Annotated in this window: 38 protein-coding genes; 22 read left to right on the top strand and 16 right to left on the bottom strand. The window is 42.7% G+C overall.

What is annotated here, in order from left to right:
- On the top strand, nucleotides 1-838 hold an 838-nt coding region (pyrF, locus tag AC1DV1_RS26450), incomplete at its 5' end, for an orotidine-5'-phosphate decarboxylase (RefSeq protein WP_477366032.1).
- A 48-nt stretch (nucleotides 839-886) separates the two neighbouring features.
- Here pyrF and AC1DV1_RS26445 read toward each other — a convergent pair.
- A complete protein-coding gene (locus AC1DV1_RS26445; protein ID WP_477366029.1) occupies nucleotides 887-2,302 on the bottom strand; it encodes a B12-binding domain-containing radical SAM protein in 1,416 nt (471 codons plus the stop codon).
- A gap of 198 nt (nucleotides 2,303-2,500) precedes the next feature.
- Here AC1DV1_RS26445 and AC1DV1_RS26440 point away from each other — a divergent pair, with 198 nt between their 5' ends.
- Together AC1DV1_RS26440 and AC1DV1_RS26435 are read left to right on the top strand one after the other, a co-directional pair.
- On the top strand, nucleotides 2,501-4,468 hold the full coding sequence (locus tag AC1DV1_RS26440) for a prolyl oligopeptidase family serine peptidase (RefSeq protein WP_477366026.1): 1,968 nt from the start codon (nucleotides 2,501-2,503) through the stop codon (nucleotides 4,466-4,468).
- Between the two features lie 40 nt (nucleotides 4,469-4,508).
- Entirely contained in the window at nucleotides 4,509-4,922 is a 414-nt protein-coding gene (locus AC1DV1_RS26435; protein WP_477366023.1) for an energy transducer TonB, read from the top strand.
- A 24-nt stretch (nucleotides 4,923-4,946) separates the two neighbouring features.
- Here the strand turns inward: AC1DV1_RS26435 and AC1DV1_RS26430 are convergent, their stop codons facing one another.
- Complete coding sequence (locus AC1DV1_RS26430) at nucleotides 4,947-5,297, bottom strand: hypothetical protein (protein WP_477366020.1); 351 nt, start codon at nucleotides 5,295-5,297, stop codon at nucleotides 4,947-4,949.
- A 187-nt stretch (nucleotides 5,298-5,484) separates the two neighbouring features.
- Between AC1DV1_RS26430 and AC1DV1_RS26425 the strand changes: the two genes are divergently transcribed.
- The 5 genes from AC1DV1_RS26425 to AC1DV1_RS26405 all read left to right on the top strand — a co-directional run bounded on the left by AC1DV1_RS26425 (nucleotide 5,485) and on the right by AC1DV1_RS26405 (nucleotide 13,946).
- Complete coding sequence (locus AC1DV1_RS26425; protein ID WP_477366017.1) at nucleotides 5,485-7,476, top strand: prolyl oligopeptidase family serine peptidase; 1,992 nt, start codon at nucleotides 5,485-5,487, stop codon at nucleotides 7,474-7,476.
- A gap of 166 nt (nucleotides 7,477-7,642) precedes the next feature.
- Complete coding sequence (locus tag AC1DV1_RS26420; RefSeq protein WP_477366014.1) at nucleotides 7,643-8,038, top strand: hypothetical protein; 396 nt, start codon at nucleotides 7,643-7,645, stop codon at nucleotides 8,036-8,038.
- 96 nt (nucleotides 8,039-8,134) lie between these two features.
- A complete protein-coding gene (locus tag AC1DV1_RS26415) occupies nucleotides 8,135-9,592 on the top strand; it encodes a TolC family protein (protein WP_477366011.1) in 1,458 nt (485 codons plus the stop codon).
- Between the two features lie 12 nt (nucleotides 9,593-9,604).
- Nucleotides 9,605-12,859 (top strand): efflux RND transporter permease subunit, encoded by a 3,255-nt coding sequence (locus tag AC1DV1_RS26410; RefSeq protein WP_477366008.1) that lies wholly within the window; start codon nucleotides 9,605-9,607, stop codon nucleotides 12,857-12,859.
- Nucleotides 12,860-12,863: 4 nt separating this feature from the next.
- Nucleotides 12,864-13,946, top strand: a complete 1,083-nt coding sequence (locus AC1DV1_RS26405) for an efflux RND transporter periplasmic adaptor subunit (protein ID WP_477366005.1) — start codon at nucleotides 12,864-12,866, stop codon at nucleotides 13,944-13,946.
- A 118-nt stretch (nucleotides 13,947-14,064) separates the two neighbouring features.
- Here AC1DV1_RS26405 and AC1DV1_RS26400 read toward each other — a convergent pair whose 3' ends face one another.
- From AC1DV1_RS26400 to AC1DV1_RS26375, 6 genes are all read right to left on the bottom strand, one after another.
- Complete coding sequence (locus AC1DV1_RS26400; protein ID WP_477366002.1) at nucleotides 14,065-14,601, bottom strand: pyridoxamine 5'-phosphate oxidase family protein; 537 nt, start codon at nucleotides 14,599-14,601, stop codon at nucleotides 14,065-14,067.
- A gap of 180 nt (nucleotides 14,602-14,781) precedes the next feature.
- Complete coding sequence (locus AC1DV1_RS26395) at nucleotides 14,782-16,146, bottom strand: exonuclease domain-containing protein (RefSeq protein ID WP_477365999.1); 1,365 nt, start codon at nucleotides 16,144-16,146, stop codon at nucleotides 14,782-14,784.
- Nucleotides 16,147-16,511: 365 nt separating this feature from the next.
- Nucleotides 16,512-17,270, bottom strand: a complete 759-nt coding sequence (locus tag AC1DV1_RS26390) for an ABC transporter ATP-binding protein (protein ID WP_477365996.1) — start codon at nucleotides 17,268-17,270, stop codon at nucleotides 16,512-16,514.
- Between the two features lie 137 nt (nucleotides 17,271-17,407).
- The gene (gene gatC / locus AC1DV1_RS26385) at nucleotides 17,408-17,698 is read right to left on the bottom strand and encodes an Asp-tRNA(Asn)/Glu-tRNA(Gln) amidotransferase subunit GatC (RefSeq protein ID WP_477365993.1); all 291 of its coding nucleotides are present in this window, start codon (nucleotides 17,696-17,698) and stop codon (nucleotides 17,408-17,410) included.
- Nucleotides 17,695-18,426 (bottom strand): lysophospholipid acyltransferase family protein, encoded by a 732-nt coding sequence (locus AC1DV1_RS26380; RefSeq protein ID WP_477365990.1) that lies wholly within the window; start codon nucleotides 18,424-18,426, stop codon nucleotides 17,695-17,697. The genes gatC and AC1DV1_RS26380 overlap by 4 nt, the downstream gene beginning before the upstream one ends.
- A 108-nt stretch (nucleotides 18,427-18,534) precedes the next feature.
- Nucleotides 18,535-19,281 (bottom strand): lysophospholipid acyltransferase family protein, encoded by a 747-nt coding sequence (locus AC1DV1_RS26375; RefSeq protein ID WP_477365987.1) that lies wholly within the window; start codon nucleotides 19,279-19,281, stop codon nucleotides 18,535-18,537.
- Nucleotides 19,282-19,326: 45 nt separating this feature from the next.
- Between AC1DV1_RS26375 and trpS the strand changes: the two genes are divergently transcribed.
- The 3 genes from trpS to kdsB all read left to right on the top strand — a co-directional run bounded on the left by trpS (nucleotide 19,327) and on the right by kdsB (nucleotide 21,946).
- Complete coding sequence (gene trpS / locus AC1DV1_RS26370; RefSeq protein ID WP_274212672.1) at nucleotides 19,327-20,322, top strand: tryptophan--tRNA ligase; 996 nt, start codon at nucleotides 19,327-19,329, stop codon at nucleotides 20,320-20,322.
- A 176-nt stretch (nucleotides 20,323-20,498) separates the two neighbouring features.
- Nucleotides 20,499-21,113 carry a deoxynucleoside kinase gene (locus AC1DV1_RS26365; RefSeq protein ID WP_090652037.1) on the top strand — a complete coding sequence of 205 codons (615 nt, stop codon included), beginning with the start codon at nucleotides 20,499-20,501 and terminating at the stop codon, nucleotides 21,111-21,113.
- A gap of 98 nt (nucleotides 21,114-21,211) precedes the next feature.
- Nucleotides 21,212-21,946, top strand: a complete 735-nt coding sequence (gene kdsB, locus AC1DV1_RS26360; protein WP_477365984.1) for a 3-deoxy-manno-octulosonate cytidylyltransferase — start codon at nucleotides 21,212-21,214, stop codon at nucleotides 21,944-21,946.
- Between the two features lie 121 nt (nucleotides 21,947-22,067).
- Here the strand turns inward: kdsB and AC1DV1_RS26355 are convergent, their stop codons facing one another.
- Nucleotides 22,068-25,097 (bottom strand): glycosyltransferase family 117 protein, encoded by a 3,030-nt coding sequence (locus AC1DV1_RS26355; RefSeq protein ID WP_477365981.1) that lies wholly within the window; start codon nucleotides 25,095-25,097, stop codon nucleotides 22,068-22,070.
- 413 nt (nucleotides 25,098-25,510) lie between these two features.
- On the opposite strand from AC1DV1_RS26355, the gene AC1DV1_RS26350 reads away from it, so the two are divergent.
- The 5 genes from AC1DV1_RS26350 to AC1DV1_RS26330 all read left to right on the top strand — a co-directional run bounded on the left by AC1DV1_RS26350 (nucleotide 25,511) and on the right by AC1DV1_RS26330 (nucleotide 33,241).
- Nucleotides 25,511-26,647 (top strand): FIST signal transduction protein, encoded by a 1,137-nt coding sequence (locus tag AC1DV1_RS26350; protein ID WP_477365978.1) that lies wholly within the window; start codon nucleotides 25,511-25,513, stop codon nucleotides 26,645-26,647.
- A gap of 3 nt (nucleotides 26,648-26,650) precedes the next feature.
- Nucleotides 26,651-28,183 (top strand): ATP-binding protein, encoded by a 1,533-nt coding sequence (locus AC1DV1_RS26345; protein ID WP_477365975.1) that lies wholly within the window; start codon nucleotides 26,651-26,653, stop codon nucleotides 28,181-28,183.
- A gap of 200 nt (nucleotides 28,184-28,383) precedes the next feature.
- Complete coding sequence (locus AC1DV1_RS26340; protein WP_477365972.1) at nucleotides 28,384-29,994, top strand: CTP synthase; 1,611 nt, start codon at nucleotides 28,384-28,386, stop codon at nucleotides 29,992-29,994.
- 21 nt (nucleotides 29,995-30,015) lie between these two features.
- Nucleotides 30,016-31,836, top strand: a complete 1,821-nt coding sequence (yidC, locus tag AC1DV1_RS26335; protein ID WP_477365969.1) for a membrane protein insertase YidC — start codon at nucleotides 30,016-30,018, stop codon at nucleotides 31,834-31,836.
- Between the two features lie 202 nt (nucleotides 31,837-32,038).
- Nucleotides 32,039-33,241, top strand: a complete 1,203-nt coding sequence (locus AC1DV1_RS26330; RefSeq protein ID WP_477365965.1) for a sensor histidine kinase — start codon at nucleotides 32,039-32,041, stop codon at nucleotides 33,239-33,241.
- A 78-nt stretch (nucleotides 33,242-33,319) separates the two neighbouring features.
- Here the strand turns inward: AC1DV1_RS26330 and AC1DV1_RS26325 are convergent, their stop codons facing one another.
- Entirely contained in the window at nucleotides 33,320-34,336 is a 1,017-nt protein-coding gene (locus AC1DV1_RS26325; protein ID WP_477365962.1) for a chitinase, read from the bottom strand.
- A 182-nt stretch (nucleotides 34,337-34,518) separates the two neighbouring features.
- Here AC1DV1_RS26325 and AC1DV1_RS26320 point away from each other — a divergent pair, with 182 nt between their 5' ends.
- The 3 genes from AC1DV1_RS26320 (at nucleotide 34,519) to AC1DV1_RS26310 (ending at nucleotide 35,636) form a co-directional block, all read left to right on the top strand.
- Entirely contained in the window at nucleotides 34,519-35,067 is a 549-nt protein-coding gene (locus AC1DV1_RS26320; protein WP_477365959.1) for a cob(I)yrinic acid a,c-diamide adenosyltransferase, read from the top strand.
- Nucleotides 35,068-35,159: 92 nt separating this feature from the next.
- Nucleotides 35,160-35,381, top strand: a complete 222-nt coding sequence (locus tag AC1DV1_RS26315; RefSeq protein WP_002996718.1) for a DUF2795 domain-containing protein — start codon at nucleotides 35,160-35,162, stop codon at nucleotides 35,379-35,381.
- A 105-nt stretch (nucleotides 35,382-35,486) separates the two neighbouring features.
- Nucleotides 35,487-35,636: a lmo0937 family membrane protein gene (locus AC1DV1_RS26310; RefSeq protein ID WP_110585189.1), complete on the top strand. Its 150-nt coding sequence runs from the start codon at nucleotides 35,487-35,489 to the stop codon at nucleotides 35,634-35,636.
- A 37-nt stretch (nucleotides 35,637-35,673) separates the two neighbouring features.
- Here the strand turns inward: AC1DV1_RS26310 and AC1DV1_RS26305 are convergent, their stop codons facing one another.
- On the bottom strand, nucleotides 35,674-36,393 hold the full coding sequence (locus tag AC1DV1_RS26305; RefSeq protein ID WP_477365956.1) for a 2-C-methyl-D-erythritol 4-phosphate cytidylyltransferase: 720 nt from the start codon (nucleotides 36,391-36,393) through the stop codon (nucleotides 35,674-35,676).
- 314 nt (nucleotides 36,394-36,707) lie between these two features.
- The gene (queA, locus tag AC1DV1_RS26300; protein ID WP_090652026.1) at nucleotides 36,708-37,757 is read right to left on the bottom strand and encodes a tRNA preQ1(34) S-adenosylmethionine ribosyltransferase-isomerase QueA; all 1,050 of its coding nucleotides are present in this window, start codon (nucleotides 37,755-37,757) and stop codon (nucleotides 36,708-36,710) included.
- Between the two features lie 238 nt (nucleotides 37,758-37,995).
- Here queA and AC1DV1_RS26295 point away from each other — a divergent pair, with 238 nt between their 5' ends.
- Both AC1DV1_RS26295 and AC1DV1_RS26290 read left to right on the top strand, forming a co-directional pair.
- Entirely contained in the window at nucleotides 37,996-39,243 is a 1,248-nt protein-coding gene (locus AC1DV1_RS26295; RefSeq protein WP_477365953.1) for an ABC transporter permease, read from the top strand.
- 8 nt (nucleotides 39,244-39,251) lie between these two features.
- Nucleotides 39,252-39,779 (top strand): DUF3347 domain-containing protein, encoded by a 528-nt coding sequence (locus AC1DV1_RS26290; RefSeq protein ID WP_477365950.1) that lies wholly within the window; start codon nucleotides 39,252-39,254, stop codon nucleotides 39,777-39,779.
- Between the two features lie 9 nt (nucleotides 39,780-39,788).
- On the opposite strand, the gene AC1DV1_RS26285 is transcribed toward AC1DV1_RS26290, so the two are convergent.
- Nucleotides 39,789-43,016, bottom strand: a complete 3,228-nt coding sequence (locus AC1DV1_RS26285; RefSeq protein ID WP_477365947.1) for a PAS domain-containing hybrid sensor histidine kinase/response regulator — start codon at nucleotides 43,014-43,016, stop codon at nucleotides 39,789-39,791.
- A gap of 153 nt (nucleotides 43,017-43,169) precedes the next feature.
- Between AC1DV1_RS26285 and AC1DV1_RS26280 the strand changes: the two genes are divergently transcribed.
- The gene (locus AC1DV1_RS26280; protein ID WP_477365944.1) at nucleotides 43,170-44,456 is read left to right on the top strand and encodes a citrate synthase; all 1,287 of its coding nucleotides are present in this window, start codon (nucleotides 43,170-43,172) and stop codon (nucleotides 44,454-44,456) included.
- 229 nt (nucleotides 44,457-44,685) lie between these two features.
- On the opposite strand, the gene AC1DV1_RS26275 is transcribed toward AC1DV1_RS26280, so the two are convergent.
- The 3 genes from AC1DV1_RS26275 to AC1DV1_RS26265 all read right to left on the bottom strand — a co-directional run bounded on the left by AC1DV1_RS26275 (nucleotide 44,686) and on the right by AC1DV1_RS26265 (nucleotide 50,317).
- A complete protein-coding gene (locus tag AC1DV1_RS26275; protein ID WP_477365941.1) occupies nucleotides 44,686-45,711 on the bottom strand; it encodes a SusE domain-containing protein in 1,026 nt (341 codons plus the stop codon).
- Between the two features lie 78 nt (nucleotides 45,712-45,789).
- The gene (locus AC1DV1_RS26270; RefSeq protein ID WP_477365938.1) at nucleotides 45,790-47,385 is read right to left on the bottom strand and encodes a RagB/SusD family nutrient uptake outer membrane protein; all 1,596 of its coding nucleotides are present in this window, start codon (nucleotides 47,383-47,385) and stop codon (nucleotides 45,790-45,792) included.
- 19 nt (nucleotides 47,386-47,404) lie between these two features.
- A complete protein-coding gene (locus AC1DV1_RS26265) occupies nucleotides 47,405-50,317 on the bottom strand; it encodes a SusC/RagA family TonB-linked outer membrane protein (RefSeq protein ID WP_477365935.1) in 2,913 nt (970 codons plus the stop codon).
- Nucleotides 50,318-50,693: the final 376 nt, after the last annotated feature.

Genomic DNA, 50,693 nt, shown 5'->3' with positions numbered 1-50,693 from the left:
CCCTATGATATCGCGCAGGCAGCTAATAGATCAGATCAAGCAAAAAAAATCATTTTTATGTGTAGGCCTTGATACTGATATTGATAAGATACCGGAATTTTTAAAGGAATATCCCGATCCTATCCTTGAATTTAACAAACGCATTATTGATGCCACCAAAGATCTTTGCGTATCCTACAAACCCAATGCCGCTTTTTACGAAGCTCGCGGCATAAAAGGCCTGCAAAGCCTGATAGATACCTGGAAATACCTACCCAAGGATACTTTAAATATAATAGATGCAAAAAGAGGCGATATCGGCAATACATCCGATAAATATGCCACGGCTTTTTTTAATGAGGAAGCATCGGGCATGAGCTTCGATGCTATCACCATAACCCCTTATATGGGTAATGACAGCGTTACGCCATACCTTAAATATGATGGCAAATGGATCATAATTTTGGCACTCACGTCATCGGTAGGCAGTAAGGATTTTCAATACCTGGAAACCGGCGACGGCTATTTGTACGAAACCGTAATCCAAAAAGCCAATACCTGGGCAGGGGCCGATAGAATTATGTATGTGGTAGGTGCCACTAAAAGTACCGAGTTTACCAACATTCGCAAATACGCGCCGGATAATTTCCTGCTGGTACCCGGGGTTGGCGCGCAGGGGGGCAGCCTGGAAGAAGTGTGTAAATACGGGATTACCAAAGATTGCGGCCTGATAGTAAATGCATCCCGCTCCATCATCTACGCCGGCAACGATGAAAACTTTGCCGAAGCAGCCCGCGCCGAAGCATTACGTATGCAGCAGCAAATGGAAGTGGAATTGGAAAAGGCGGGAGTTATTTAGTATCAAGTATTTAGTATCAAGTATCAAGATTTTGAGTAGTTGATTAGGTTAAGCTTCTGGTAAATAAGAGGATATTGGTTCGGTTGAATTTTGATTTTTATTGCCGAAGTTTATCTTTGATAGTACGGTTTCGAGAGCTGGGAGCGTATTGTTTAGGTTTTTTGTTTTGATGAGGAAATTCCAAACCGGTTCAAATTTTTTCCAGCCGCCGGCATAAAAAAAGTGTTTGAGTTTGTGCATATGCGATTGGTGCTGAATGCTGGCTTTGAAGATGTTGTTCCATTTATAAAATTCCTTATAGGCCCACCAGTAGCCATCTTCCAGTTCCTGTGCGCTTAACCCAACGGTTTGATAAACCACTTTGCGGGTATCATACAAATCCCAGTTTTTGGTAACTATCCTTCCTTGCCTTTCCATGGTTTTAAATAATTCGGTACCGGGATAGGGAGTTAACACGTGATAGGTTGATGTTGTAATTGAATGTTTTACACCCCAATCAACTGTCCGCTTAAAAACATCTTTGTCATCATCATCCAACCCAAAAACAAAGCTGCCGTTTATCATGATGCCAAGGCTGTGGAGCCTGTTTACGGCTTTTACATAATCTTTTTCGAGGTTTTGCTTTTTATTACTTTGTTTAAGGTTTTGCGGCGAAGATGTTTCAAAACCCACAAATAAACTCCTTAAGCCAGCTTCTGCGGCTTTTTCAATAAGGTTTCCCCTTAATATCGAATCTACAGTGGCTGCTCCCTGGAAAACACGGTTCATACCCTTCATGCTGTCAAATAGCGCGGTCGAGAATTTGGTGTTGCCTAACAGGTGATCATCTAAAAAATATAAATGCCTGCCGGGCAGCCGGTCAATTTCGGCAAGGGCGTCATCAACCTCCTGGGTGTAAAAAGTGCGGCCACCTTCAAAAAAAGCATCCTTATAACAAAAGCTGCAATGATGTGGGCAGCCCCTGGTAACCACAATAGAGTTGGGAACAAGGTACAAGTGTCTTTTGATCAGGTCCCGGCGGATGGGCGGAACTTTTTCTAAAGTGCGGATGGTTGAATTGTATATTTTTTGAGGGCAGCGATTTTTAAAATCCAGCAAAAACTTAGGGAACGTATCCTCTCCCGGGCCTGTAAAAATACTATCGGCATGCGGTGCGGCCTCCAAAGGCAGCGAGGTAACATGCAGGCCGCCAAGAATAACGTAAGCTCCCTTTGCCCGGTAATGGTCGGCAATTTTGTAGGCACGGTAAGCATTGGTGATGTACACCTGGATAACCACCAGGTCGGGACTGTCATCCAGGTTAAGTTTCTCTACATGTTGATCTTGCAGGTCAATCTCATCGTCGGGCGATAAATAAGCAGCCAGAGTTGCCAGGCCAAGGGGCGGGAACAGGGAATATTTTATCGGCCTCCAAAACGGACTTTCGGCTTCGGTTAAGGCGGGGAGGATCATTTTAACTTTCATAGTCTGTAAATAAAAGTACTTTGTAAAACAAAGTAAATAATTTAATTTTTAATAAGCAATAGCCTGCGCCGATATTTTGAGTAGGAGGGGGATTAAATAAGCTGCCAATAATGACAGCATCTATCTATTGTAAAAATCCGTTTTTAAACATCCCCTTATGCCGAAAATTTCTAACTTACATTCTCGTAAGTTGACGCTATGAAAAAAACACTACTCTCGCTTTTTGCGCTATCCTATGCTTTGTATGCTACTGCTCAGATAAAACCATTTAAACCAGCCGATTTTGATAAAATACCTACGGTAAGCGACCCGCAGCTTTCGCCTGATGGCAAATGGGTGGCCTACAGCGTATCTGAAGTTGATACGGCAAAGGATAAACGGGTATCGCACCTGTGGATGCAAAGCTGGGATGGTAAGGAGTCATTGGCGTTAACGCATGGCGATGAAGCAGCTTCGGCGCCGCGATGGTCGCCGGATGGTAAGTATTTATCGTTTGTTTCGTCCCGCGATTCGAAAAAGGGCGGCCAGATTTGGCTGATGGACAGGCGCGGAGGCGAGGGCGTGAAACTGACAGACATTAAAGGCGACTTGGGCGAATATGCATGGTCGCCGGATGGCAAAAAACTGGTGATTGTTATTGGCGACCCTGAAAATAAAGGTAAAGAGGAGCCCAAAACGCCTAAACCCATTGTTATTGATCGTTATCATTTTAAACAGGATATAGAAGGCTACCTGCAGCACCTGCACAAGCATTTGTACCTGTTTGATGTTGCAGCAAAAAAGCTTGATACCTTAACCAAGGGAGATAAGGATGAAAGCTCACCAGTATGGTCGCCGGATGGTAAAACGATAGCTTTTGTGAGCAACCGCAGTGCCGACCCCGATAAAAACGAGAACACAGATATTTTTACCATTGATGCCCGGCCGAATGCCAGTATGCTCCAGGTTACTTCATGGAAAGGCCCCGATACAAACCCACAGTGGAGCCCGGATGGCAAACTGATCGCTTTTTTGCGCTCTACCAGTGATGCCGATTATATGATGTACGATCAAAATATGTTGTGCACCATGGATGTGGTTGGCTCCAATAAAAAGATACTAACGCAGCAGCTTGACCGCCCGGTTACCGACCTGGCCTGGGGAAAAGATAATAAAAGCATTACATTTTTGGTTGTTGACGACCGTGAACGCTATGTGGCCAGCGTGAACATAAACAATGGTAAAATAAGTACGGTTAATAAGGGCACGTACAGCATTACCGATATCAACACCAACTTAAGCGGCAACTGGGTTGTTCAAAAAACAGATCCATATACCCCTGCCGAGTTATTCGCGTTGGAAGGCGGCAAGCTTCGCCGCTTAACGTTCCATCAGCAGGCATGGTTATCCAATGTTAAACTGGCCCATGTAGAAGGTTTTGAATCTACCAGTGCAGATGGTACCCAGGTTAACGGTATTGTTTTAACGCCCGATAGTAATGCCAAAAAGTTACCTTTTATTTTATTTATACACGGCGGCCCCGTTGGGCAGGATGAATATGCCTTTGATGCCGTACGGCAGGTTTTGGCCAGCGCGGGTTATGCAGTTGCCGGTGTAAATTATAGGGGTAGCAATGGCCGTGGCCTTGATTATTGTAAAGCGATATATGCCGACTGGGGTAACAAAGAAGTAAAAGATCTGCTGGGCGCGGTTGACAAACTGGAAAAATTAGGCATTGCCGATCCCGACCATTTAGGAATAGGCGGATGGAGCTATGGCGGCATCCTTACTGATTACACTATCGCATCTGATACCCGTTTTAAAGCCGCAGCCAGCGGTGCCGGCAGTGCCTTGCAATTAGCAGTTTATGGCAGCGATCAGTATGTTTTACAATATGAAAACGAAATTGGTGTGCCCTGGAAAAATGCCGATAAGTGGATTGCCTTATCGTACCCATTTTTTCATGCTGATAAAATCAAAACACCGGTGTTATTTATGTCGGGCTTAAAAGATTTTAATGTCCCGACCATCGGCAGCGAACAAATGTACCAGGCTTTGCGGTCGCAGGGGATACCTACGGAGTTAATACTTTACCCAAACTCGTTCCATGGCATCACCAAGCCAAGCTACCAGGTTGACAGGCTGCAGCGGTATGTGGAATGGTATGATAAGTATTTGAAAAAGTAGGCCGGCAACTTTAGTACAAACTTTTATTGACGTTTTTTAAATGAAATTCTTCCTGTTCATTATGCTAATTTTAGGTACTGCAGCTGTTAAAGCGCAAAACATCAGCACAACAATGGCAACTGATACCACTGTTTACAGCGATAGCGTATTAAATGTTAAACCGGAATTTCCTGGTGGTACAAAAATGCTATTAAGATTTCTTGTGAAAACGATCAGGTATCCCGCCAAAGCCCACGAGCGTAATATTCAGGGAAAAGTGATAGGGACGTTCATAGTAGAGAAAGATGGTACACTTACCAACCTGGAGATTAAAAAAAGTGTTGCACCAAGTCTCGACGATGAAACTTTAAGGATCATGAAACTTTTGCCAAAATTTACGCCGGGCATGCTAAATGATCAGCCGGTCCGAACGCGGGTAAATAGCTTTCCGTTAAGTTTTACTTTGGCTAATTAAGCAGTCATTATCAACTAACCGTTACTACACATTAATTTTTACTATCCTCAGGATAAAATCCCTTACATTCTCGCTAAGGGGTTCCAATTCAGCTTCGTCAATTAGTTTATCATAAACCTGGCCTGCCAATACCAATAAAAATTTTGATCCGGTCATTCCATCGTATCTACGGGCTATCTGTTTGTCAAAATCACGTACCGCGTTAAATATTTTGTAATAGTTATCCTGATGGTTGTCGCCGTCGTTTCGCCATGCCTCTAAAACGGTATCAAATTGTACCATCCCCCATTTAAATTCAGCAGCCTTGCCTTTATCTAATAAGGCGCGCACTATCTTTTTATCTGTTTTACTTAATTCACTATATACTAAATACATGATGATACCTATTTAGCAGGTAAAATTACAAACCTACATTGATAATGAATTGTTCTTAATCTGATGCCCTAAAAATCATAGGACTTGAAATGGTATTGTTGCCATATAAAAGTAATTCATTTGCCGCTGTATTACAGTATAGCCGATAATTGCTAAATTACATGCGCTTATAGCTGCTTCTGAACACATGAATAAAAACTTGCTACTCGTTATAGCTGCATTTGCTTTCACCGGTGCTTTTGCCCAAACGATTAAAAGACCGCTTAAACCAAGTGACGTAAATAATATTCCCACTCTTGCCGATCCGCAATTATCGCCCGATGGTAAGTGGCTGGCTTATAGCGTTTCGGATGTGGATACGGCAAAGGATAACCGGGTGTCGCATTTGTGGATGCAAAGCGTTGATGGCAAGCAGTCTATCCAGCTCACTTACGGCTCCGAACCGGCTTCTTCGCCAAGGTGGACACCGGATGGCAAATTTTTGTCATTCGTATCAGAGCGCTACTCAAAAAACGGCGGCCAGGTTTGGCTGATGGACCGCAGGGGAGGCGAGGGACATAAATTGACAGATTTAAAAAAGGGCGAGCTGGAAGATTATGCATGGTCGCCTGATAATAAAAAATTGGTACTGGTAATTAAAGATCCTGAATATAATGGTAAGGAACCAAAAACTATACCACCAATAAAAATAGACCGCTACCATTTTAAGCAGGACATTGACGGGTACCTGCAGCACCGGCACACCCATTTGTACCTGTATGATATGGAGAGCAAAAAGGTAGATACATTGACGACCGGCGACAGGGACGATCAATCGCCGGTGTGGAGCCCCGATGGCAAATACATAGCTTTTGTAAGCAATCATACCAATGATCCGGATAGGAACGAAAATTTGGATATTTTTACGGTTGAGGCCAAAGACGATGGCGAGATTAAGCAGCTGACTACTTTTACCGGTCACGATATTCAGCCGCTTTGGAGCCCCGATGGTAAGCATATTGCCTACCTGAGATCGACAAGTGATGCCGATTATTATATTTACCAGCACGATTTGTTGTGTATGATGGATGCCGACGGAAAAAATAACCGTGTACTTACCGAAGCACTGGATAGGCCCGTAAGCAATGTGGCCTGGAGCCGCGATAGCAAAAATATTGGCTACCTGGTTAGCAACGACCGTACCAGGTATGTGGCTCAATACAACTTGTTGCTCCGCAAGTCAACCACCGTATATAGAGGTGCCGAGTGCAGTTTTGAAAACGTTATTGGTGCAATGCCCGGCGTGTGGATTGCTAAAATGACCACGCCCTATATGCCTCATGAACTTGTTGCTATCGAAAATGGGAAGATTAGAAGACTCACCTTTCATCAGGATAAGTGGCTAAGCAGTGTAAAATTGGCTTATGTAAAAGGTTTTCAATCTTTTAGTGCCGATGGCACGCTGGTGTCGGGAATTTTATATACCCCCGATAGTGTAGTAAATAAAAAACTACCATTCATCCTGTATATCCACGGCGGCCCAACTGACCAGGACGAGTTTGAGTTTGATATGATCCGCCAAACTTTAGCTTCGGCAGGATATGCAGTCGCCGCAGTTAATTACCGGGGCAGCACAGGCCGTGGGCTGGAATATACCAAAGCTATTTATGCTGATTGGGGTAATAAAGAAGTTCAGGATTTATTAGGGGCTGTAGACGAACTGGTGAAATTTGGCATAGCCGACCGTGACCGGTTAGGTATAGGCGGCTGGAGCTACGGTGGCATTTTGACCGATTACACAATAGCAACCGATCCGCGCTTTAAAGCAGCATCCAGCGGGGCGGGCAGCGCTATGCAACTGGGCATTTACGGCAGCGACCAATGGGTGGTGCAATATGATAACGAACTGGGTGCTCCCTGGAAAAATCCCGAAAAATATATCAAGTTATCGTATCCGTTTTTCCATGCAGATAAAATCAAAACACCAACGCAGTTTATGTCGGGCCTGAAGGATTTTAATGTACCAACCAGCGGCGGTGAGCAGATGTACCAGGCCCTTAAATCGCAGGGTGTGCCTACCCAAATGGTACTTTACCCCGGTCAGTTTCATGGTATTACCGTGCCAAGCTACCAGGTGGATAGGCTACAGCGCTATATTGATTGGTATGATAAATATTTAAAAGGCCCCCCAACCCCCTGAAGGGGGAGTTTTTTATTGAGAGCATTGGTAAATATTTATGAATTTTGTTTAGTTCGGTTTATGTAGAATTCATGAAGATTGCTCTCGCCGGCTCAATTGCAACAATACTTTTGCAGAAAAACATATTTTTTATTTTGATGTTTGCATCCAAAAGAATACCGTTACGATGTTGCCTGAAAAAAATGGTGTAGTTAAAGATTTAAAGGTGCTGCTTGTGGCGGCCTGGTATATCTTTATAGCTGTTTCACATATTTTTTTGCTTCCCAAACTCACTGAACAAGGCAACCAGCCAGCTTCTGGGCACAATTCTATTTTTAAAAGAAACTCCGGTAATTTAACGCTAAATGCGGTGCATTGGAATTTTATTCAGCGTACAGATAAGGTAGTGATAAGTGATAAAAAATCGGTAATCGACCTCCTGAAAGCGGTTGTCGCCAGCTTTATCGTGCTTTTCTTTGCCTTACAGATCTGGAGAATACGACCCCATTGGCAACTGCTTTTCCGTGTTCTGTTTAGTGATTACCGGTATTCATACCTTTCTTTTTGTTCCTTCCGTATTTGATGTGATGGCCTGTTACGGGCATCTGCCTAAGCTATCCTGCTTAAGGCATTCATTTAAATTTAGTTAAATCAATTACCGGTATTAGCCAGGTTTGCTATGTTGTGTTTACATAGTTTTCTGCCCGGCGTGTTGTACCGGTACATCAAATTCCAGGAAACTTATATGCAAATCATAACAAGAAGTGTATTCATACTGATGGCACTACTCATCAGCCTGAATACTTTTGCACAACAAAATATAAAACCTATCGGCCTTAAAGCCCTGCTGAGCCAGGTAAACGCCAACGCGCCGGCGCTGATAACAGATTCGGCTGCAATAGGCATCCGCCAGGCGCAGGCAGCCGAAACGCGCAGCAATTGGCTGCCCAATTTAAAGCTTAATTACCAGGCCGATATTGGCACAAATAATAACGTAGCCGGGCCCTATTTTGGTTTTGGGATCATACCGTCCGATTCGCGGGGAGTGCGTACGCAAAGTAACACCACCGCGGTATCTGCCAATGTAGGTGTAGCCGCCCTGGATTGGGAAGTATATAATTTTGGCGCTTATGATGCCCAAAATAAAGTGGCTAATTCCGATATCCGGGTGCAACAAAGCCAGTTTGCCAACTCAAAATATCAATTACAGGCTTACGCCATCGGCAATTATTTACTGCTGATGAGGCTGCAAAACTTTTTGGATATCCAGTCAAGAAACATCCAGCGTAATGTCGAGATCCGGCGGTCTGTACAATCATTGGCCAAAAGCGGTGTAAGGGCAGGGGTAGATACCAGTATAGCCGAAGCCGAACTATCCAAAGCCAGGTTAAACTACATCGAACTGGCCAACCAGGTAAAACAGGTGCAATTACAGCTTTCGGCAGTAAGTGGCTTGCCATATCAATCTATCGTGCCCGATACCGCTGCCGAAACCGCATTGATAGATCAGCCTGCCGCATTGCAGCCAATTGAGCAGGATACCGTTAACCACCCGATTATCAATTATTACCGGTCGGTATATCAAAATAGTCTGCAGCGGGAAAATTTGGTTAAAAAAAGCTATAATCCTAAAATTATGTTAGAGGGTGCCGTGTGGGGCAGGGGATCAAGCGTTGATGCCAATGACCACTTTAATAGCCTATCCACGGGTTGGGGTTTCGACCGGAACAATTACCTGGTAGGCGTTGGTATCAGCTATAATTTGTTCGACTTGCGCCGCAAGCAATTAAAACTCCGCACCCAAAAGGCCGAAACCAGCTATAACGCTCGCAAGCTACAGGAGCAAAAGCAAATGCTTGCAGTTAACGCCAACCAGGCCGATGTGGAGCTGGAAACCGCCCGCCAGCGCTTACAGGAAATTCCGCACCAGTTGAGGGCTGCTAATGACGGATACCGGCAAAAATTGTCGCTTTATAAAAACGGCCTTACAGATATCATCGAATTAAACGCGGCGCTCAATATCCTTTACCGCGCCGAAACCGATTTTGCACAGGCAAAATACAGCTATTCAAGCGCGTTGTTCCAAAAAGCGGTTACCGATAACCAGGTAAACGCAGTTTTAAACCTTTTAAAATAAGTTAATATGTCAATGGTCACATCCGCACTAAAAAGGCCTATTACCACGGTGGTTATCACTATGAGCCTTTTGCTTTTTGCAGTGCTTAGTGCAATAAAAATACCTATCGATATTTTTCCGCAGTTAAACCTGCCTACTATATATGTAATTGAATCGTACGGCGGCATGTCGCCACAGCAAATGGAGGGGTTTTTCTCCACCCGCTTGCAAGATCAGTTTCTGTATGTAAACGGGATAAAAAGCATCACGAGTAAAAATATACAAGGTTTAACCCTCATCAAACTCTCGTTTTATGAAACTACCAACATGGCCGAAGCATCAGCCCAGGTGGCTTTGCAGGTAAACAGGGCAACCGCTTTTTTTCCGCCGGGGGCATTGCCGCCGCAGGTAATCCGGTTTGATGCGTCCTCATTACCGGTTGGTCAGCTGGTTTTTTCCAGTCCTACGCGTAGCTTAAAAGATATTTATGACCTGGCTGCTACCAAAATCCGGCCCATGTTTGCAACTATACCGGGGCTTTCGGCACCGCCGCCGTTTGGGGCAAACGCGCGGTCGATAACTGTGAGTGTTGATCCCGATAAGTTGCGCAGTTATAATTTAACACCCGATGAGGTGGTTGAAGCATTATCTAAATTTAATGTTATGTCGCCCTCGGGTAACCTCCGGTTAGATAACACGATGTTTTTAACCACCATGAACTCGCTGATTAAAAGCCCGGATAATTTTGGCGATATACCCGTAAAAACGCAAAACGGTGTACCCATATTTATAAAGGATGTGGCCCGTGTTGCTGATGCAGCAGACGTTACGGTTGATTATGCCTTAATTAACGGCAAGCGTTCGGTTTATATCCCGGTGGTAAAAACAGCCGATGCTTCTACCTGGACGGTAGTACAGACCCTTAAAAGTAAACTGCCCGAAATGCAAAGCCTGCTGCCCGATGATGTAAAGGTGAGCTACGCCTTTGATCAATCGGTATTTGTGGTTAACGCGGTTAAAAGTTTAATGACCGAGGGCGGGCTGGGAGCCCTGCTTACCGGCTTAATGGTACTGCTGTTTTTGCGCGATTGGCGAAGCAGCCTTATTGTAGTAATAACCATCCCGGTCTCTATCCTGATAGGGGTGTTGTTATTGAGCCTGTTTGGGCAAACCATCAACATTATGACGCTGAGCGGGCTGGCCCTGGCGATCGGCATCCTGGTAGACCAGGCCACGGTAACCATCGAAAATATCCATCAGCACCTGGAAATGGGTAAATCAAAAAAACAGGCAATTTATGATGCATGCGAAGAGATCTCGTTCCCGCTGCTGCTGATATTGTTGTGTATCCTGGCGGTATTCGCGCCATCATTCATGATGTCGGGCGTACCTAAGGCTATGTTTTTACCACTTTCTTTGTCAATAGGTTTAACCATGATCGTATCGTACATCCTCGCCCAAACAGGTGTGCCGATATTGAGTAACTGGCTCATCAAAGCCGAACGCTATCAACACTATCACCACGGCAAAGTACACGCCCATGCGGGTGAATCGTTGGATGACAAGGAACAAAAACAGGTTGAAAAACACCTGGAACACGAGCAGGAGCACCCCGAAAACAACGACCTGTTTGAAAGAGTAAAACTCTGGCTCATTAATGCCCTCAATAATTCTATGCCCCGAAAGCGACTTATCGTATCTGTTTATTTAGGCGTGGTTATCATTTTAGCGGGATTATGCTTTGTTTTTATTGGTAAGGACATGATGCCCAAAATTAATAACGGGCAGTTCCAGATCAGGCTGAAAGAGCCGGACGGTACCCGGTTGGAGCGTACCGAGGATGCTTTTAAACAGGTATTGCAGGTTATCAATCAAACGGTAAATAACCATGTAGAAATTACATCAGGATACGTGGGGCTAATACCAAGCAGCTACGGTACCAGTAACCTTTATATTTTTAATACGGGTACCCAGGAAGCCGTATTGCAGGTAAATCTTGATGAAAAGTACAAGGTAAATATGGATGAACTAAAAGATGCGCTGCGCAAAAACATCCATTATAAACTTCCCGAACTGCAAATAACCTTTGAGCCGATAGATATGACCGAAAAGATCATGAGCCAGGGTGCCTCGTCGCCTATTGAAGTACAGGTGGCCGGCAAGGATATGCAGCAGATTGAAGGTTACGCCAATAAGGTAGTAACCAAGCTGAAGAATATCAGTTATTTACGCGATGTACAGATAGAGCAGCCTTTAAAGTTCCCGGTAATAAAAATTGCTTTGGATAGGTTAAAAGCTGCGCAGTTAGGGCTGAATATTAAAGATATTGCCCGCTCGGTTACAGCAAGTACATCATCCAGCCGCTTTACTGATAAAAACTTGTGGCTTGATGAAAAAGGTGCCTATACATACCAGGTACAGGTACAAATTCCCGAGTATGTAATGAACACCCTGGATCAGCTGAAAGAGGTGCCGCTGGTAAGAGGGCAAAGCAGCCCGGTTTTAAGCGATATAGCAACATTTACCACAACCTATGTTCCCGGCGAGTACGACAGGGCCGGGCCAAGGCGGTTTTTGACTATCAGCGCTAATATTTATAAAACCGATTTGGGTACTGCCACTACAGATGTGCAAAAAGCGCTGAACTCGGTAGGCGCGCCGCCAAAAGGATTGATTGCCACCATGGGAGGAATGTCGACCCTGTTAACAGATACATTGGGCAGTTTACAAAACGGGCTAATGCTTGCCATTGTAGTTATCTTTTTATTGTTGGCTGCCAACTATCAGTCTTTTAAAGTATCGCTTGCTGTACTATCAACAGTGCCGGCGGTTATTTTAGGATCGCTGCTGATGTTGCTGCTTACCGGGTCAACCTTAAACCTCCAATCGTATATGGGGATGATCATGTCCACGGGGGTATCCGTGGCCAATGCCATTTTGATTGTAACCAATGCCGAAAAATTGCGGATTGATTATAAAGATGCCACAAAAGCGGCTATAACCAGCGCATCCATCCGGTTACGTCCCATCCTGATGACCAGCCTGGCTATGATTGCCGGTATGATCCCCATGGCTTCGGGCATGGGCGAGGCAGGCGAGCAGTCGGCACCTTTAGGGCGTGCGGTTATTGGTGGTTTGTTTGCATCAACACTTGCGGCCCTATTCATTTTACCACAGGTATTTGCGTGGGTACAGCAAAAAACAGATTTTTTATCGCCTTCGCTGATGCCTGGTGAAACCGACGAACAATCAGCTAAAATAACAGAACCAAAAACCTCCATAGTTTAAAATCATGAAATTTCAATCAATTATATTAATAGCAGTCGTAAGCCTATTTGCCGCATGCGGTGGCAATCAAAAGCCTGTAGATATTTCGGCCCCGGCTGCAAAAAGTAAAGCGGGCATCGAAACAGGTATTGTGACAGAGAAAGCCTTGTCAAGTAACGCCCGCCTGCCCGGCCAGCTTAAGCCTTACAACGAAGTAAATATTTTCCCGAAGGTAAATGGCTTCGTGAAAAGTATGTACGTAGATAGGGGTACCATTGTAAAAAAGGGACAATTACTGGTCAGCCTTGAAGCGCCCGAAATGGAATCGCAATTGCAGGCAGCCAATTCAAGGTATCTGCAAGCGCAGGAAAATGCCGTTGCCAGTAAAGAAAAATACCAGCGGTTAAAAGAGGCCGCTAAAGAACCCGGCTCGGTATCGCCGCTCGACCTGGATAACGCGTCGGCTAAAATGAGGGCCGATGAAGCCATGGCAAGATCAGAACAATCCAACGTGGTATCGGTACGTACTATGCAGGATTATTTGAATATCCGCGCACCGTTTGACGGAATGATTGTTCAGCGTAATGTGTCGCCGGGTGCGCTGGTTTCGCCGGGTAAAGGAACAGACCAGCCAATGTTAATCCTGCAGGATATCAGTAAATTGCGTTTAGAGGTTTTTATCCCTGAGGATTATGTAGACAAGGTAGATTTGACCAGGCAGGTAAATTTTACCTACAATTCTATGCCCGGTACACAGCAAACAGCCAGGATCAGCCGGTCGGCAAATGCGTTGGGCAGTATGCGGTCTGAAGCCATTGAGATTGATATTGAGAACAAAAACGGCAACTTAAAACCAGGCATGTATGCCGAGGTACATATCCCGATGCTATCGGGCGCCAAATCATTACTGGTGCCTAACCAGGCCATTGTCCGGTCGACAGAACACGAATATGTGATTGTGGTAAAAGGAGGCAAGGCCCAATTACAGGATGTTAAAGAAGGGCTTTCCCGGAACGACTCGACCGAAGTATTCGGTAATTTAAAGGCCGGCGATACAATTGTAAAACATGCCAGCGACGAGATGCGACAAGGAGATGCGATAAATTGATAGTTGCTCATGAAACCTTACCCGGTTTCTGAAACTTCGTAATGTTTAAAAAAGCCATGCAGAACTTTATCTGCATGGCTTTTGTCCATTAAGGACATCTCTCTCTACTTAAAAGTAGTTATACGTTTATTTTGCCCTCAATCGAATCATCGAAGGTTTTGCCTATAGCCGCGCCGGCCAGCATTTTTACAAAAGCGATGGCGTTGCCATGCTTGTTGTCCCAGTAGTAGCTTTCGGTAGGCTCAACCTTTATTACCGAAATGCGCGGATCGTCAATGCCATCGGTGAACCAAACTTTTAGTATTGGTTCCCAAAGCTCTTTAATTTTTTCCTTGTCTTCACTCACGGTGGCTATACCATAAACATTCAGGAAGTCGGAATGTGCAGATCCCTGGAATAAAAGATGGACCATAGGGTCTTTCGACAGATCTTCATTCTTGTGGCTGTCATTGGCACTCAGAAACCAGAGGTTGCCCTCGTCATCCACTTGTTGAACAGACATCGGGCGAACATTTGCCGGGATGCCGGTTTTAATATTGGTTAAAAAGAAGCAGCTTTTAGCGCTGTCAACCATGGCTTTTAATTTGGCTATGGCCTCTGGTCCGCCAAGATCCTGATAATTATCTTCTGGTTGTTGTTGATTAATGCTATCCATTATTTAAAGTTTTTGTTGGTAAATGTTATAGAATAACCAATCAACATCTTTATTGTGTTAATAAAATTAACTTTTAGGATAAAAACAGTAGTAAGTAGTTAGTATCAAGTAGTAAGACTAAATAGTAAACTCGAAGTTTTTGAAACTTCGCAAGTTTCTGCGCCAGGCAGATTTGTAATCTTATGCAAACACCACCATCCTATCAGGATACCGTGTGGCATAGCTGGATACGATGTTTTTGATATAGTCATTGCCCGGGTAGGGGGTCAGGTAGTTTTTGAGCTGTTGCACGTTATTTGCATCAAAATAGTGCGAGATGTAGCCCATTCCGTAAAACTGGCCTTTCTCCACCAAAATACAGCTATGTTCATCGCCGGTACGGCCTTCATCGCGGATGGCGTAGGTAGGCAGGGCAAGTTTCAGCTGGTTAATAGCGTTATTAACCTTTTGGTTGTAGTCCTCTACAGATTCAACACCTTCGCAGGCGCACTGGCTGCCGGCGGCGCCGGTACATGCGGCCGTGTTGGTTTGTATAAAGCAAAGTTTGGGGCATAGTCCAAAAGCTTCTATCAGTTTATTAAGCAGATTATAGCCATCCAGCAATGAGTTGCAGGTATAAATAACATCACTGAATTTGCGGCGTTTATCAACCGCCAGCCTGGTATAGCCGCGCTGATCCTCAAAGGCATACAGGCAATAGGCGTTTTCAAAGCGTTTTAACGACCGGTTGTATTTTGGCCACAAGCGTTTAATTTCGATGGCTTCCAGTACAAAGGCAATCAGCTCGGTGCCGCAAACCTGGTAGCTTACCTGGTGAATATTGCGTAAAAATTCCTGCCGTTGCAAACCCGGGTTATTGCCGGTAAAATGGCTGCTTACCCGTTTCTTGATGTTTTTGGCTTTGCCAACATAAATCACTTTCCCTTTTTGATCATGAAAATAATATACGCCCGGCGAGTATGGCAATTGCTCCACATCCTTTTTAGGTAAGTTGGCGGGCAATACCTGTTCTTTTGAATTTTGCTTAAGTGCCTGTTTAATATGTCCTTCGGTATCGCTGCTTATTAACAGCGTAAATAATTCGGCCGTGGCTTCGGCATCGCCGGCGGCACGGTGGCGGGCTTCGTTACCGATGCCTAAATGGCGGCAAAGGCGGCCAAGGCTGTATGACGGCAGACCGGGCAATATCTTGCGGCCCAGGCGTACGGTACAAAGTTTGTTCAACTGTAAATCGTATCCGGCGGCGGCAAGGTGGTAGCGTACAAATGAATAATCGAAGTTTACGTTATGCGCTACAAATATTTTGCCGTGTATCAAATGATAAATATCAGCCGCTACATCCTCAAAGGGAGGGGCGCTTTGCACCATCTCGTTGGTAATACCTGTTAAGGCGCTGATATATATGGGTATTTCGCGTTGCGGGTTAACCAGGGTTTGAAAGCGTTTTACAACTTTTTTACCATCATGTATGCATATGGCAATTTCTGTAATGCCATTGGCGCTGGCATGCCCCCCGGTAGTCTCGATATCAACAATTGCATACATATTTCAAATGTAATACAAGTTTGCTAATTATTTTAGTGTTATTTTTATTTTTCTTAGTCCGAAAGTCAGTAAGACGAAAAGTTAAGAAGATCGAAAGTTTTGAAAATCAAAATAGCTAATGGAATGAGCGATTTAAGCATCAAGCTACACCTTGTTTTTATTGGCTGATCCTGGCTAAATGATCCTGCTACCGAAAGGGTGAATATTGGCCAGCAACAGGCACAAGTATTTGGATGCGCCTAAATTGAGCTCATTTTAGTGTTAACCATGATTAAATATAAAACATTGATTATAAGTTATTTGTAAACATTTAACTCGAAATGTGTTAAGTTATGTTAACCCAGTTAGATGCATTTGCCCCGGTATTAGTGCGCATCCATTTCCGAGTTTTCCACAGCAAGTCTTCTGTCAACTTTTTGGATATGTTCGTTTTGGTAATCTTTTTCAATCAGGCCGTCGCGCATACGTACTATACGGTGTGCATGCATGGCAATATCTTCTTCGTGGGTTACCAGTATAATGGTATTGCCTTTGGCGTGAATGTCTTCCAACAGTCCCATAATTTCTATGGATGTTTTGGTATCAAGGTTACCGGTAGGCTCATCGGCCAATATGATAGAGGGATTGTTAATAAGCGCCCGGGCCACGGCCACACGCTGGCGCTGCCCACCCGAAAGCTCGTTGGGTTTATGATCAACCCTATTCTCCAAACCAACATTTTTAAGAGCGGCATTGGCGCGCTCGGTACGTTTTTCTTTGCTGATGCCTGCATAAATCAAAGGCAGGGCAACGTTATCAAGGGCGGTGTTACGGGGCAATAAGTTAAAAGTTTGAAAAACGAAACCGATTTCGGAGTTACGCACTTCTGCCAGCTCGTTATCACTCATATGACTTACGTTTATTCCGTTCAGGATGTACACACCCTTGGTTGGTGTATCCAGGCAACCCAAAATATTCATCAGCGTTGATTTACCCGAGCCCGAAGGGCCCATTAAAGCCACAAATTCGCCTTTATTAATAGTTAACGATACCGATTTAAGCGCGTGTATAACTTCGCTACCTATCACGTACTTACGTCCAATCTCGTTTATGGTAATTAAAGGCTTGTCTTTTAATGGCTCCATGAATGTTTTTTTATTTGGACTGCTGATAGGTACGGAATGTTACAATAGAAATTCAAAATTCAAAATTAAAAAGTCAAAAGCCTGAATGTTATCAAAACAAGCCATCAAACAAGCACTTTTGAATTTTTACTTTTGACTTACTTCTCAATCACCTTAGCCACCAAAAAGAAATCCTCATCGTGCTTAGGGGCGTTTTCAAGTGCTTCTTCGTGGGTCACCTGTTGTTTTACCACGTCGTTGCGCAGTACGTTGGCGCCGTCGGTCATGTAAACCAGGGGTTCAACGCCGGTAGTATCCAGTTCGTTTAGTTTGGCCATAAAATCAAGAATCTTACTCATATCCTGTATCATGTCCTGCTTTTCGGTCTCGCTTAGTTCTAAACGGGCCAGGTGGGCAACTTTTTCAACTGTTTCTTTATCTATGGTCATGCAGTTTGCAGTTTTTTATTAATCATATCAAATACTTGGTCACGCAATGCATCGGCATCATCCAGTGTTAAATGGGCCGTTTCAATGGGTTTATGTACAAATATATTACAAATTCCGGGTCTGCTGCCATATTCTTTGCCGGTATCCCAAAGCACTTTCCAGGTATCAAGGGATGATATAGGTAAAATGGGCACTTTCATTTCAATAGCCAGCCTGAATGGGCCATTCTTAAAACTATGCAATTCGGGTGGATAATCTTTCGGGATAGTGGCTTCGGGGAAAATTACTACGCTCACCCCGTTCTTAATTCGTTCGGCCGCAGTTTTAAAAGCACGGAATGATGACATTTTACTTTCCCTGTTAACCGTAACGTCAATAGTCTTAAAAAAATAGCCAAGTACATAATTGTTCAGCAATTCTTCTTTCCCCATAAAACAAATATTGTTTTTGAGTATGGTATTTATGGCCGATACATCAAGGTTTGATGTGTGGTTACCGCATATTACGTAAGTTTTTTTCCAATCCAGCGGCTCTTCAAAAGTGGCGCTGTAAAAAATTCCCGAAATGCTTGAGCTTAAAAAAATAATAAGTCGCCGCATTTGGTTAATGTACCGGTACCGGCTGGTTTTTTGCCTGAGTATATATAAAACCGGGTAACAAAGGGTGAAAAAGACGGCTATGCTATACCTGTAAAAATTGGTATGGATCCTTTTCAGTGTTAATTTCATGTTCCCCAAATGTAAAAAAAATACTGGTTTCAGAAAGCTTGAAGCTTCATGTGAAAAGCCTAAAGCTAAAATTTTCACGTTAACTTCATTTGCAGGGCTCAATAAATTTTATGCAATTGTGCTTAGTTTTTCGGATGCGGCCAGCTTTTGTTGGATGATGGTGTAAACGTCATCGCGCAGGGCATCTGCATCTGCAATAGTTAGGTTACTGGTATCTATGGGTTTATGTACGTAAAAATGGCAAATGCCCGGCCTGCTGCCATATTTGGTGCCGGTATCCCAAAGTATTTGCCAGGTGTTTACAGATGTTACCGGGATGATGGGTATTTTATGTTCAATAGCCAGGCGGAACGGCCCGCTTTTAAATTCACATAATTTAGGCGGATAATGATCTGAGATCATCCCTTCGGGAAAAATAACCAGCGAAACGCCTTCCTTCAACTTTTCGGAGGCTTTTTTAAAAGCCCGGAAAGACGACATTTTACTTTCGCGGTTAACAGCGATATCAACCGAGCGGAAGAAGATGCCGGTTACCAGGCCGTCCTCCAGTTCCTGCTTGCCCATAAAGCTGCAATTGCTGTTTACAAGAATGCACATGGCCGAAATATCGAGGTTAGAGGTATGGTTTGGGCATATGATATACGGTTTGCTCCAATCAACAGGCTCCTCATACTCAAAATTATACAATATACCCACCAGCGCCGAACTGATGAACCCCCAGGCCCGGCGCAGTTTGTTCATGCTATGGTACCGGGAGGGTTTTTTAGAAAAATATTTAAAAAAAGGCCATAATAAAAAGTAGGATAGCGCTACACTCAATACATATAAATAGATGTGCACTTTTTTCAATATCATTTCCATCGCCATCAAAAATAGAAAAATTCCTTACTTTCGCCACCTATGGAAACTGTTGTTAGTGGCATCCGTTCGACCGGAAATTTGCACTTAGGAAACTATTACGGGGCTTTGCAGAACTTTATAAAAATGCAGAATGAATATAACTGCTTTTTTTTTATTGCCGATCTGCATTCGTTAACCACGCATCCAACACCTGCCGATTTACATAGTAATGTAAAACAGGTTTTGGTGGAGTACCTTGCCGCGGGTATCGACCCTGAAAAGGCTACTATCTACGTACAGTCAGATGTGCCCGAGATTAGCGAGCTATATTTATATTTAAACATGAACGCCTACCTGGGCGAACTGGAACGCGCTACATCATTTAAAGACAAAGTGCGCGCCAACCCCGATAATGTGAACGCGGGCCTGCTTACCTACCCGGTATTAATGGCGGCGGATATCATTATCCATAAAGCCACCAAAGTGCCTGTTGGTAAGGATCAGGAACAACACCTGGAAATGGCCCGTACCTTTGGCAACCGCTTTAACCGGCTGTACAACCACGATTATTTTCCCGAGCCTTACGCCTTTAATTACAGCAGCAACCTGGTGAAAATTCCGGGGCTTGATGGTAAAGGTAAAATGGGCAAGTCAGAAGGGGAGGGCAATGCCATTTTCCTTTGTGATACCCCGGAAGCCATCAAAAAGAAGGTAATGCGTGCCGTTACCGATGGCGGGCCAACAACCGAAAACCAAACCAAACCCCAGGAAATTCAAAACCTGTTTGATTTGATGAAGGTAGTATCATCTGCGGATACCGTTGCCCATTTTGACGATTTGTATAATAAAATGGCTATCCGTTACGGTGATCTTAAAAAACAGCTTACCGAGGATATGATCATTGCTACAGCGCCCATCCGCGAGCGGATAAACGCTATTGCGGGCGATGCCGATTATTTAAGAAAAGTGGCCGCCATGGGCGAAGAAAAAGCCCGCGCAAGCGCCTCAAAAACCATCAGGGAAGTACGGGAAATTATAGGATTTAAGAAATTTTAAAAATCATCTGAACCGGAATTAAACGAATTAAGGAATTTCCGGAATTTATAACAGAAGCCCCTTGAGGGCTTTTTTGCCATTTAAAAGTTGAAATAATAAAGTATTGAGCCTTTTAAAATTCAAGTAATTCTGTAAATTCGACAAATTACGGTTCAGACAAAACTCATTGACATCGCATGCACATAGCTATTGTAGGAAATATTGGCGCCGGTAAAACCACGCTGACTGAAATGCTGGCCCATAACTACGGCTGGGAACCACTTTTTGAAGCCGTAGACAATAATCCTTACCTGGAAGATTTTTACAGCGACATGAAACGCTGGAGCTTTAACCTGCAAATTTATTTCCTGAACAGCCGTTACCGCCAGATCATCGATATTCAGAAAACCGGCCGCAATATTTTACAGGATCGTACTATTTACGAGGACGCATACATATTTGCCGAAAACCTGCACGATATGGGCCTGATGACCACCCGCGACTATCAAAACTACGAATCGATATTTGAGAATATTACCGAGTTTATAAAGCCGCCCGATTTGCTGGTTTACCTTAAAGCATCAGTGCCCACGCTGGTAAGCAACATACAGCGCCGCGGCCGCGAGTATGAAATAGGCATCCGCCTGGATTACCTTTCAAAACTGAACGAGAAGTACGATAAATGGATCAAAAACTATAAACTGGGCAAATTGCTGATCCTCGATAAAGACAACCTCGATTTCGCCAATAATACCGAAGATATGGCTACCATAGTTCAGTTGATTGAGCGGGAAATTAATGGATTGTTTTAGCGGTTAGTTAGGTTTTACGTTGGACGTTTTAAGTTTTACGTATACCAAATGGAAAAAAATCAAAAACGTATAACGTAATACGTAAAACGTACAACTGAATGAACATTTTAGGTATAATCCCCGCCCGTTACGCGTCATCCCGTTTTCCAGGTAAGCCTTTGGTTGATATTGCCGGCAAAAGCATGATTCAAAGGGTGTATGAGCAGGCTAAGAAATGCGTTGATGTTGCCGAGGTAATAGTGGCTACCGACGATAGCCGCATATTTGACCATGTACAAGCCTTTGGAGGAGTTGCGGTTATGACAGCCGACTACCATCAAAGCGGTACCGATCGCTGTGCCGAAGTTGCCTCCTTACATCCTGAATATGATGTGATCATCAATATCCAGGGCGATGAACCGTATATCGACCCGGAGCAGATAACCAAGCTGGCCGCCTGCTTTAACGATGCCGGTACTCAAATAGCTACGCTGGTAAAAAAGATTCTAACCAGAGAAGAGTTGTTTAACTACAATTCGCCTAAGGTGGTTATCAATAAATTATCAGAAGCCATATATTTTTCAAGAGCTACGTTGCCGCATATTCGCGCACAGGAGCCGGATAACTGGCTGGAGTTTTATACTTACTATAAACACATAGGCATTTATGGCTACCGGGCAGATGTGTTGCAGCAGATTACAAAACTCCCCATCTCGGGCCTCGAGAAAGCCGAAAGCCTTGAACAGCTGCGTTGGATTGAGAATGGCTACCGCATAAAAGTTGCCGAAACAGAGCTGGAAACCCATGCAGTGGATGTACCGGCTGATTTGGAAAAATTGAATTTGTTCAAATAAATATATAGCTAAGCAGACGGAAAACTTACGAAGTTTTTAAAACTTCGTAAGTTTGGTTCACTTGCATATGGTGGGCAGCTAAGCCCTTAGCGTTAGGCCTTTCCGCTTTCAGCTCTTTTAATTACCTGTTCTCCAGCACCGCAAACTTATTCCCGTAATCATTTAACTCATCCTGGAATTGTTTATGCAGCCCGGTTTCGTTGTATGCTTTGGTGGTTTCTGCCAATCCGTTCAATACATACAGCTGAAATTGTACTTCGCCAACGTTAAGGGCCTCGGGTTTATCTTTTAGTAGGGTGTAATTATAGGCAAGCTGATCGGTAAGGTAATTACCTATCCCTTTGGCGTAGCGGTTGGCCAGCTCTTTATCGTTAAGTTTATAGGCCAATTGGGCCAATAGCAGCTTACGGTGGGCGGTATCAATATTGGGGTTAATATCGGGCATTTCCTGGTCAAATTTATGCAACGCATTTAGGGCCAGATCACTGCGGCCGTCCTTAATCAGACCCTGGGCAAGGTCATGAAAGGTGGTTTCCATGAATGGGTAAAACTCGGTTTTGCTTACATCGTCAAGGTAGCGGGCATGTTTAAAATTGCCGTATTTAAACTTGTTCATTACGTTATTGTACATCACCAGGCTGTTTACCTTACCCAATTGGTCGTGCACCGTGGTATCGGCCTTAAAAGGGATGAGGTGATAGGCGAAGCCTTCTTTGTAAAGATAAGGTTCCATACCCATCATGTATTCCGATGCTACGCCTATCGTGAAACATACCGGCCGTTTCCAGTCGTTATGTGCCAGCAGGTCAATCATGGCCAGTTTATCTTTATAAATATAATCGCCTTTGAGTTGCCACTCCATACTATTGGTTAACTTATACTTTTGCTGTGGGGTTACCACGCCGTTTTTTACAAGCTGGTCGGGGTCAACCTTTAGTTTAAAGTTTTTGGTGGGCAGGTAATTCATGCTTTCGCCGCTTTGGTATTGCACTTTGGTGCGCTCATCATCCGATGTTATGAAATCAAATACCTCTTTTACATCAACCGAACCGGGTATTTTGGCATCGTTATAAGCCATAAAATCGCGTACACCCTGTTTGTATTTATCAAAAGGCATGGTTATGGGCAGCGGGGCCGATTGGTTCATAGGTTTTTGCATCTGGCGGATGTACCAATCGCCGCTAAACAGGCTGGTGCAAACTATGCGCACATCGGGCCTCACGCCTTCAACCTCCTGGTCGTACCAAAGGGAATAGGTGTCATTATCGCCATTGGTAAACAGGATGGCATTTTTGGGGCACGAGATCAKGAAATTATAAGCCATATCATGCGGCGTCATCTTGGTAGACCGGTCATGATCGCCCCATTCCTGCCTGGCCATTAAAACAGGCGCAACAAGCAAGCAAACAGCCACTGAAGCAAAAGCCGCACCTTTGGCGTTTACTTTATGCCTTATAAAATCATTAATAGCCAGCACGCCCATACCTATCCAAATGGCAAAGGCGTAAAAGGAGCCCACGTAAGAGTAATCGCGTTCGCGGGGCTGAATATCGGCCTGGTTAACGTAGAGTACAATAGCCAGGCCCGTAAAAAACCACAGCAGGCCAATAACCATGGCGTCGGCTTTTTTGCGCTTAATGTGGTAGGCCATACCTAATAAGCCAACAATTAAAGGCAAGGCGTATAAAGGAGTGTAAGTATTGGAACTGGTTACCGATTTGGGCAGGTGTTTGCTGCCATCAAACCAGCCCGATGTCCAGTTGCCATCAATAGATGCCGTGCTGGTTTGGCCGTCGGTATCATTGTAGCGGCCAACAAAATTCCATAAAAAGTAGCGCCAGTACATCTGGTACATTTGCCAGCTTAACATCCATTTCATGTTATCGGCAAAGGTAGGGCCTTGCCCGTCGGCTAACTGTAGCCATTGTTTGTAAAACTGCACATTTTGAGCATATTGCGGATCGCCCTGGGTGCTGTGCATGCGCGGCATGAGTGTATTATGATCGTATGTGTTGATGAGTTTTTTACCGCTTACTTCGTACCGTTCGACACCTTTGCGGTACAGGTTTTTACCCTCCCGCTGGTCGGTAAGTTTGGCATCAAAGTATGGGCCATAAAGCAATGGTGTTTCGCCATATTGGATGCGGCCAAGATAATCGTTAAGTGTAAAGGCATTGTCCGGGTGCGAGTTATTCAGATCGGTATTGGCCGTAGCCCTGATAGGGATATAAAAAAATGAGCCGTAGCCAAAGTAAATAAAGGCCAGGCAAATCAACGCCAGGTTTAGCGCGGGTTTTTTATGACGGATGCTGTACCAGATACCCAAAGCTAATGAAGCTACAATCAACATTACAAAACACATGGCACCACTGCCAAAACCCAGGCCCAGGGAGTTTACGAAAAACAGATCGGAGTAAGCCGCGAATTTGATGGTGTATTCCCTGATACCATACTGCACCAAACCAAGTAATACAATGCTGAGCAAAAATACAACGATGCCGCTTTTTACAGTCGGGTTTTTATACCTGCGGAAATAATACACCATGGTAATGGCAGGGATGGTTAACAGGTTAAGCAGGTGGATGCCGATAGACAGGCCCATAACATATGCTATTAAAACTATCCATTTATCGGCACCGCGCTCATCGGCATGGGCATCCCATTTTAAAATGGCCCAGAATACTACAGCGGTACATAGCGAGGACAGGGCGAATACAATAGTCTCCACCGCCGAAAACCAAAAGGTATCCGTATAAGCAAACGCTAATGAACCAACCAGGCCGGCCCCCATTATCGCAATCAGCTGTGATGATGTGATTGTTTCACCTTTTGCGATAAGTAGCTTTTTGGCCAGCGCGGTAATTGTCCAGAACAAAAACATCACCGTGGCAGCGCTTGCAAGGGCCGAACCGAGGTTGGTAAAATAGGGTACTTTGGTATTGTCGCCCATGGATAACAGCGAAAATACTTTGCCCAGCATGGCAAACATAGGATAGCCCGGCTGATGCGATACCTGCAGACGATAAGCGCAGGCTATAAATTCGCCACAATCCCAAAAGCTAACTGATGGCTCCAGGGTTAAAATGTAGGTTGCAAGGGCAATTACCAGGCAAAGCCAGCCCAGCAGATTGTTGATTTTGTTGTACTGCATTATTAATAAGGTTGTAATTGTTTTATCATACGTTAATGCGGTACAATTTCGAAGTAAAATATCAGAAGGCCATGGGCATTAACATCTGCTTAACATCTTTTAACAAAATTTAACTTATTGATTTTGAATGGGTAGGTAGCAGTCGATGCGGCTACGTAATGCTGTAACAATAGCAACAAAAAAAATTAACATTATTAAATATAAAACGTAAAAGCATATAAGCCGATTTATTAAGCACCCTGAACAACAGCGGGATAAACCGGTTAGTTAACCATTAAGAAAGCAACATAATAATCAACAATTAAGGAATTGTATCTTTTTAGTAAATAGTTCAAATTTTCAATGGTCTGGCGGTTATTGCTCTTTCTTTTGTTTAAATTACAAAAAATACTCCAGGATAAACCTTTTCAATTATGAAAACCGCACAGCATCATTTTATCAATAATAAGTGGATCGATTTCAACCCCGATAATGCAATTAACTCAGCAAAATGCCAGCTTGTGCTTGTATTTGGCGCGGCGGAGCTAATTACGGCGCCTGAAGTATATGAGCATCTGAAAATAAAATATCCTATCGCCGATATTGTTTTTTCTTCAACTTCGGGCGAGATATTGGACAACGAGGTTTATGACGATAGCATAGTAGTTACTGCCATCGAGTTTGAAAAATCGAGCATAAGTTGTGCTACAACCCATGTAAGCAGCCAGGCCAGCAGCTTTGAAACCGGCGCCTACCTGATGTCGCAGCTGGATAAAAATGGCTTGAAATGCGTGTTCATTATTTCCGATGGTACGTTTATTAACGGCAGCGACCTGGTGGCTGGTTTTAATAGCGATAACCTGGATAATGTACCGGTAACAGGTGGCCTGGCAGGCGATGCAGCAAGGTTTAACAGCACTTTTACCAGCCTTAATAGTATACCCGCGCAAGGTAATGTAACAGCTATAGGTTTTTATGGCGATGATTTAGTTATCAGCCACGGCTCAAGCGGAGGATGGGACGAGTTTGGCCCGCAACGTACCATTACCCGGTCGGATAAAAACGTGTTGTTCGAGATTGATAATAAAAGTGCGCTTGACTTATACAAGGAGTATCTTGGCGAATATGTAAAAGAATTACCGGGGTCGGMCTTATTGTTTCCATTGTCATTAAGCATAGCCGGCTCTGATAAAAGGCTGGTGCGTACAATTTTGAGTGTAAATGAGCAGGAAAAATCCATGACCTTTGCCGGCAACCTGCCCGAAGGAAGCCATGTGCGGCTGATGAAAGCCAATTTTGATAAACTGATAGATGCATCATCAACGGCGGCAACAGATGCCTCGGATAGAGTTTCTGATACAAACCTGGCCATTATGGTGAGCTGTGTAGGCCGTAAACTGGTGCTTAACGAACGTACCGACGAGGAATTGATGGCCGCTAAAGAAATTTTTGGCGATAAAACGGTTATTGCCGGCTTTTACTCCTATGGCGAGCTATCGCCACTAAACAAAGGCTCAAATTGCGAACTGCACAACCAAACCATGACCATTACCACTTTTACCGAGAACTAATTTATGGACTACCATTACCTGTTAGCTAAGCAAATAAGAAAAATGCTGCCGGCCCGATACCTGCAGGATGAGGCCATTTTGCAGTTTTTGAGTGCTGTAGATAATAGTTTTAAAAACTTCGACAAATCAATAAAGCTTGCCGATCATGCCTTTAACATTAGCGAACGCGAATACCTGGCCGCAACAGACGATCTTAAACAACAAAACGAGATCAAAAAAAGATCGATAACACAGTTAAAGGAAGCCATAAAAGCGCTTAACCCCGATGTTGAACTGAAAATTTCCGACTCGGACGATGACCTTATCCATATTATCAGCTTTTTGCAGGAACGTATAGCCAAGGCCAAGGAGCTGGAAGTAGAACTTATTCAATCAAAAGAACTTGCCGAAAAAGCGGCCATGGCCAAAGCTCAGTTTCTGAGTATCATGAGCCATGAAATACGTACACCAATGAACGCCGTAATAGGCTTTACGCACTTGCTCATTCACCAGGACCCTAAGCCCGAGCAGAAAGAGTTTTTGGGGTTTTTAAAGTTTTCGGCCGAGAACCTATTGGTGCTTATTAATGATATATTGGATTTTAGTAAGATAGAGGCAGGTAAAATTGAATTTGAACACGTTGATTTCAGTATTATCGATTTGATAAAAAACACCCGTTTATCTCTTTTACAAAAGGCAAATGAAAAAAACATCCAGATAAAACTAATGATGGATCATGACCTGCCAAACGCTATTATAGGCGATCCGGTGCGGTTAGGACAGATTTTAACCAATTTGATAAGCAATGCTGTTAAATTTACCGAAAAAGGAAAGGTTACCATTACAGCTACAATGGCCGGTAACGATGGCGATAAATCAATCATTGATTTTGAAGTTGCTGATACAGGCATAGGAATTATGCCCGATAAAATTGACCATATTTTTGATAGCTTTAGCCAGGCCAGCACCGATACTACCCGCAAATACGGAGGCACAGGCTTAGGTCTAACCATTACAAAACGCCTTTTGCAATTAATGGGTACCGATATAAAATTGAAAAGCGAATTTGGCGTAGGGTCTGTTTTTAGCTTTAGCCTGGCGTTTAAAAAGAGCAAAAGGCACTTAAGCAGTACATCAGACAGCGATGAGTTTTACGCCTTAAAAAGTTTGAAAGGGACCAGGTTGCTCATTGCCGAGGATAACCAGATTAACGTAATACTGGCCAAGCATTTTATGAAGCAATGGGATGTAGAGTGTGATGTGGCCGAGAATGGCGAAATTGCATTGATGCTGGTACAAACCCGTGATTACGATATGGTGCTGATGGATTTACAGATGCCCGAAATGGACGGCTACCAAACCACCACGGCAATACGTAACTTAGCGGGCGAGAAGTATAAAAACCTGCCCATTATAGCCCTTACCGCTTCGGCCATGCTGGATATACAGGATATGGCATTTACAGTAGGGATGAATGATTATGTGAGCAAGCCATTTAATCCTAACGAGCTTCACCGCAAAATAGCTTTGTATAGCAGGAATAAGACAATAGTTTAGCTACTGTCATTTCATTACTTTGTTTATTTTGTAAGTATCTCAATTATAAAATGTTATAAATCCTGGTGTTTGCTAAATACCCTGGTTCGGCCGTTTTTTTCTCAACAAGTACGCCAAAGCCTGAAAATTTTCTTACTTTTGTATCCCGTACACAAACATTTGGTTTCGGCATAAAACCGCAGCCATTTTTCAAAAAAATCATGACTAAATATATTTTTGTTACGGGTGGCGTTACCTCGTCTTTAGGGAAAGGTATTATCTCAGCCTCATTAGCCAAATTACTTCAATCGCGCGGTTATCGTGTCACAATCCAAAAGTTTGACCCCTATATCAATATCGATCCGGGAACGTTAAACCCTTACGAGCATGGCGAATGCTATGTAACCGAGGATGGCGCCGAAACAGATTTAGATCTTGGTCATTACGAACGCTTTTTAAATACCCCAACGTCAAAAGCCAATAACATTACTACCGGCCGCATTTATCAAAATGTGATCAATAAAGAGCGGGAAGGTGCTTTTTTAGGTAAAACTGTACAAGTAGTACCGCACATTACCGACGAAATTAAGCGCAATTTTCGCATCCTTGGCGAAAGCGGCGATTACGATATCGTGATTACCGAACTGGGTGGTACTGTGGGTGACATCGAATCTTTACCTTATATCGAGGCTGTACGCCAGTTTAGGTGGGAGATAGGCTCTGGTAACTCATTGGTTATCCATCTTACTTTGGTTCCTTTCCTTGCTGCAGCAGGCGAATTGAAAACAAAACCAACGCAGCACTCGGTAAAAATGTTGCTTGAATACGGTATTCAGCCGGATATTTTGGTTTGCCGTACCGAGCATCACCTAAATATGGATATCCGTAAAAAAATCGCGCTTTTCTGTAACGTGAATATCAACGCGGTTATTGAATCTATCGATGCATCAACCATTTACGATGTGCCTTTATTGATGCTGAAAGAGCAACTGGATAAAACTGTACTTACCAAATTAAAACTATCGCACAAAAATGAGCCAAGCCTCGAAAATTGGAAAGATTTCCTGGGCCGCTTAAAAAACCCTACGGCCGATGTACGCATTGCCCTGGTAGGTAAATATGTAGAATTGCCGGATGCCTATAAATCTATCACCGAAGCGTTCATCCACGCGGGCGCTGCCAAAGAGTGTAAGGTAAGGGTTGAATATATACCATCAGAAAGCCTGACGCCCGAAAACGCTATTGAAAAGCTTAAAGGCATGCACGGTGTGCTGGTTGCCCCTGGTTTTGGCGAACGCGGTTTTGAAGGTAAAATTGAGGCTATCCGCTATGTTCGCGAAAATAATATACCTTTCTTTGGTATTTGTTTGGGCATGCAATGCGCGGTAGTAGAGTTTGGCCGTAACGTGTTGGGGCTTGAAAATGCCAACAGTACCGAGATGAACCCCGAAACCAAGCACCCTGTTATTGGTATGATGGAAGATCAGAAAACAATCACCAACAAAGGTGGCACCATGCGACTTGGAGCTTATGCCTGCGAATTGAAAAAGAACAGTAAGGCTGCCGCTATATATGGCAAAACCAGCATATCCGAAAGGCATCGTCACCGTTATGAGTTTAATAATAAATACTTAAAACAGTACGAAGCCGCGGGATTAATCCCTTCAGGAATTAATCCCGAGAATAATTTGGTAGAGGTTGTAGAGTTAAAAAATCACCCGTTTTTTGTGGGCGCGCAATTTCATCCCGAATTAAAATCAACAGTTGCAAATCCGCACCCACTTTTTATTAACTTTGTCGCCGCTTCACTGGCTTATGCCCGTAAGAAATAAGTAATTGTACGATACAATATAATGGATAAAAATACTTTCACAGGATTATTCCTGATTATGGCTATCATAGCCGGCTCAATTTATTTTTTAAAGCCGAGCGATGCCGAATTAAAGAAAAACAGACTGATAGAGCACCAGGATTCAGTAAAAAAAGGCTTGTTCAATAAAGCCAATACGCCGGTAGCTGCTAAGTTTGATACTGCTAAAGCCGCGGTTAAAACCGTTGCCGATTCTGCAACTTTAAAAAGCCCCTTCGGCGCGGCATCTGTAGGCAGCGAGAAACTTATCACCATAGAAAACCAGGAGTTATTAGTTAAACTGAATACCAAGGGGGGTAAAGTAGCATCGGTTGAGTTAAAAAACTACAAAACCTTTGATAAAAAGCCGCTGGTATTGTTCAGTGGCGATAAAGATCATTTTGGCTTAAACTTTAACGTTGGCGCTAAAAACATCAACACCGACGAGTATTATTTTACACCAGGCGGAACCGATTTAAAAGTAGCCGAAAAAGATTCGGCTTCCATTACCCTGCGTTTAAGCTACAGCCCAACCCAGTATATTGATTATGTATATAGCTTAAAAGGTACCGGCTTTAAATTAGGCCTTACCATTAAGCCAACCGGCCTTGATGGTGTTATGGCCAACAGCAGCAACCTTAACCTGAACTGGGCAGCCAGCCTGCACAAACAGGAAAAGGATATGAAACAGGAGCGCCAGTATACCACTGTTTACTATTATAATACCGAAGGTACTATTGATTGGCTGAACGAAAATAAAGACGATCAAAAAGAAGTGGCCGACAAAAAGATGAATTGGGTTGCCTTTAAACAACACTTTTTCTCAAACGCGCTGATTGCTAAAAATGGCATAAGCAAATCAAGCCTTGCAGCTACCACTGATGTGGCCGATACCACTGATGTTAGGCAATTAAAGGCCGATTTAACTTTGGCACGCTCGGCCGATGGTAGCGTTCCTTTGGAGTTTTATTTTGGCCCCAACCGCTACTCAACGCTGAAAGCACAGGGAGCTGATTTACAGAAGCTGGTTAACCTGGGCTGGGGGCCTTTAAAATACATCAATCAGTTTGCGGTATTGCCGTTGTTTAACTTCCTGAACCAGTTTAACTGGAATTATGGGTTAATCATTTTGATACTGACAATTGCCCTTAAGCTGGTATTATCGCCGCTTACTTACAAATCATACCTGTCTATGGCTAAAATGCGTGTGCTGAAGCCCGAAATGGACGAGATAAAGACTAAGGTTGGGGAGGATAACCCAACGCTTTTACAACAGGAATACCTGAAGCTTTATAAAAAAGCGGGTGTAAATCCATTGGGCGGCTGTTTGCCTTTGGTAATACAGATGCCAATTGTTATCGCCTTCTTTAAGTTTTTCCCAAGCTTATTTGAGCTGCGCGGGCAAAGCTTTTTGTGGATGCACGATTTATCAACTTATGACTCGGTAATTAAATTTGCGCCTATCATGAATGTTGATCACATCAGTTTGATGTGTTTGCTGATGACCATTTCTACATTGATCTATACTTATTTCAATAACCAGATTTCGGGAGCTACCGGGCAGATGAAATATATCGGTTACATTACGCCGCTGATATTCCTGATCACCCTGAATAGCTATCCATCAGGTTTGAATTATTACTACTTTTTGGCCAACATGCTTACCTTTTTACAGCAATACCTGATTAAGTTCATGGTTGATGATAAAAAGATTCATGCCCAAATCCAGGAGAACAAAAAGAAACCCGAGGAAAAGAAAAAGAAATCAGGTTTCCAGGCCCGTATGGAAGAAATGATGAAAAATCAGCAACAAGCTAAAAAATAAACTTCGGACGAAATATTTAAGCTATGAAATATCCCGGGAGGTTGGCCTTTCGGGATATTTTGCATTTGATGGGTGGGAAATGCAAAGTCTGCAGTTGGTTTATTGCATACGCCGCCGACGTGTAATTTTAATGATACAAATACCCCTTAATTGCAATAACATTTCTTTAACTTAGAAGCTGTTTTGTTATCGGTAAAATTTAATGATAAAACCCCCAGTTCCGGAAAATGAAAATGAGCGCCTTGCCGCTTTAAACTCCTACCAAATTCTGGATACTTTGCCTGAGCAGGGTTTTGACGAAATCACCCTCATTGCATCTGAAATTTGTCAAACGCCTATTTCGCTGGTTAGCTTAATTGATGACGACAGGCAATGGTTTAAATCAAATAAAGGTCTTGAAGTTACTCAAACACCTAAAGAGCTTGCTTTTTGTGCCCATGCTATTTTAGAGCCTGAAAAGGTAATGGTTGTTCCCGATGCGCAAATTGATGAACGATTTGCCGATAATCCACTGGTAACTGGTACCCCACAGGTTGTTTTTTATACTGGTGTGCCGCTTATTAATCCGGATGGCTATGCCCTGGGCACACTTTGCGTTATTGATCATAAAGCCCGCCAGCTTAATAACGCCCAAATACTTGCCCTTAAAGCACTGGCTAACCAGGTGGTTGCACAGCTTGAGCTTAAAAAGAAAGTTAATGAGCTTAACACAACCCGGCTCCAACTGGAAGAATCAAATCAATATCTTGAAAAATTTGCCATAATGGCGGCTCATGATATCCGTAACCCGCTCACCAATATTTTGCTTACAGGGCAGGTACTAAAAGATAGGTTTAAAGATAAGCTTGATGAAAAAGGGAACAAATTCCTGGATATCATTAATGCATCGTCTTATAAATTGATCTCGTTGCTTGAAAAGATGCTCGACTATTCCAAATCGAGTAAGGTGTTGATGCAGAACAGGGAGGAAGTTGAGGTAGTGCGCTTGTTAAACGATGTGCTTAAAATGGTAAATGTACCTGCTGTCTTTACTGTTAACATATTATCGCGGCCTGTTAAAATTACAACGTCGGTTGTTGCGTTTGAGCAAATCATGACTAACCTGATCAATAATGCTATCCGTTATAACAACAAGCCAAAAGGCGTTATACAAATTGAATTTACTGCTGATAACTGGTTTTACACTTTTATTATTACCGATAACGGCAGAGGTATTGCCCCGGAAAACCACAACAAAATATTCGAACCTATGACCACACTGGGCATTAAAGACCGGTTTGATGTCGAGGGTTCGGGCGTAGGTTTAAGCACCGTAAAAAGTCTTGTTGAGGCATTAGGTGGCACTGTGAAGGTTAACTCGGTAGTTGATGAGTTTACAGCGTTTACTTTTACGATGAAAAGATAGTGTTAATGCCAATATATAGCTCTTATTAACTTGCAAAGTTTTTAAAACTTCGTAAGTTGGGCCCTATAAGTGGTTTACTTAATATTTATACGGCTTCATTGTAGCACATGAACAGGCGCAATTTGCATCGGTGATGCCCAGCTTCTTTAAAAAGAACTGGTAAAAACCAATGCGATCTGTCATGCCGAAGTTATCGCCTTTGCCGCATTCTACATCGCCATTAACAATGTTGATGGTCATGCCAAAGCCTGGTGTGGTTCGGCCATTTGCCTTGTCATTAGCCGTCGGTTGCCATTTTCCGGTCATTACATCATGGGCCGATGGTTTGTGGGTTTCGGGTGTCATCCAAAAATATATGGCAGCTTTAAAAGCTATTACAGCATCTTGCTCCACCAGCTCGGGGTTGTTGAGCAAGATTTTTGAGTTACCAAAAATAATGTTCGAGGCAAAACCATAGTTCCCGTTATAACTTAATTGCATAGGGCCACGGCCATAATATTTTTTCCCTTTAACCGCGGGATATTCGTCGCTGTCGGATATATACACATTTGATGTGTTGTCTTCATGTATCAGCATTAATCCGTCGATATAACTTCCGTTCATGCCGTGGCGCGTTTCGTGGGCAATTTGTGCAAAAAATGCCGCCAGTTCTTTTTTGTTGATATCGGCTGCCGAGGCAGTGCAAAAGTCGCCATAGTCAACTGTAAATACGCTGTCGGGTTTCTTTTTGGCCCATTCTTCATTCCAGTCGGCATCCTGGCGTGCCACAGAATCTTTGCCGTTTTTTTTGTTGGTACGTATAAATTGATAAACAGACACCGCCCTGCGGGATATTTTTACTTTAACCTGCCCTAATTCATCTGCCGCTTTAATAAAAGCGGCGTAGGTATAAAATTTATCGCGCTGCGGGAAAAGATCATTGAATTGTTTTTCGGTAAGTATACTGCTGATGGATGCCTTAGGCGCAGTTGCAGTTATTGAGGTAGTATCCTGAGCTTTTTTATCCCCGGTGCTGCCGCCGCAGCTAACAGATGATATAATCATGGTGCTGGCGGCAAGGAACAATAGCTTAGATGATAATATGATCGATTTCATGATTTTCATTAAATAACGGTTTTGACTATATTATAGGTGCAAGTTTAATGCTATCATTTTATAAAAGCATTTTATATGTAAAAATTACACAAAAGTGTTGTGTTATAATATTGGAATTGCGCTATTTGTTTCCTGTAAAAGTGATATATTCACTTTGGCCGAAATGGGCACGAAAAGAATTCATGAAGATATATACTAAAACAGGAGATAAAGGGTTTACATCATTGATAGGCGGCACCCGGGTAGCTAAATACCACTTGCGGATTGAAAGCTATGGAACTGTTGATGAGCTAAACTCTTACATCGGACTTATTCGCGATCAGGATATTGCCGATCATGATAAGGAGATATTGAAGCAGATACAGGACAGATTGTTTACAATAGGCTCCTGTTTGGCGGCGGATCCCGAACGGTCAAAAATGGTGATACCTGATTTGCATATGGAAGATGTGGAACTGCTTGAACAGGAAATGGACAGCATGAATGAACAATTGCCCGAGCTGCGTCATTTTATTTTACCAGGTGGCAGTAATGCCATTTCGTTTTGCCATATTGCAAGATGTATATGCAGGCGCGCCGAGCGGATAACCGTTGAACTGGCTACCGGGAGTACTGTAGATGAAAAAGTGAATATTTACCTGAACAGGCTGAGCGATTACCTGTTCACTTTGGCCCGTAAAATTGGATATGATAATAAAGTGCCTGAAAATCAATGGATACCGAGAATTTGATAATGTGAAAAAAAATATTGATATTCCACTTAAAAATATTATAGTTTTGCGAAAAAGTTAATTTACTGATAAATTATAAAATATAGAGAAATATGTATTGGACACTTGAACTTGCATCGCATCTTGAAGATGCCCCATGGCCCGCAACAAAAGATGAATTAATTGATTATGCTATCCGTTCCGGAGCCCCTGTTGAGGTGATTGAAAACCTGCAGGCGCTGGAAGATGATGGTGAACCGTACGAAAATATAGAAGAGATATGGCCGGATTATCCGACCAAAGATGATTTCTTTTTTAACGAAGACGAATACTAATCAGCATAAAAAAGCCTCTGAAAGGGGCTTTTTTATTTAGCCTGCATTTTTGGAATGATTTTAGTAATAAGCTTAACACATTTATCACTTTAAAAACATACAAAAATGAGAGGCTTATTGTACATCATCGCGGTTATCCTGGTAATAGGATGGCTATTTGGAGCATTTATTCACCCATTTGGCGGTGGCTTAATTCACATCCTTTTGGTTATAGCTATTATAGCTGTGCTTTTAGGCGTTATCCGAAGAGCATAACAACCTTAGGCAAATAAAAAGCCATTAGCCGACAAGGTTAATGGCTTTTTTTATTCAACAGCAATTCTGCAATTGCTATATCTTCGGGAAACGTAATTTTGATGTTTTCATGACTGCCCCCGGTAAGTTGGATATCTATACCAGTTTGTTCAACAACGCTGGCATCATCGGTAAATTTGGGGCTGAAGGCTTGTTCATAAGCTTTTCTTAATAAACCGGCTTTAAAAGTCTGGGGCGTTTGCACCAGGTAAACTTCATCCCGCAATAAACTTACCGATTTATCGGCATTGCCCTGCCTTACCGAATCGCGGCTTTTAACGGCCGTTACCGCATTGCCGTGTTCGCCGGCATGATTATATGATGTTTGGATAACGAAGGCGCTGGTGAGCGGTCGCACAGCGTCGTGCACGGCAACCAAAGCGTCGTCGTTGCCTTCAATGGCGCTCAATCCGTATTTTACAGAATGAAAGCGCGTTTCGCCACCGGCAACCAATAGGTGGGGTATGCTGAAACTGTGTTTTTTGCACAACTCATGCCAATATGCATGAAAATCGGGATGAAGCACAAGTACGATATCGGGGTTCACGCCCGAATTAAAAAACGCCAGCATAGTATGCATCACTACCGGCAGGCCGTTAACCAAAAGAAATTGTTTTGGCACCGCAGCCTGCATACGGGTACCCGAGCCGCCGGCTACTATAATAACATACTTAGATGTGGGATGTGAGATAGGAGATTTGAGATTAGCGTCGGTCATCGGTGCTTAATTTCTTTTAATCGTTATGCCTGTTAAAAAATCGGCGAACACAGGCCTGGTTACAATCTATAGCAAATACCTTATGTCATTGCGAGCGATAGCGTGGCAATCTCGTGGCAAGCATAGCCAATTTGCATAGCTCGCGATTGCTTCGTGCCTCGCAATGACATAGATTTATTTTGTCATTTTTCAGTTCAGAGCCACCTTGAATTTTACAATTCAGGATGATGTTAATTCTTAGTAAATCTAAAACAAAAAAAATGAGCTATGAGCTTTAGTCCCATATCTCATTTCTAAAAATCTCAGATCTAGACTTATATAATCAGCATGGCATCACCATAGCTGTAGAAGCGATATTTTTCTTTAACGGCAACTTCATAGGCATTCATTACATGCTCGTAACCGCCAAATGCCGATACCATCATCAACAGGGTTGATTCTGGTGTGTGGAAGTTGGTGATCATGGAGTTTGCAATGCTAAAATCGTACGGAGGGAAAATGAACTTGCTGGTCCAATCGTTGGCGGCTTTTAATGTTTTACCCGCAGATACTGCCGATTCGATGGCACGCATCGAGGTAGTGCCAACAGCACATATACGTGCTTTGCGCTCAATACCGCGGTTTACAATATCGGCTTGTTTTTGTTCGATAATAAACTGCTCCGAATCCATTTTGTGTTTGGTTAAATCTTCAACCTCAACCGGGCGGAAAGTTCCTAAACCTACGTGAAGGGTAACTTCGGCAAAATCAACACCTTTTAATTCAAGGCGTTTCATCAGCTCGCGGCTAAAGTGCAAACCAGCAGTAGGGGCAGCTACAGCGCCTTCGTGTTTGGCAAAAATAGTTTGATAACGTTCTTTATCTTCGGCAGTAGCTTTACGCTTAATGTATTTCGGCAGCGGCGTCTCGCCCAGGATCTCCACATTGCGGCGGAATTCCTCGTCGGTACCATCAAACAAAAAGCGGATGGTACGGCCACGTGAGGTGGTATTGTCAACAACTTCGGCAATTAACAAATCGTCATCGCCAAAATATAATTTATTGCCTACGCGTATTTTACGGGCCGGATCAACCAGTACATCCCATAAACGTAGTTCTTTGTTTAGCTCGCGTAATAAAAAAACTTCGATAGTTGCGCCAGTTTTTTCTTTATTTCCATACAAACGGGCAGGGAATACTTTAGTATTGTTAAGGATCATTACATCCTTATCATCAAAATAGTCAAGTACGTCTTTAAATATTTTATGCTCAATTTTGCCAGAATCTTTGTGTAATACCATTAAACGGGCTTCGTCGCGGGTAGCTGATGGATTGTGTGCAATTAATGACTCTGGTAAATTGAATTTAAATTGAGATAATTTCATGTTTGTGTATATGAATTTTCAGGGCGCAAATGTATGAATTTTTTTGTTAAATTCACGGATTTTTTTAAGGGTGTTGTTATTTTATAAACCTTTAAGTTTAATATTAAAATGCTGTAACTTAAACGCAGCAATACCGTCTAAAAAACAAAAACATTCAACCGGGTAAAATCTGTTCTTTTTGGCTTTTGCTACGGTGCAAATGCAGTAAGGTTAACCATTGAAACCAAAATAAGTTTATATGCTGTTTTTAAAACTTTTCGGGGAAAGCTTTTTGTTTGCTTTTGATGCGCTAAAACAAAACAAAACCCGCACAACGCTTTCGTTATTAGGGGTAACCATAGGCATATTCACCATTATAGCTGTATTTTCGGCTGTTGATACCCTGCGAAATAACCTGCAAAGCAGCGTTAATAAGCTGGGCAACAATAGTATTTATGTTGAAAAATGGCCATGGGTAGGGGGCAGCGATTTTCCGTGGTGGAAATATCTGCAAAGGCCGGTTGCAAAACTTAAGGATTTTAATGAACTATCTCGCCGTAGCCAAACCGCCAAAGCATTATCGTACGAAATTAGTATTGATAACCGCACTATTAAATATAAAAGTAATACAGTTGATGGCGCACAAATAGATGCAGCCTCACAGGATCATAATAAAACCTGGAATTTTGATTTTGCCGAAGGCCGGTATTTTACCGATATGGAATCAAAAACCGGTGCCCCCATAACTGATATTGGTTTTGATATAGCCCAAAACCTTTTCCCGGCGGGCGATGCAGTAGGCAAGCAGATAAAAGTAATGGGGCGGTATGTTACGGTTGTTGGCGTATTTTCAAAACAGGGAAAAGATATGCTGGGCATATCAACTGATAAGGAAGTGCTTTTGCCGTTAAACTTTGCCCATAATCTGATAGATATCCAGGCTGAAAATTATCACCCCTCAATTATAGTGCGCGGCAAAGATGGCATCCCTACAGATGATGTGGAAAGCGAGATCAGGGGGCTGATGCGTTCAATCAGGAGTTTAAGGCCTGGGGTTGAAGATAACTTCGCGCTTAACCGCACCACCATGCTAACCCAGCAATTAGATAGCGTTTTTAAAGTTTTAAATACCGGGGGAGCCATAATAGGTTTATTTTCGATGCTGGTTGGCGGGTTTGGTATAGCCAACATCATGTTTGTGTCGGTAAAAGAGCGTACTAACATTATAGGCATCCAAAAATCATTGGGAGCAAAAAGATATTTCATACTATTACAGTTTTTAATTGAATCCGTATCGCTTTGCCTTATGGGTGGGTTGATAGGGCTTTTGTTTGTATACTTTTTAACATTCGGTATCAAAGCGGTATTTGATGTACAGGTGATACTTGGCGCTTCAAACATTGTTACTGGCTTAAGCTTTTCGCTGATAACAGGTGTTTTATCTGGGATTATTCCTGCCTATTTTGCATCGGTACTTGACCCTGTTGAAGCAATACGGACTAACTAACGTAATAAATGAAAATTGTAAACCGTATTTCTGTTGTTGCCGCACTGGTAGCTACATCGGCATGTAACCAAAATGCAAAGCAGCAGGAGCTTGCCAAAACCGATACCGCCACTGTAAAAGTTGTAGATGCAAAAATTGCGGATACTGCTAATACAGCCCATGTTTTTTCTGCTTATATCGCGCTAAAAGACCAGTTCCTGAAATCGGATGTAGCGGGAATTAAGGCAGCGGCTTCGGTACTTGAAAATAAACTTATTGGTATTAAAGGTTGCTCAGAAACAGCTACCCTTACCAGGAAAATAGCTGTAACCGATGATATTAAAGATCAGCGTGCTGCCTTTTTAACCTTAAGTAGCGATGTGATTGCACTGGTAAAAGGAAGCAAAATAAAAACCACCGCCATTTATGTTGATTATTGCCCTATGGCCGATAGCGGCAACGGCGGTTACTGGCTGTCGTTAGATAAAAAAATACAAAATCCTTATTTCCCCGAACAGATGAAGGAATGCGGATCTGTTAAGGAAAAGATGAATTAACAGCTTCTTTTATTTATTAACGTTGACCGGAGGTTTGTAATATTTGGCCGCTTTTTCAAACAAGGCTTCGGGTGCAAATGGTTTGGTAAGGTAATCGCTCATGCCCGCTTCAAGGGCTTTATTGTAGGTTTCGGGCATAGCATCGGCCGTTAGCGCGATAATAGGGATGTCGGGGTGTAATTTTTTGATAATAGCCGTGGCTTCAAATCCATCCATTACCGGCATCTGCAAATCCATAATAATAAGGTTGTATTTGTTGTTGTTTGCCATGTTTACAGCTATCTCGCCGTTTAGTGCTTCGTCGGCAGCGGCATTCCACTTCCTCAAAAAGCGGGTGGCAATCATCAGGTTCATCTTATTGTCGTCAACAACCAATATATTCATCCCGGTAAGGCTAAATGTAAGCCCGGCCACAGCAGGTGTCATCGCTTGATGGCCGATGGTTTTTGGAGCTATATTAAAGGCAATGGCGAATATAAAGGATGTGCCCTTCCCCAGTTCGCTTGTAACAGATATGGTGCTGTTGTGCAGCTCAACCAGGCGTTTGGTAATGGCCAGGCCAAGGCCGGTACCGCCATAGTCATTATTAATTACCTGCTTGTCCTGCATAAACGGATCAAAAACAATATCAAAGCTGTCGGGACTGATGCCTATCCCGGTATCGGCAACAGTAAACTTCACGGTAACCACCGTGTTGCTTATCTGTTCTTTCTCCAGCTTAATGGAAACACCGCCTACATGTGTAAACTTTACAGCATTGCTTACCAGGTTGTTTAATACCTGGCTTAAGCGCATGTTGTCGCCCGTTACCATTTCTGGTATACCTTCGTCAATTACAGCATCCAGGGATAATTGCTTTTCGGCAACCCTGGGGTGAAAAGACTGCTTTATTTTATGGATCAACTGATGAAGGTTGAAAGGCGATTTGTTAAGCTCAAGTTTGCCCGCCTCAATTTTATTATAATCCAAAATGTCATTAATGATGGCCAGCAGGTTCTCGCCCGAGAATTTTAGCGTATTCAGGTACTCCAGTTGCCCGGGTCGTGGATTTTCTGAGAGTAATAAATTGGTAGTGCCAATAACCGCGTTCATTGGGGTACGTATCTCATGGCTCATGATCGACAAAAACTCCGATTTGAATTTTGATGCTTTCTCGGCTACGTCTTTAGCCCAGATCAACTCCTGTCGTGCTTTTTGCTGGTCGGTTATGTCTTCGCCTATGCTGGTGGTTTCTCGCAGGTCGCCGTTTTCGTCAAAAATGATGGTGTTTTGCCAGCTCATAACCCGTTCCTCGCCGTTGCGGCATATAATGGGGTTAATAAAATGGGCTTCAACCGCATTGTTTTTAAACCAGTTGTGCATGAAGTTTTTTAAATCGCGCGGTATAAAATGATCCATCCAGTTCATGCCAACAATTTCGGCCTGGGAGTAGCCAAGTAGTTTGGTCAGGTATTTATTGCAAAATATAATGTTGCCGTTTTTATCTAAAGTAACTGCCGCCAGGTTAATGGTTTCTAAAACCAGTTTGTATTTGCTTTCTGATTGCCGGTAGTCTAATTCGGCTTGTTTGCGTTCGGTTACATCCTGTAAGGTACCGATGATTTTACGAATGCTGCCATCGTCGCGCCTCATCAGCTTACCTATAATTACACTTAAGTATCTTACATTGCCATTGGGCGTAATTATGCGGTACTCCTGCGAGATATCTTTTAAATTTTCGGGTGTCCTGATTAATTGTTTTAAAACATGCCTGTCATTTGGATGAACATACTTTAATAATAAGGTCATCTGTTTTAACCCGAGCAGGTGAACGGCCGAAACTTCGTGGATAATGTTTAACTCCTCCGACCAGCTGAGCAGGTTTGTAGTCAGGTTCCATTTCCAGTTACCTATTTTGGCTATGGTTTGGGCTTCCATCAATTCTACCTGGCTAACTTTTATCGCTTTTTCGGATAATTTAGCTTCGGTGATATCCTGCAGCACACCAAAAATTCTTTTACTGCTGCCATCATCGGCCTGCAACAGGTTACCGCGGATGATTTTGATGTATTTTACGGTGCCTTTTGGTGTAATAAACTTATGCTCAAACTGCGCCAGCGTTGTGTGGTGAACACTCGAAAGGTAAGCTTCGGCATTTTTGCGGTCGTCGGGATGAATGAGGCTGATATAATAATGAAATTTGCTGATGTTGGCAGGGATGCTGTCAATCTCGAGGAGACTGAATAAATTATCTGACCAATAGGTTTCACTTGTGACGCTATCATACCACCAGTTACCGGTTTTTGATATAGCCTGCGCCTCAAGCAACAGTGCCTCGTTGGCCTTCAATGCGTCTGCGTTTTTCTTTTGCTCAGATATATCAATCAATGCGGCAGATATTCGCCCGGTATAATTTCCATTACGCTCATAAATAGGCATCATATTACACCTGAACCATTGGTTTGTGCCGTAATCGGATACAAATTCAATAGACATAGGTAAACGGTTTGCTATCACGTAATCAAGGCAATCAATATACTTTTTTGCTCTATCGGGTGGCAGTGCCTCTTCAAGCCGCTTGCCAACAATTGCTTTTGGATCGGCCGACCGTTCAATCAGTTCGTTATACCATACATTAAGACAAAGCCTGGTTTCATCAAACTCAAATACCATATCATTAAATGAGCCGATAAGCGAGTGAAGGTTATTATTAAGATTAACCATTTTATCCACCGCGTTTTTCAGCCGGTATTGATACGCCTTAACAACAAGAAAAGATACGTAAGCTATAATGGTAAAAATGATAATAAGCACCACCAGCACAGGAAGGGAAATATTTAGCCGCGGGGCATTAGCGTAAGCGGTTATAATTACCAGCAGGTTAAGCCCGCATATAGCAACAAACTCCCAGCCTTTTTTACAAAACAGTGTGAGTGCTATAAAAATGGTTATAGAACTAAAAAGGTACGCATGCTCAAACCCGTTTATACTTAATAAAAAGTAATTGTTAATGATCAGAAAGGAGAAAATTGTGATGTAAGTACTTGTATTGTAAACGGCTTTGTTGGTGCCAAAAGACAGGCCAAGTGAAACAACGCACAAAAAACTATTAATAAGCCTCAACCAAATAGGGTCATATGAGTTATAATAACAAAGATAGTGTAGCGAAGGGCTTGCAATAAATAAGCCGATGAGCAATAACCGGTAAATTGTTTCGTCGTTTTGGATTATTAATACTGTTTTAACTTTCAACGACATTAACGAATACTTTTTAATGATTCAGGACAATATTACTTAGCAAAAGAGGGGTAATTTAATAATTTTGCAGTTAAAAATTTACAAATAGTAAATTATCTTAGCGGGTATTAATACGCAGATTTAATTACATTTGTTGCAGATACAAAAATTTCTATGTCGGAAACAGCACAGCTAAAAATTGGTGATAAAACATTTGAACTCCCGGTAATTGAGGGTACAGAAGGCGAAAAAGCGATAGATATTTCAAAACTAAGAGATCAAAGCGGTTACGTAACGCTGGATATCGGCTACAAAAATACAGGTGCTACCAAAAGCGCTATTACTTTTTTGGATGGTGAAAAAGGCATCCTTAAATATCGTGGCTACTCTATAGAGCAACTGGCCGAGAATGCCAGTTTTATTGAGGTAGCCTACCTTTTGATATATGGCGAATTACCTAAAGAACAGGAGTTAACCGATTTTCAATACCAGATAAGCCGCCATACCCTGGTTCATGAGGATATGAAAAAGTTTTTTGATGGCTTTCCGTCAAAATCACATCCTATGGGCCAGTTGTCGTCGTTAATTGGCGCATTGGCTGCTTTTAACCCGGAATCATTAAAAGCCGGTTTATCTGCCGAGGAAGTAAACCTCGAAATCATAAAACTGCTGGCCAAAATGAGTACCGTAGTTTCATGGATCTACAAAAAATCGTTAGGCCATCCAGTTGTTTATCCTCAAAACAAATACGACTACGTGACCAATTTCCTGTACATGACTTTTGCCGAGCGTACAGAAGATTACAAGGTTGATAGGGTAGTGGTGGATGTAATGAACAAATTACTGATACTGCATGCCGATCATGAGCAAAACTGCTCAACCTCAACAGTGCGTATTGTAGGCTCATCAGATGCTAATTTATATGCCTCTATTTCGGCAGGTATTTCGGCATTGTGGGGTCCGCTGCACGGTGGCGCCAATCAGGCGGTGATAGAAATGCTGGAGAAAATTAAAAACGATGGCGGAGATACAGATAAATGGATAGCCAAGGCAAAGGATAAAAACGATCCTTTCCGTTTAATGGGCTTTGGTCACCGGGTGTATAAGAATTTCGACCCGAGGGCTAAGATTATTAAGAAAGCTTGTGATGATATATTAGAAAAATTAGGCATCAATGACGAGGTATTGGAGATAGCTAAAAAGCTGGAAGAAGTTGCCCTGAAAGATCCATATTTTGTTGAGCGCAAGCTGTACCCTAATGTTGATTTTTACTCGGGCATCATTTACCGGGCATTGGGTTTCCCAACTGAAATGTTTACCGTATTGTTTGCCCTTGGCCGCTTACCAGGCTGGATTGCCCAATGGAAAGAGATGAAAGCTAATAAAGAACCCATCGGCCGCCCGCGCCAGATTTATACCGGCGATACCGACCGGGAGTATAAGGATATAAAAGAACGATAGTTCTTTTGGTTCATTTGTTCACTGGTTCATTGGTCTGCTTCTTTAGCCCGACGGCTAACGTAAAGCAATAAACAAAAAAGCGATTGGTAGCCCCAATCGCTTTTTTTATACAGCCAATGACCTGCGGATAGGACCAATAAACTAATGAACCAGTGAACCAATGAACTAAAAAGACCCGCTGGTTTTCACCGGGCGGGCCTTTCAAATCAATCAACCGTAAATAAGTATCTTATTGTTTTGTAATGGTAAAGGTGTTTGCGTTGGCATTAAGCACTATTTTATAGTTGCCGGTTCCTGGAGGATCAATATTTGGTCCGTTTTGCGAAAGGCTGCCTGTTGTGCCACCAAGGTTAGTATCCCAGCCATGGTTAAACCTGAATTTAAATTGTTTATTACCACCACTAACCAAAGCAACAATGCCTGAATAGGTTTTTGTACTTGCATCGTAGGTCAAGTCGGTGTCATCGCTCCATCCGCCTGGTGTCGCATCACCAATAACAGACCAAACTTGCTTGGTAGCTGTGAATGTAAGCGCATTTAGGTCCAGGTGTAAAGCATATAAGCCAGCTGATGGAACAGATAAATTACCTCCCGAAGTGCTTACCTTGCCACCACCGGCGTCGCCATAATTGGTATGATCCCAATCTTTTTTAGACGTTATTTTGAACTCAAGATTACCCGGGGTAAAGGCGGTAAGGCCATCATAAATATTATCGCTGTTTGGCGATTTTAAGCTATCGGCAGTTGACGGGCTCCATCCTTGCGATGCGCCGGGTACATAAACATAGCTTGCCAGTTTGTAAGGTTTTACAGTTAAAGTAAGTACGTTGGTGTAAGTTATAGAGTTAGCTGCAACGGCCGATTTAACACGAACTTCCAAATCGGTATTATTATCATATGATAAACCCATTGTAAGTAAGATAGCATTTAAACTGCCAACTGTGTATGATTGGGTAGTTCCGGTTAAGGCAACCTCAGTTAATTTGGTCGATTTAAAGCTGCTCCCTTTTGTGTCTATTTGCAAGGTATAGTTAACTTTTGTGCTATACCCGCTTATTGACGTTGCCGGCCAGCTAAAGGTAACTGCAACATCTGTTGCTATGTCTCTTGATAAAACCGGCGTTGTAGATGTTGCAGCTAACGTTCCTGCTTTACCAACAGTTGTTACAACCCTGGTTTCGTCCTTTTTACAGGATGATAGCAATAACAGCCCTATGCTGCTTATTGCTAAAATTTTGGTTAAAAGTTTTTTCATTTTTCTCTTTTAATCTGTTTAATAAATGTTTTATAAAGTACCATAAGGCGCAAAGTGCCTTATGGTAAGTAATGAATGCTATTTATAACCCGGATTTTGTTTTAAAGTAGGGTTGTTAACTATATCTGCTGATGGAATTGGCATCAGGTTAAGATCGGTAGATACACTTGTACCGGCTTTAACGCCACCTTTCCAGGCCCAGATGTAATCACCACCGACAAATTTGCCAAAACGGATCAAATCTGTCCTTCTGTGCATTTCAAACAGGAACTCGCGGCCTCTTTCGTTTAAAATAAAATCGAGCGTAAGTTGTGGTGCAGTAATATTGCCTGTTGCACTGCCACCGTAGGCTCTTGTACGCACTTGGTTCACATAGGTTAATGCTGTAACCAAATCGCCACCAGTACCGCCGCGTAAAACAGCTTCGGCATAAATCAAATAAGCATCGGCCAAGCGGAACATTGGGAAATCGGTATCAGGGAAGTTACCTGTAATGTCTGAGCCAACTGCGCCTGTCGAAGTCACGTTTCTGAATTTTTGAATGGCATAACCGTCGGTAAATGTATACTCGTCGTTAATTTCCAGGTTCTGTCCGTCAGTAAAAAATACAGCTCTTTTATCAGTATTACCACTGTTATCTGGAAATAGGCTTACGTATTGTTTAGTTGTGCGGATACCCGACCAACCACCATTGATACCAAAATCAGCAGCTTTCATATTACCACCTACGGGTGCGTGAATAAGGTAGGTAATGCCTCCGTAGCCTGTTGTGTGCAAGCCATCAAATGTAATAGGGAAAACTATCTCGTTTGATTTGTTGTTATCGGCAAGGAACAGATTTTTGAAATTAGGCTCCAACGAGTAGCCATCAGCAATTACTTTTTTTGCATAGGTTATTGCATCGGTGCTTCTATCGGTACCGGTGTAAACTTTAGCATTAAGGTATAATTTTGCTAAAAGCATATCGGCAGCGGCCTGATCTGCACGTCCGTATTCAAAACGAGGAGCGCCCATATCAGCTTCAGCTGCTTTTAATTCGCTTTCTATGTAAGCAAATATTTCGGCACGTGATTTTTGTTTTGRAAAAAACACACCAACAACGTCATTCTCTGTTACAAACGGTACCGAACCAAAAAGGTCAATGGCATGCCAGTAAGCCAACGCCCTTAAAAAGCGGGCTTCTGCGCGGTATTGTTTTGCTTTTGCAAGGTTGTCGCCGGTAATGCCGTTGCTGGCCAATTTAGCATCAGTAGTTTGGCGTATAAACTCGTTGTTTAAAGCTACTACGTAAAATATACGGTTATACATGGCTGTTATGAATTCGTTACCAGAATTCCAGGTCATGTTATGCAGGCTATGAATGGTACCATCGTTCCAAACAATAGCCGCTTCATCCGTAGTTAACTCCTGCATGTTATAATACTCGCGCAGGTAGTTACCAAAGCCTTCGTCGATACCCGAAATATCTGGGTTTCCAGCCGGACCAGCCTGTCCGCTTAGTGCAAATGACGAGTAAAGTTTAGCCAGTACTCCTTTGTAGTTGGCAAAGTTGGCGTAAACCTGGTCGGTGGTTAAAGCCCCCTTTGGCGTAAGGTCTTTTTTGCAAGATGTCACAGTAACCGACAGTCCTATCACTACGATAGTCATCAGCCATGTTAAATTTCTCTTTCTCATATTTTAATATTTTTACAAATTATAAGCTCAGGTTTAAGCCAAGGGTATAAACTCTTGGGCGCGGATAAAAGTTATTGTCAACACCGCCATTTATTTCAGGATCAAGCCCTTTGTATTTGGTTATTACAAATACATTAGATACGTTGAATGATGCCCTAAGGTTGTGTTTACCAAGCGTACCAAAGGTGTAGCCCAAAGTAGCGTAGTCCATACGCAGGAATGAAGCATTTTCTACGTAATAGTCAGAGTATAACTGGTATTGTTGAAACTGAGTTTGTAATACACTTGAAGGTAAGTTGCCCAGGTAGCCTGCGAATTTTACACCGGCATAAGCGCCGTTTGCAGCAGATTGCGCATTGTATAAATAGTTGCCCAGGTTGGCCCGTGCACTAAATCCTAAATTCCACTTTTTGTAAGTAAAGTTAGAGTTGAAACCCATAAATACTTTTGGATCCGACTGTTTGTACAGGTATTTATCATCAACACTGCTACCATTTTTATTCCTGTCAACATAAACGCCTTCTAATGGAAGTCCGTTTTGATCATAAACTTGTTGGTACACGTAAAACGCCCCGGGGTTTTGGCCCGCTTTGAACAAACCAATAGTATTACCCACGCCACCAGGGATGCCGGTTACCGCGATTGTTTGATTAGGATCGCCCGTTAAAGAGATATTGGTGATTTTACGCTGGTTAAGCGTAACGTTGTAACCCAATGTCCAGTTGATATCTTTTGAATCGATAGCAATGAAATTGATGTTAAAATCAATACCCTTGGTAGTTAGGTTACCAATGTTTGCAGTTATATAGTTGCTTAAGTTAGTACCTGCCGGTATTGGGGTAAAAATTAACAGATCCTTTGTTTTTTTGTTGTAAAGATCGATGCTTCCGTTGATCCTGCCGTTAAGGAAACCAAAATCAAGGCCGGCGTTCACAGTGGCTGTTTGCTCCCACTTGATGTCGGCATTATAAGCATCAGAGCGCAACGTATTCACGAATGCATTGCCAAATTGGTATTGAGCTGCGCTATTGCTGGGTTCGTAAATAGCCAGGTACGGAAAGTATTTGCTAAGGCCGGTACCAATATCCTGTTGTCCGGTAATACCGTAACTAACCCTGAATTTCAGGTCGGATAAAACATCAACACTTTTTAAAAACGATTCTTCTTTAGCACGCCATGCAAATGCAACCGAAGGGAAGTAACCGTTACGGTGCAGGTCTGAGAAGCGCGATGAACGGTCGTCCCTGATGCTGGCGGTTAACAAATATTTGTCGTTAAATGAATAGTTTAAGCGGGCAAAAGGCGATTCGATATAATACTCGCCCCATGAAGGAAGGCTTGGTGTACCAACCGGAGTGGTTTTATCAGCTTTATATTGCTGGCTTCCGCGAAAATAAGTACTGAAGTATTGGTATGAGTAGCCTGCCTGTAAATCAACGTGGCTGTTAATGTCTTTCAGGTCTTTTGAATACTTTAAGTAATAATCGGTATTATAAGTATAATTTTCATTAAAGTATTTAGAATACGAACCACCCTGGGTAAAGTTTGAGGCTGCCGAGGCTGGTATAAAAGTATAACCATCCCCATCAGATAAATCGCCGCCAAAAGTTGCGCTGGCCTGTAATTCTTTCAGGAATGGGAATACATAGTTTAAAGATAATGTACCAATACCTCTTTTGCCCTTACCTTGTGCATCCTGCTCGTTCAATAGGCCTACAGGGTTACGTGGTGCAAGGGTGTTTGGATTGCCGCTGCTATCCAACCATTCAAAATAACCACCAAACTTGGTTTTGTCATTTGAGTAAACGGGTTGAGTAGGGTCGAAGCCAATGGCGTTACCAATGGCTCCTGCTGCAAAATGGCTATCGGTGTATGAGCCTTTCAAATTCAAATCAACCTTTAAGCTTCCGTGCAAAAAGTCATGACTAATATTGAACGCAGCTGTTGTCCTTTTCAAATTATCTGTTTTAACCACACCGTCCTGGTCTAAATAACCAATCGATAAACGGTACGGAACACCTTTTATACCACCAGTAATACTCAGGTTATTATCATAGGTATAAGCCGGGCGGTAAATGAGGCTTTGCCAGTCGGTATTGGCAGTGCCCAACAAATTAGCCTGACCAGGGCTTTGGGTTTTAACGGCAGTACGGAACTGATCGGCTGTCAACACGCTTACTTCTTTGGTTATTTTTGAAAGCGCGGTTTTTGAATCAAAATTGATGTGTACATCTTTATCACCTTTACCCTTTTTGGTGGTAATAATAATTACACCATTTGATGCGCGTGAACCGTAAATTGCTGTTGCGGATGCATCCTTAAGGATATTGTATGATTCGATATCATTCGGGTTTATTAAGCTCAAAGGGTTTGAAACGCCACTAATGCTGGTATTGGCCAATGGTATTCCGTCAATTACAATTAAAGGGTCATTTGATGCATTTAAAGATGCACCACCCCGTATGCGTATTGTACTACCAGAGCCTGGCGCACCGCTGTTTGAGGTGATTTGTACGCCGGCAACTTTACCGGTAATTAGTTGTTCAGGTGTAGTTACCGGGCCCTGGTTAAAATCCCTGGCCGAAATTGACGTTACCGAACCGGTAAGATCTTTCTTCTTTTGGGTACCGTAACCTACCACAACCACTTCGTTAAGATTTTGATTGTCGGGTTTTAATGAAAAGTTAACCTCAACAGCTGCATTACCTATTGTTACGGCTTTCTTTAAAGCCACATAACCTAAAAACTTAGCGGTTACGGTAACGTTCCCGGTTTTAATGCCGGTAATAGTGTAGCTACCATTACCATCGGTAGTTGCACCAATGGTTGTGCCATCAATAGTAACGGCAGCACCAGGCAGGGGTGCGTTGGTTTCGTCAAATACCTTACCTCTGATGCTTCCTGTTTGGGCAAATGCCATTACTGACATCATTAGGAAGGCACAAAGAAGAACGTACTTTTTTGAGTAATTTTTTCTCATTTACTTTTTGGGTTTTTGTGAATAAAATGGCTTAATTAGCCGGTGTTAAATTGGTCTGATAATTTTGCTGAAACAGCACGCGACTAATTTACATTTAGAAATAATAAAAGCAAATTTTATACAAAAGATAATTTTGACYGGATTAATTAAGGTATAGTTAACTTTAATGAAACATTAAACAGGGGAGAACTTTTAATACTTTTCACCTTTTTTTGTGGGAAATTTGCAAACTGGCTAAGATTTGTTCAAAACTAAGTGTCATAATTACACAATGGGCAATTTTACTAATATGTAACGATTTTCCGGGAACGTTCCCGGAAAACAATTG

Source organism: Mucilaginibacter sp. P4_D1 (assembly GCF_056401935.1).
The sequence above is the reverse complement of the archived record's forward strand: the minus strand, read 5'-3'. Positions and strand labels throughout refer to the sequence as shown.

What these genes read in the sequence shown, in the direction of transcription:
- AC1DV1_RS26365 (WP_090652037.1), top strand. Translation starts at nt 20,499, where the DNA reads ATGCACATAGCTATTGTAGGAAATATTGGCGCCGGTAAAACCACGCTG.
- AC1DV1_RS26440 (WP_477366026.1), top strand. Translation starts at nt 2,501, where the DNA reads ATGAAAAAAACACTACTCTCGCTTTTTGCGCTATCCTATGCTTTGTAT.
- AC1DV1_RS26310 (WP_110585189.1), top strand. Translation starts at nt 35,487, where the DNA reads ATGAGAGGCTTATTGTACATCATCGCGGTTATCCTGGTAATAGGATGG.
- AC1DV1_RS26345 (WP_477365975.1), top strand. Translation starts at nt 26,651, where the DNA reads ATGGACTACCATTACCTGTTAGCTAAGCAAATAAGAAAAATGCTGCCG.
- AC1DV1_RS26280 (WP_477365944.1), top strand. Translation starts at nt 43,170, where the DNA reads ATGTCGGAAACAGCACAGCTAAAAATTGGTGATAAAACATTTGAACTC.
- AC1DV1_RS26420 (WP_477366014.1), top strand. Translation starts at nt 7,643, where the DNA reads ATGTTGCCTGAAAAAAATGGTGTAGTTAAAGATTTAAAGGTGCTGCTT.
- trpS (WP_274212672.1), top strand. Translation starts at nt 19,327, where the DNA reads ATGGAAACTGTTGTTAGTGGCATCCGTTCGACCGGAAATTTGCACTTA.
- AC1DV1_RS26390 (WP_477365996.1), bottom strand. Translation starts at nt 17,270, where the DNA reads ATGGAGCCATTAAAAGACAAGCCTTTAATTACCATAAACGAGATTGGA.
- AC1DV1_RS26395 (WP_477365999.1), bottom strand. Translation starts at nt 16,146, where the DNA reads ATGTATGCAATTGTTGATATCGAGACTACCGGGGGGCATGCCAGCGCC.
- AC1DV1_RS26425 (WP_477366017.1), top strand. Translation starts at nt 5,485, where the DNA reads ATGAATAAAAACTTGCTACTCGTTATAGCTGCATTTGCTTTCACCGGT.
- AC1DV1_RS26305 (WP_477365956.1), bottom strand. Translation starts at nt 36,393, where the DNA reads ATGACCGACGCTAATCTCAAATCTCCTATCTCACATCCCACATCTAAG.
- AC1DV1_RS26375 (WP_477365987.1), bottom strand. Translation starts at nt 19,281, where the DNA reads ATGATATTGAAAAAAGTGCACATCTATTTATATGTATTGAGTGTAGCG.
- kdsB (WP_477365984.1), top strand. Translation starts at nt 21,212, where the DNA reads ATGAACATTTTAGGTATAATCCCCGCCCGTTACGCGTCATCCCGTTTT.
- AC1DV1_RS26415 (WP_477366011.1), top strand. Translation starts at nt 8,135, where the DNA reads ATGTTGTGTTTACATAGTTTTCTGCCCGGCGTGTTGTACCGGTACATC.
- AC1DV1_RS26325 (WP_477365962.1), bottom strand. Translation starts at nt 34,336, where the DNA reads ATGAAATCGATCATATTATCATCTAAGCTATTGTTCCTTGCCGCCAGC.
- AC1DV1_RS26295 (WP_477365953.1), top strand. Translation starts at nt 37,996, where the DNA reads ATGCTGTTTTTAAAACTTTTCGGGGAAAGCTTTTTGTTTGCTTTTGAT.
- AC1DV1_RS26275 (WP_477365941.1), bottom strand. Translation starts at nt 45,711, where the DNA reads ATGAAAAAACTTTTAACCAAAATTTTAGCAATAAGCAGCATAGGGCTG.
- AC1DV1_RS26445 (WP_477366029.1), bottom strand. Translation starts at nt 2,302, where the DNA reads ATGAAAGTTAAAATGATCCTCCCCGCCTTAACCGAAGCCGAAAGTCCG.
- AC1DV1_RS26400 (WP_477366002.1), bottom strand. Translation starts at nt 14,601, where the DNA reads ATGGATAGCATTAATCAACAACAACCAGAAGATAATTATCAGGATCTT.
- AC1DV1_RS26285 (WP_477365947.1), bottom strand. Translation starts at nt 43,016, where the DNA reads ATGTCGTTGAAAGTTAAAACAGTATTAATAATCCAAAACGACGAAACA.
- AC1DV1_RS26265 (WP_477365935.1), bottom strand. Translation starts at nt 50,317, where the DNA reads ATGATGTCAGTAATGGCATTTGCCCAAACAGGAAGCATCAGAGGTAAG.
- AC1DV1_RS26430 (WP_477366020.1), bottom strand. Translation starts at nt 5,297, where the DNA reads ATGTATTTAGTATATAGTGAATTAAGTAAAACAGATAAAAAGATAGTG.
- AC1DV1_RS26330 (WP_477365965.1), top strand. Translation starts at nt 32,039, where the DNA reads ATGATAAAACCCCCAGTTCCGGAAAATGAAAATGAGCGCCTTGCCGCT.
- AC1DV1_RS26405 (WP_477366005.1), top strand. Translation starts at nt 12,864, where the DNA reads ATGAAATTTCAATCAATTATATTAATAGCAGTCGTAAGCCTATTTGCC.
- AC1DV1_RS26380 (WP_477365990.1), bottom strand. Translation starts at nt 18,426, where the DNA reads ATGAAATTAACACTGAAAAGGATCCATACCAATTTTTACAGGTATAGC.
- AC1DV1_RS26340 (WP_477365972.1), top strand. Translation starts at nt 28,384, where the DNA reads ATGACTAAATATATTTTTGTTACGGGTGGCGTTACCTCGTCTTTAGGG.
- queA (WP_090652026.1), bottom strand. Translation starts at nt 37,757, where the DNA reads ATGAAATTATCTCAATTTAAATTCAATTTACCAGAGTCATTAATTGCA.
- AC1DV1_RS26290 (WP_477365950.1), top strand. Translation starts at nt 39,252, where the DNA reads ATGAAAATTGTAAACCGTATTTCTGTTGTTGCCGCACTGGTAGCTACA.
- AC1DV1_RS26320 (WP_477365959.1), top strand. Translation starts at nt 34,519, where the DNA reads ATGAAGATATATACTAAAACAGGAGATAAAGGGTTTACATCATTGATA.
- AC1DV1_RS26435 (WP_477366023.1), top strand. Translation starts at nt 4,509, where the DNA reads ATGAAATTCTTCCTGTTCATTATGCTAATTTTAGGTACTGCAGCTGTT.
- yidC (WP_477365969.1), top strand. Translation starts at nt 30,016, where the DNA reads ATGGATAAAAATACTTTCACAGGATTATTCCTGATTATGGCTATCATA.
- gatC (WP_477365993.1), bottom strand. Translation starts at nt 17,698, where the DNA reads ATGACCATAGATAAAGAAACAGTTGAAAAAGTTGCCCACCTGGCCCGT.
- AC1DV1_RS26410 (WP_477366008.1), top strand. Translation starts at nt 9,605, where the DNA reads ATGGTCACATCCGCACTAAAAAGGCCTATTACCACGGTGGTTATCACT.
- AC1DV1_RS26315 (WP_002996718.1), top strand. Translation starts at nt 35,160, where the DNA reads ATGTATTGGACACTTGAACTTGCATCGCATCTTGAAGATGCCCCATGG.